Raw genomic sequence first — 57,671 nt, forward strand, 5'->3', positions numbered from 1 at the left:
AAAAAGTTGTTCCCCCTTAGTTCAGTCGGTAGAACGGCGGACTGTTAATCCGTATGTCGCTGGTTCAAGTCCAGCAGGGGGAGCCAGTTTCAAAAAGCCGGCCTTGTGCCGGCTTTTTTGTATCTAATCTTCTCTTGTCCCGTTATTGCCTTGTGGCCAGTCTTGTTATTGCTGCGCGCTTGAATCATGATAGTAATCAAGTATGTAGCATCAGCTACTGGTTCCGTTTAACAAGGATGCCAATCATGCGGGGAACCCCTTCCTTTACTACTGCCCTGCTGTCTGTCGCTGTGGTGTTAATCCTGCTGAGCTTCATATTGCCATGGCAATGGGCCCACTGGTCTCTGGCTCAGCAATTGCCCTATCCCTGGCTGATGATAGCAGTGCCGTTCGCTTTGCTCAGTTTGTTGTCTTGTGGCTGGCTGTATATTCGCTACCGCCGGCAACAACACGCATTTCAGCAACATGTGCAGTCATTGCTGCATGCTCCTGAAGAGATCATGCCTGATAGTACTGAGCTGCTGGCTCAGGATGTGCTGGCGCTTTTTCAGCGACTGCAGGCGCAACAGACAGAGCTTCAGCAAAAACTGGAAGAAGCCAGACTGCAGAGCCAGCGCGACAGCCTGACCACCCTGGGAAATCGCTTTGCGTTCCGACACCAGCTAAGTGAGCTGCTGGCCAGTGATAACCGTCTGGCGACGACAACATTAATGCTGATCCGTGCCAGCGCACTTCAGGATATCAACAGCCGTCATGGCTTTCAGGCCGGTGATCAATACCTGCAGGATATCTCCCGGCTGATCCGTAAAGTCATTCAGTCGCGCATGGGTGCGCAGGCTTATCGTATCAGTGGCAGTGATATCGCTGTGCTTGTTCCCGGACAGTGTGAGCCCCTGGCCCATACCATGGGCAATGAGTTACGCCAGGAGCTGTTCCACTATCAGGATGTACATGAGCTGGACTGTGTCGCTTATATTGGCTTTACTCAGCTGTTGCCGGGTCAGTCCCCGGAAAGCATTCTCATTCGTGCCGACTCCGCGCTGGCGCAGGCGCAAAGCGGTGAACCCAATAGCTGGCGTATGGTGCTGAAAAACAGTGACGACGAAGACATGGGTGAAAGTCAGTGGCGACAGCGTCTGCAGAGCATGCTGGATAACGATCGCATTCTGCTGGTGGTACAGCCGGCCAGACTGTTGAAACCGGCGCTGCCTGGTTATAACGAAATTTTTACTCACTTTCCAAATGAAAGTGGTGGTGTCTATCCGGCTTCTACCGTCTTTGCCATGTTACAGCGACTGGGCATGTCCATGCTGTTTGAACAAAAAATCATTGAGATGATTCTGGATCAGGTAGCAAAATGCGATCTTTCCGGACAACGCTGGGCCATTAATCTGACACCCGCAAGCCTGCAACAGGGTGCTTTTATCATCTGGCTGGAACGAGTATTGATGCGTCATCAGCACATCACCGCCAACCTGGTTTTTGAGCTGGATGAACATGTACTGGAACATCAGTTGGGCAATGGCAAGCGGCTGCTTGAAATGATCCGTCGCAGTGGGGCCCGCTCGGCCATCAGCCGTTTCGGTCATGGCTATGGCTCTTTCCGGCTGTTAAAAGACATTAAGCCTGACTATGTCAAACTGGATCCGGAGCTGGTACGTCAGCTGAAAGATGACAATGCCAACCAGCAATTCGTGCGAATGATCATCGATCTGGCTCAGCGACTGGGCTGCCATGTGGTGGCAGAAGGGGTAGAAACCGAAGAGCAGAAGCAGATCCTGGAAACCATGTATGTAGACGGAGTTCAGGGCTACCTGGTAAGCAAGCCCCTGCCCCTTGCAGAGTTTAAAGGTCTGGTGTCTTCAGTTTAAGCAGGTAATTAATCAGCTCACCCAAATGACGGTAGCGGGTGAGCTCTTCTGCACTGTAGCGAGTAGACATGGTAGACGGATTATTGCGATGTTTCAGGTAGCGCATTATCTGCAGGCGGTTAAAACCACCTACTTTATATACCAACTGTAACAACTCCTGTACCTGTTCACTATCAAGTCCGCTCAGGGTGCCATAACCCTGCTCCAGCGGCGTATGAACTGTCACCTCCACTTCCTTCAGCTGGCCCTGCTCCTGCAGATAGTCCAGCCATTGCTCCACATCCATGGGCTTGGCACCGGAAAGCAGCTCAAAGTGCCCGCGCCCGCTACGGCAATCGGACAGCAGCATCACGGCCAGCGCGTCATTATCGGCGCTGAATGTCACCTCACCCTGTTCGCTCCAGTCCAACGCCTGTATACGAATATGGGCTTGATGACCCTCGCCGTCCCTGACCTTAAAATTAAACACGCCGTCTCCGCCGGTTGCCTTAAAACATCAATCTTGGCGTAATAGCCTGTGTGAGTCAAAGCCGGACTTCACAGCCCGCCGCCATGGGTGTAAGGTTCGCCGCTCAGACTTGTTTTTATGTTGTAGCAGGAGTTGTCATGATGCCCAATAAGGAAGTTACCTACACTATCTCCGAGCTGGCTGACGAGTTTGATATCACCCCCCGTACTCTTCGTCATTATGAAGAACTGGGCCTGATTATGCCCAAGCGCAAAGGTAATACCCGCATATACAGTCATAAGGATCGTATTCGTCTCACTCTGACTCTGCGCGGCCGGCGTTTGGGCTTCAGTCTGGCGGAAATGGGTGAGTTGTTTGAACTCTATGATGCCGAGCACAGTACCCGGCCCCAGCTGCATTCCATGGTGGCCATGATCGCAGAAAAACGCATTATGCTGCAGCAACAGCAGGACGATATTGAAAAGGTGCTGGCCGAGCTCGACGCCGCCGATATCAAGGCCAAGGAAGCGCTGGAGAAAATGAAACACCACTAACTAAAAGACAGCTGTAAGCTGTAAGCCATCAGTGGTGTGGTTTGAAGGTACTGAGCCGTATTTGCAGGTAAAACTTCGCACGTGCAGGCAACGCAGAATAACTTACCGCTGACAGCTTATGGCTTACAGCTCAAAAGCGCCCCGCTTTTGCAGGGCGCTTTGATTAGTGGCTGATACTGTCGAGCTTGTCGAAATAGTCCGGGAAGGTCTTGGAGGTACAGCCCGGGTCAAGAATGATCACCGGCGTGTCACTCAGCGCCACCAGCGAGAAACACATGGCAATGCGGTGATCGTTATAAGTGGCAATCTCCGCTGCCTGCAGCTGAGCAGCCGGATTGACCACCAGGTAATCTTCACCTTCTTCCACCTCTACCCCCAGCTTTTTCAGCTCGGTGGCCATGGCATACAGCCTATCGGTTTCCTTGACCCGCCAGTTGTAAATATTACGAATACGGGTGGTCCCTTCGGCAAACAGCGCGGCGGTGGCAATGGTCATGGCCGCATCGGGAATATGGTTCATGTCCATGTCTACCGCCTGCAGCGCACCGGCATGCTCAGCCTCGATAAAGTCATCACCCCAGGTGATTTTCGCGCCCATGGCTTCCAGTACATCGGCAAAGCGAATATCACCCTGAATGCTGTCGCGGCCGATACCGGTTACCCGCACTTTGCCCTTGATGGCACCGGCGGCCAGGAAGTAAGACGCAGAAGACGCATCCCCTTCCACCAGAAAGTCACCCGGCGACACATAGGTCTGGTTACCGGTGATGTAAAAGGTCTGGTAGTTATCGTGCTCTATCACCACCCCGAATTGTTTCATGATGTGAAGGGTAATATCGATATAGGGCTTGGAAACCAGCTCACCTTTAATATGAATGCGGGTATCACCGGAGGCCATGGGAGCCGCCATTAAGAAGGCAGTCAGAAACTGGCTGGAGACGGAGCCGTCAATGTGCACATCCCCCCCCCACAGGCCCTTGCCGTTAATGAATACCGGCGGATAACCATCGGTTTTGAGGTAGCTGATATCAGCACCGGCTTCCCGCAATGCATCCACCAGATGACCAATGGGACGCTCCCACATGCGCGGCTCCCCGGTGAGGGTAAATTCACCTGAACCAAGGCACAAGGCGGCACAGAGTGGTCGCATGGCGGTGCCAGCATTGCCCAGAAACAGCGACAAGGGCTCATTGGCACTGAAGGCCCGGCCCAGACCGTGTACCACACATTCGGTCTTGTCGTCCGACAGCTCATACTGCACACCCAGTTGTTTAAGGGCATCCAGCATATGACGAATGTCGTCACTGTCGAGGAGGTTGGTCAGGCGGGTAGTACCTTGCGCCAGCGCGGCCAGCAACAGGGCCCGGTTGGATACCGACTTGGAGCCGGGCAGGTTAACCGTGCCCTCCACCCGGGCAATGGGGAATAATTTAAGGCGTTCCATAATCTTCCTGAAGATGGGATAAAACATTAGAGGCTGTCCTGACGTTATCAGGACAGCGTCATCAGGGCAAGCAGCGTGCCTGTCAGCCCAGTACCTTGCTGAGCGCTGCTATACAGCGCCGGTTTTCGGCTTCAAGACCAATGCTGATACGCAGACAGGTGGGCAAGCCGTAGCCGGCAATGGGCCGCACTATCACGCCTTCCCGCAGCAGGGCTTCATACACGGGGCCGGCATTGCGTTCCAGATCCAGGGTAATAAAGTTGCCTTTTGAGGGAATATACTTAAGACCACGTTCGTTAAAGAAAGCTTCATACATGGCCATGCCCTGATTATTAAGAGCAACTGCTTCGGCCAGATAAGCCTCATCAGCCAGGGCTGCTTCCGCCGCCGCCAGCGCCAGACTGTTGCAGTTAAAGGGCTCACGCACCCGGTTCAGTACCGACACCAGCTCGGGATGACACACCATGTAACCGACCCGCAGCCCCGCCAGACCATAGGCCTTGGAGAAGGTACGGGACACAATCAGGTTCGGATATGCACTCAGCCAGTCAATGGACGGCAGCCGCTCTTCCTCGGCCACATATTCGGTATAGGCCTCATCCAGTACCACCAGTACCGTTTCCGGCACGCGGTCCATAAAGGCTTTCACCTCATCCTTGGAAAGAAAGGTGCCTGTGGGGTTGTTGGGATTGGTGATGCACACCAGCCGGGTAGCGGGAGTGATCGCCGCCGCCATGGCGTCGAGATCATGACCGCAGTTTACTGCCGGCACTTCCACTGCCCTGGCACCGTGAGCCTGAGTGGCCATGGCATACACAATAAAGGTGTACTGGGAATAAATCACTTCCTGCTCTCGCCCCACAAAGGTGTGGAACAGCAGATCAATCAGCTCGTTGGAGCCGTTGCCCAAAATAAGTTGATCGGTGTTTACCTTCAGCTTGTGGGCCAGCGCCGTTTTCAGGGCAAAGCCGTTGGCATCGGGGTAACGGGCCAGCTCCGGCAGCGCTTTCTGAATGGCAGCAATGGCCTTGGAGCCCGGACCCAGCGGGTTTTCGTTCGAGGCCAGCTTGACGCTATGACTGATGCCAAGCTCCCGCTCCAGCTCTTCTACCGGCTTGCCCGGCTGATAAGGATGCAGACCCGGCACCCCCGGGTTGGCCAGGGCCAGAAAATCAATACTCACGTTGGCTCCTTGTATGTGCTCTGATGACCTGTTTCTTGGTCAGAATGTTTTGCCGCTTGCTGAACCGTGCACTTCCGTCGGACAAAGCGCACTGCTTCTCCGGCACGCCGTGAATACCTCCCTGTAGGCTCCACTGCGCCATCCATGGCGCAGAGGGCGCGGCGAAGCAGACACCCTTTGCCCTCCTGGGTTCAGCACGGTGTTGTCTGCCGACTTTAAACAGCCAGCACCGAAGCTTAACGAAGCAGCAGTGGGGATTGCCGGAGCCGACCATAAAATGCCATGGATGGCATTTTCGAGCGCCCCATGGAGGGGCTTGAAGCGTGTCGGCGGAGCGCAACCGCGCTGCTGCTTCGCATTACGAGTTCACAGCAATTCGTGACTTAAAGACAGCTTAAGACTTAACGCTTATTTCGCGTGCCGCTTGGCGAAGTCGTCCATAAAGTCGACCAGCGCCTGTACGCCCTCAATGGGCATGGCGTTGTATACGCTGGCACGCATGCCGCCCACAATGCGGTGACCCTTGAGCGCCAGCAGGCCGGCTTCCTTTGATTCCTTTAGGAAGGCCTCGTTCAGTGACTCATCCTTCAGCTGGAACGGAATGTTCATCCAGGAACGGGCACTGGGGTGAACCCGGTTCTCATAAAAGTCGCTGGCATCCACATAGCCGTACAGCAGTTCGGCCTTGGCCTGATTCTGCTTGCCAATGGCTTCCACACCACCTTTTTCCTTCAGCCACTGGAATACCAGACCAGCCAGGTACCAGGCATAGGTAGGCGGCGTGTTGAGCATGGAGTCGGCCTTGGCCATGGCGGCGTAGTCCATAATGGCCGGCACATTCGGGCATGCCTGGCTGAGCAAGTCATCACGTACAATCACCACCGCCAGGCCGGACGGGCCTATGTTCTTCTGAGCGCCGGCATAGATGATGCCGAACTTGCTCACGTCCACCGGACGGGAAAGAATGGTGGACGACATGTCCGCTACCAGGGGCACGTCACCGGTGTCGGGAATAAAGTCATACTCTATGCCTTCCACGGTTTCGTTCGGGCAGTAGTGCACATAGGCAGCGGTGGGATCCAGATCCCAGCTTTTGGCCAGTTTGCGCGGGCCTTCACCGGCATCAAAGCCGTCCAGCACCCGTACGGTTCCCACTTTTTCCGCCTCGGCCACTGCCGAGCGGGACCACTGACCGGTCACGATATAGTCGGCTTTGGCGTTTTTGCCCATCAGGTTCAGCGCTACAGCGGCAAACTGGCCGCGACCACCGCCCTGCAGAAACAGTACCTTGTAATTGTCGGGGATGCGCATCAGCTCACGCAGATCCCGTTCGGCCTGCTCCGCTACTGCGATATAGTCGGCACCCCGGTGGCTTAGCTCCATCACCGACACACCCAGGCCGTTAAAGTCGCGAAACTCGGCCTGTGCCTTTTGCATCACCTCAACCGGCAGCATGGCCGGACCTGCGCTGAAGTTGTAAACCATCTTTCCCATTTTCCCTGAATTAACCTGCTAATGTTGAGCGTCTGAATCTTGACGCCTATTCGTTTTACACGCCACCACAGCGCCAAGTCAAAACCAAATATGACTCTGCGCACAAAAAAGAGGCCCGCAGGCCTCATTCTGATTACTCTTCACTGGCCGGCTCAGCATCACTGGCGTCACCGGATTCCTGACCTTCTTCCCCTTCTATGGGCTCGTCGTCTTCCGGCTCTTCAATGCGCTGCAGACCTACTACCTGCTCGTCTTCTCCGGTACGGATCAAACGCACGCCGGCGGTGTTACGTCCTACCAGGCTGACTTCCGACACCCGGGTGCGCACCAGAATGCCACCATTGGTGATCAGCATAATTTCATTACTGTCATCCACCTGAATGGCCCCCACCACGGCACCGTTGCGGTCGCTCACCTTGATGGACACCACACCCAGTGTAGCCCGGCTCTTGGTCGGATATTCCTCAAGGGAAGTGCGCTTGCCGTAGCCGTTGGCGGTGGCGGTCAGAATGGCACCCTCGCCGCGGGGCACTATCAGTGATACCACACTGTCCTGCTCGCCCAGACGAATACCGCGCACCCCGGTGGCGGTGCGGCCCATGGAGCGCACCTGATCTTCATGGAAGCGCACCACCTTGCCCGCATCAGAGAACAACATGATTTCGTTGTCACCATCGGTAATGTCCACGCCAATCAGCTCGTCCCCTTCGGTCAGATTGATGGCGCGAATGCCCGAGGCCAGCGGCCGGCTGAAGGCAGTCAGCTCGGTTTTCTTCACAGTGCCGTGGCGGGTGGCAAAGAATACCGCCTTGTCATCGGCATATTCCTTCACCGGCAAAATGGCGGTAATACGCTCATGCTCACCCAGCGGCAGCAGATTGACGATGGGCCGTCCGCGGGCGGTGCGGCTGGCTTCCGGCAGCTGATAGACCTTGAGCCAGTACACCTTGCCAGCAGTAGAGAAGCACAGAATGGTGTCGTGGGTGTTGGCCACCAGCAGCCGCTCGACGAAGTCTTCTTCCTTCATGCGGGTGGCCGACTTGCCACGGCCACCGCGACGCTGGGCCTCGTAGTCGGTCAGCGGCTGATACTTGACGTAGCCCTGATGCGACAGGGTCACCACCACATCTTCCTGGGTGATCAGGTCTTCCAGGTTGATCTCGGCGCTGGAAGTGGTGATCTCGGTGCGGCGCTGATCGCCAAACTGCTCCTTGATCGCTTCCAGCTCTTCGCGGATCACTTCCATCAGGCGGGACGGGCTGTTCAGAATGTGCAGCAGCTCGGCAATCTGCTCCAGCAGCGCCTGGTATTCTTCCAGGATCTTCTCATGCTCAAGACCGGTCAGACGGTGCAGACGCAGCTCCAGAATGGCCTGAGCCTGCTGCTCGGTCAGGTAGTACTGGCCATCGCGAATACCGAATTCCGGCTCCAGCCATTCAGGGCGGGCGGCGTCGTCACCGGCACGTTCCAGCATGCTGGCCACATTGCCCAGCTCCCAGCCCTGAGCCAGCAGACCGGCTTTGGCTTCCGCCGGAGTCGGTGAGCGACGGATCAGCTCAATCACAGGATCAATATTGGCCAGCGCAATGGCCAGACCTTCCAGGATATGGGCCCGGTCCCGCGCCTTGCGCAATTCAAACACGGTGCGGCGGGTAACCACTTCGCGCCGGTGCTGAATAAAGCATTCCAGCATGTCTTTCAGATTGAAGGTGCGCGGCTGGTTGTTGTCCAGCGCCACCATGTTGATGCCGAACACAGTCTGCATCTGGGTCTGGGCATACAGGTTGTTGAGGATCACCTCGCCCACTTCGCCCCGGCGTACTTCAATTACAATACGCATGCCGTCTTTATCGGACTCATCACGCAGGGCGGAGATGCCCTCAATGCGCTTTTCCTTGACCAGCTCGGCGATTTTTTCAATCAGGCGCGCCTTGTTTACCTGGTAAGGCAGCTCGGAGACGATAATGGTCTCACGATTAGTTTTTTCGTCTACTTCTATATCAGCCAGGGCGCGCACGTAGATCTTGCCACGGCCGGTGCGGTAGGCATCGAGAATGCCCGATTTGCCGTTAATGATGCCGCCGGTAGGAAAGTCCGGACCGGGGATCAGCTCAATCAGCTGATCAATGCTGATGTGCTCATCGTCAATCAGTGCCAGGCAGCCATCCACCACTTCATTGAGGTTATGGGGCGGAATATTGGTGGCCATGCCCACAGCAATACCGGAAGAGCCGTTCACCAGCAGGTTAGGCACCTTGGTGGGCATCACCGCCGGAATCATTTCGGTGCCGTCGTAGTTGGCTACCCAGTCAACGGTCTCTTTATCGAGATCCGCCAGCAGCTCATGAGCAATTTTATCCATGCGAACTTCGGTATAACGCATGGCGGCAGCAGAGTCGCCGTCTACCGAGCCGAAGTTACCCTGGCCGTCGACCAGGGTATAACGCATGGAAAAATCCTGAGCCATGCGCACTATGGTGTCATAAACCGCGCTGTCGCCGTGGGGGTGATATTTACCTATTACGTCACCCACTACACGGGCCGACTTTTTATAAGGTTTGTTCCAGTCGTTGCCGAGCTCGTTCATAGCGAACAGCACGCGGCGATGCACCGGCTTCAGGCCGTCTCTAACATCAGGAAGCGCACGCCCCACGATCACGCTCATGGCGTAATCGAGGTAGGAGCGTTTCAGCTCTTCCTCAATGTTGATCGGCATGATTTCTCGGGCCAAATCGGTCATAGCAAGCCTTGTCCCCAGGTTATTGATTATATGGCTTTAAAAAGCGTGCCATTCTAGCACAGTTCCGGCACGACGGGAGCACGTCATCGTGACGCCGGCTTTTTCACGGCTGGCGGCTGCCCGCTGCTTGGTTATAATGGCGGCCTTAATACCTTCGGCATGTAAGGCAGCTAGCTTATGAATGTAGATCAACAGGAAATCGAAAAATTTGAGGCCATGGCGTCCCGCTGGTGGGATCTGGACGGCGACTTCAAGCCCCTGCATCAAATCAATCCCCTGCGCCTGGGCTGGATTGCCGACAAGGCAGATGGCCTGTTTGGCAAACAGGTGATCGACATTGGCTGTGGTGGCGGCATTCTCAGCGAGAGCATGGCGCAGGAAGGGGCCGAAGTGACCGGTGTTGATATGGGGCAGGAGCCGCTGGCGGTGGCCCGGCTGCACGCGCTGGAAAGCGGCGTCAGCGTTAACTATCGCCAGGCCACCGCCGAGCAGATGGCGGGCGAGCAACCCGGCCAGTTTGATGTGGTTACCTGTATGGAAATGCTGGAACACGTGCCCGAACCCGCTTCAGTGGTGGCCGCCTGCGCGCAACTGGCCAAACCCGGTGCCAACCTGGTGTTTTCCACCATCAACCGCAACCCCAAGGCCTGGCTGCTGATGATAGCGGCGGCAGAAAACCTGTTCAAAATGGTACCCAAGGGCACCCATGATCACCGCAAGTTTATTCGCCCCGCCGAGCTGTGCCGCTTTATTGAGGCCGCCGGCCTGGTAGTCAAGGACATTCAGGGGGTGGTGTACCGGCCGCTGCAGGGCGATTTCAAACTCAGCCCCGACGCCGGCGTAAACTATATGGTTCACGCCATCAAACCGGTGTAACGAGACGCTGCCGCTCTCAATGCCTTGCTTTTTGTTCCGTCACATCGGGCGCTGTCAGGCATTGACTCCTGAGTTAAAATCGGCCTTCGTAGCCTGCTGCTGAAAGATCCTGCGGATCCCAACACGGGCTGTTTTTGCAAGCCAAATATTTAAAAAAAGTTTTTTTGCAGGCCATAAAAAGACCACTGTTTTGCTAACGCCAGAATGCCAACGGCACAGAAGTTAGTGAACACACACATAAGACTTGTGCCCACAGATTATCCACAAGGCAGTGGTCTTTTTCATGGGTTGAGAATACCGCCTCAACCCACTATATTGTGCCCATTCCAACGACGACAACTATATGTTGTGTTTTTCTGGTCAGGTAACCACACTATATAGTGTGGCCTGCCGGCACGAAAAATTGCGCCACAACATCACCGGGAGAAGGTTCACCTTATGAACAAACATTTGCTGGTTACCAAACGCGACGGCAACAAGGAGCCTATTGATCTGGACAAGATCCATAGAGTGATCACCTGGGCTGCCGAAGGCCTCGATAATGTTTCTGTTTCTCAGGTGGAGCTGCGCTCTCATATTCAGTTTTACGATGGTATTCGCACCGAAGACATTCATGAAACCATCATCAAAGCGGCAGCCGATCTGATCTCCGAGCAGACTCCCGATTACCAGTATCTGGCGGCCCGCCTGGCCATGTTCCATCTGCGCAAGAAGGCTTATGGCCGTTTTGAGCCGCCCCACTTTTACGATCATGTGGTGCGCCTGACCGAAATGGGAAAATACGACCAGCATATTCTGGCAGACTACAGCCGGGCCGAGCTGGAAACCCTGAACGATCGCCTGCATCACGATCGGGACATGAACTTCTCCTATGCCGCCATCAAGCAGCTGGAAGGCAAATACCTGGTACAGAACCGGGTAACCGGCGATATCTATGAAAGCCCCCAGTTCCTGTACATGCTGGTGGCCGCCTGCCTGTTCTCCAAATACCCGAAAGAGACCCGGCTGGACTATGTGACCCGCTTCTATGATGCCGTGTCCACCTTCAAGATTTCTCTGCCCACGCCCATTATGTCCGGGGTGCGCACCCCTACCCGCCAGTTCAGCTCCTGCGTGCTGATCGAGTGCGGTGACAGCCTCGACTCCATCAACGCCACCTCTGGTGCCATAGTGCGTTATGTGTCCCAGCGTGCCGGCATCGGCATCAACGCCGGTCGTATTCGCGCCCTGGGCAGCCCCATTCGTGGTGGTGAGGCTTTTCATACCGGCTGCATTCCCTTCTACAAGCACTTTCAGACTGCGGTTAAATGCTGCTCTCAGGGCGGTGTGCGCGGTGGTGCCGCGACTTTGTTCTACCCCATGTGGCACCTGGAAGTGGAATCGCTGCTGGTACTGAAAAACAACCGCGGCGTGGAAGAAAACCGCGTACGGCACATGGACTATGGCGTGCAGATTAACCGCCTGATGTATCAGCGCCTGATCAAGGGCGGTGATATCACCCTGTTCAGCCCGTCCGACGTGCCCGGCCTGTATGATGCCTTCTTTGAAGATCAGGCAAAATTTGAACAGCTCTATGTTAAATATGAAGCCGATGACAGCATTCGCAAACGTACCGTCAAGGCCATTGAGCTGTTTTCGCTGATGATGCAGGAGCGTGCCGGCACCGGTCGTATCTACATACAAAACGTGGATCACTGTAATACCCACAGCCCGTTCGATCCTGCCGTGGCACCGGTACGTCAGAGCAACCTGTGTCTGGAAATTGCGCTGCCCACCAAGCCGCTCACCGACATCAACGACGAAGAGGGTGAAATTGCCCTCTGTACCCTGTCAGCCTTTAACCTGGGTGCCATCGACAAGCTGGACGATCTGGAAGGCCTGGCCGATCTGGCCGTGCGTGCCCTTGACGCCCTGCTCGATTATCAGGACTACCCTCTGCTGGCAGCACAGAAAGGCTCCATGAACCGCCGTACTCTGGGCATTGGCGTGATCAACTATGCCTATTACCTGGCAAAAAACGGCGTAAAATACTCAGACGGCAGTGCCATCGGCCTGACTCACAAAACCTTTGAAGCCATTCAGTACTATCTGCTGAAAGCGTCGGTACAGCTGGCCAAAGAGTTCGGCCCCTGCCCGGCCTTTAATGAAACCACCTATGCTCAGGGCATTTTACCCATCGATACCTATAAGAAGGATCTCGATGTCATCTGCCAGGAGCCGCTGCATCTGGACTGGGAGGCGCTGCGGGAAGAGATCAAAACCACAGGCCTGCGCAACAGTACCCTGACCGCCCTGATGCCGTCCGAGACCTCCAGCCAGATCTCCAATGCCACCAACGGCATAGAGCCGCCCCGTGGTCTGGTGTCGGTCAAGGCGTCCAAAGACGGTATTCTCAAGCAGGTGGTGCCGGAATATGAGCGCCTCAAGGGTCAGTATGAGCTGCTGTGGCAGATGCCCGCCAACGACGGCTACCTGCAACTGGTGGGCGTGATGCAAAAGTTTGTGGATCAGGCCATTTCTGCCAATACCAACTATGATCCGTCGCGCTTTGAGGGCGGCCGTGTGCCCATGAAGCAACTGCTTAAAGATCTGCTCACGGCTTATAAATTTGGCCTCAAGACCCTGTATTACCATAACACCCGTGATGGTGCCGCTGACGCCCAGAACGATATGCAGGAAGATGATTGTGCCGGTGGTGCCTGCAAGATTTAAGGCGTCATCACTGTCAACTTATCAAGGCGGGAATCATTCCCGCCTCTTGTGCGCAGCCTGTGCGCCTTGGATTGCGGAACGAGAAAAATGTCTTACACCACTTTCAGTCAAATTCAGAATGATCATATGAAAGAGCCCATGTTCTTCGGTAACCCGGTGAACGTGGCCCGTTATGATCAACAAAAATATGAAATTTTTGAAAAGCTGATCGAAAAACAGCTGTCTTTTTTCTGGCGTCCGGAAGAAGTGGATGTATCTCAGGACAGAATCGACTACCAGGCACTGCCGGATCATGAGAAACATATTTTTATCAGCAACCTGAAATATCAGACGCTGCTTGACTCCATTCAGGGCCGCAGCCCTAACGTGGCCATGTTGCCACTGGTATCTATTCCTGAGCTTGAGACCTGGATTGAAACCTGGGCTTTTTCCGAAACCATTCACTCCCGCTCTTACACCCATATTATTCGTAATATCGTTAACGATCCGGCCAAGGTGTTTGATGATATCGTTGCCAACGAACACATTCAAAAACGTGCCAAAGATATTGCCCGCTATTACGACGAGCTGATTGAGTACACCAACTTTTACCATCTTTATGGTGAAGGCGAGCACGAGATTAAAGGCCAGAAAGTACAGGTTAACTTGTATGAGCTGAAGAAAAAGCTCTATCTGTGTCTGATGTGCGTCAATGCCCTGGAAGCCATTCGCTTTTACGTCAGCTTTGCCTGCTCGTTTGCCTTTGCCGAGCGTGAGCTGATGGAAGGCAACGCCAAAATCATCAAGCTGATTGCACGGGACGAAGCGCTGCACCTGACCGGCACTCAGCATATGCTCAATATTCTGCGCAGCGGCGATGACGATCCTGACATGGCGCAGGTAGCCAAAGACTGCGAGCAGGAGTGTTTTGATCTGTTCAAGGCTGCCGCCATTCAGGAAAAGGAATGGGCCGCTTATTTGTTTAAAGATGGCTCCATGATAGGCCTGAACAAAGACATTCTGTGCCAGTATGTGGAATACATCACCAACCTGCGCATGCAGGCGGTAGGACTGGAGCCGGCCTTTGAGGGTGCCAAGCAAAACCCTATTCCCTGGATTAATGCCTGGTTGTCGTCTGATAACGTACAGGTGGCTCCTCAGGAGGTAGAAGTCAGCTCCTATCTGGTGGGTCAGATTGACTCACACGTCAGCCATGACGATCTGGGTGATTTTGAGCTGTGAGCAAGGTACACACTCAAGACATCTGTTTTGAACTGCAAGCAGGGGAAACCCTGCTTGACGGCCTTGAGCGCACCGGTCACGCCATTGAATATCAGTGTCGGGGTGGTTATTGCGGCTCCTGCCGTACTTCTCTGATCACAGGCCGGGTGCGCTATCAGCAAACACCGCTGGCTTTTGTGGCCAGTGGTGAAATACTGCCCTGCTGCTGCCGGCCTGAAGGCGAAATTCAGCTGGATGTTGCCTTGGCCTGTGTTAAAAAACAGGCCTGACTCAGTTCTGCTGCGAACGCTCTTGCGGCGCAAATGGATGCCAGCTTAACCGGCCGTTTTGTTCAAAGGACTTTTCCCGTTCACACACAAACCAGTGCCCGCCCATTTCAATCACAGCGCCCTTTGAATAGCGCTTGTCTTCAAAATAACACACCGGCTCGGTGCCCGTGGCCAGATTCAGCTCCACCGGTACGCTGGTGGTTGAAATAGTATTGGCCAGCGCCATTACCGGCAGCAGCGCACTCAGTATCATCCATTTCATGATGTTTTCCCCGTTACTGTATCACGGCTTTTATTCTAACATTGCTTTCCGGGCCAACGCTTGCTTTTCCGGTTTGCCTTGGCTAGGGTACTGAATATTATATTTTTTCACTTTGGGTTGGTTTGTTTTGTTGGTACTGCCGGTGGCAGCTGATAAAGGAGACATTGCCTTGAAGTAATTTTTTCGCCGTGACCATGTTGTAACTCTCGTCATCACGACATGTTTGCGCCGGCAAAAGGGAAAACGGCGCCTTTTTGCAGGCGGGAATTAACGGAGCCAAATCATGAGCAAGGAAAAAGTAAAAAAGAAGGCCCAGAAAACCCTGAAAGAGAAACGTCAGGAAAAACGCGATAAGCGCAATAACGCAGAATAATATCAGTAAAGGGCACTTACAGTGCCCTTTTTACCTTTCAGTCAAAATACCACTCCCAACGCAGCGTCTTGATCAGCCCTTGCTGCCATTCCACGGTCACTGTCTCGGTTGTTTCCACTGAACCATATTGCCAGCGCCGGTGATCACGACTGGCCGGCTTGCCTAAATGCTGTGTCATGCCGTGACCATCGGAGCCGGGCTGCAAAAATTCAGGTAACGCGGGATGCGGTTTGCTTACCAGCAAATAAATGGGCATGCCATCAGGACGCGACGCTTTACTGGATAAATAAACCTGAGCTTCAAGCCCCGGGCAAGACACTGTTTCAATCTCGTCAATCAGTCCGGGAACATGCGGATTTTCCAGCTGCCGGTAAGTCAATACCGGCTGTGCACAGGGTAAGCTGAGCACTCTGCCGGCCACCTCATCCAACCGGCTTAACGCGCGCTCCTGAGAGCTGGCGCAACCGGTCAGCAACAGTACAAAAACTGTGCCGCAGCAGAATGCATGCATAAGTCTGTCTCCTCGAAAATAAAGGGGCTGATCTGAATATAAATGTCTTTTTAGCGGTCTGTGTGGCCATTATAGAAAGAGGGTGCATCCATGAGTAATGATAAAGGGCATAAAGTGCCCGGACACCGCCTGGCCCGAATCGGCCACCTGGCATCTCTGGCAACCCGGGTAGCCGGTGGCATGTTGGGTGAAGGGGCGAGGCAATGGTCCCGGGGTCAGCGCCCCAGTGCCCGGGATCTGCTGCTTACGCCGGCCAATGCCCGCCGGGTAGGTGATCAGCTGGCCCGGCTGAGGGGAGCTGCCATGAAAGTGGGACAGCTGCTGTCGATGGATGCCGGCGATCTGCTGCCACCGGAGCTGGCCGATATTCTGGCCCGGCTGCGGGCTGAGGGCACTCCCATGCCTGCATCACAGCTGGCACAGGTACTTAAGCATGAGCTGGGAGAGGACTGGCAACGCCATTTCAGTCACTTTGAATTTCGCCCCATGGCTGCTGCATCCATTGGTCAGGTGCATCAGGCCTGGGCTGATGACGGCGAACATCTGGCGGTAAAAATTCAGTATCCGGGCATTGCCGGCAGCATTGACAGTGATGTGAGTAATGTCGCAACCTTGCTGCGCATCAGTGGTCTGGTGCCCGAGGGAGTAAATTATCAGCAACTGCTTGATGAAGCCAGACAACAGCTGCATGCTGAAGCCGACTATGTTCTTGAAGCTCGTCAGCTTGAGCGCTTTAATCTGCTGCTGGCGGGTGATGAACGTTTCATTCTGCCCAGGGCTCGTACTGATATCAGCACAGAGCGGCTGCTGGCCATGAGCTTTGTGGATGGTAAACCTGTTGAGTCTCTCGGGAATGAACCGTTAGAAAGACGCAATCATATTATGGCACTGCTGTTTGAGTTGCTGTTTCGCGAATTATTTGAATTTAACCTGGTGCAAACCGATCCCAACTTTGCCAATTTTCAATATCAGGATGAACGCCTGGTACTGTTCGATTTCGGTGCAACCCGTGAATATGCCCCGTCATTTGGTGACGGCTACCGCCGTCTGTTCTGTGCTGCCCTTGACCATAATGAGCAGGCCATGACAGCCGCGCTTACCGATATCGGTTTTTTCAGTCAGCAGATTATTCCCGAACAGAAACAGGCGATCATTCACATGGTGCAGCTGGCCTGCGAACCCTTGCAGCAGAACGCGCCTTTTGATTTTGGCAACAGCACCCTGGCCCAGCAACTGCGTGATGCAGGCACAGCCATCAGCATGCAGCAAAACTACTGGCACAGCCCCCCTGCCGATGCATTGTTCTTGCATCGCAAGATTGGCGGCCTCTATTTACTGGCGGCCAGACTGGGAGCCAAAGTGAATGTAAGGCAACAATTACAATCCTGGCTATAAATGCATAACAAGATAATTGCCAAGTACTATATCCACAGATAGAGTGAGAAATTAAATGCTTTACCTGGTCTGAACATAAGTGACGGATATCTCGCCAAACCCAGTACTGATAGAAAGGCTGATGCATACCGGCCTGCTTACCTGCAGCCCGGACACTCCCCTGCGTGAGGCAGCAGAGCGAATGGCATCCCGTCGCTGCAGCTCCATTCTGGTACTGGAGCACAATGTTGCCGTGGGCATCTGGACCGAACGGGACAGCCTCAAGCTGGATTTAAGCACCTCTGCCAGTCTGGATGTGCCCATTCGCAAAGTCATGAGTCAGCCAGTGCGCAGCCTGCCCCAGACCACGCCGGTAAAAGAAGTTGAGCAGTGGTTCAGAAATCATCAGTGCCGGCACTTATTAATTACCGACGACAGTGGCCTGCCGGCCGGCATGGTGTCACAAACCGATATTGCCCTGAAACAGGGTCTTGAGCCTTATCTTGGTTTACGCCGGGTAAACGATGCCATGAATACCACCCCGCTGGTATTGCCGGGCATCATGTCTTTGGCAGCTGCTGCCGGTGAGTTACTCAGACACCAGCAGGACGCCGCCGTCATCACCTGCTCGGCGGTGCAACTGGGTATTATTACCGAGCGTGATATGGTGAGGGTCATTGCTCGCCATGCCGGTAATACACCGGTGGGAGAACTGGCCAGTAAACCGCTGTTTTCTGTTGCTCCGGGTGATACGCTGCTGCACGCACGGGACCTGATGATAGATAATCAGGTACGGCATCTGGCAGTACTGGAAAACAATAAAGTAGTGGGACTGCTGGGTTTTCGGGAAATCATAAATGGGGTTGAATACCGCTACCTCAAAGAAATGCAGCAATTGTTGCAGGAGCGGGATCAGGCGCTTAATACCTCGCGGCTGAATTTGCAGCTGGCGGAGCGAGTGATAGAAGCGTCGCTGGAGAGCATAGTGATTACCGACGCTGAAAACCGCATCGTGTTTGTCAACCCCTCCTTTACTCACACCACTGGCTACAGCGCCGAAGAAGTAATAGGCCGTACCCCGGCCATGCTGTCTTCCGGCCGGCACGATGCTGCTTTTTATCGTGACATGTGGAAAACCATTAATGAGCGCGGGTACTGGCGCGGTGAAATCTGGAACCGGCGCAAGAGCGGCCAGCTCTATCTTGAGCTGCTGACCATTACCGCCATTCACGATGATGACGGTCATACCACACATTTTGCCGCCCTGTTTACCGATATTACTCATATCAGGGAAAACGAAGACAAGATCCGGCGTCTGGCCTATTACGATCCGCTTACTGGTCTGCCCAACCGGCGTTTGCTGGAAGACAGGCTGGAGCTGGCTATTCGCCATGCAAACCGTAACAAGCAGCACCTGGCGCTTATCTTTCTTGATCTTGATCACTTCAAGCAGGTTAACGATACATTGGGCCATGCTGCCGGTGACGAGCTGCTGCTCGATGTTTCCCGGCGCATTCGCATCCGCCTGCGGGAAGACGATACTCTGGCGCGGCTGGGCGGGGACGAATTCATTGTGCTGCTGCCCGAGCTGAATGAGCCGGAAGAAGCCAGCCGTGTCGCTCAGCGCCTGATCGATACCATTGCCGAGCCTTTCAAAATAGGCCCCCATGAATTTCGTATCGGCTGTAGTCTGGGAGTCAGCCTGTATCCTGATGACGCCGGCTCTGCCGAGCAGCTGTTACATCAGGCCGATGCGGCTATGTATCAGGCCAAACAGGAAGGCCGTAACGATTATCGTCTGTTCAGTAAACATATGAATCACCAGCAGCACAAGCTGCTGGCCATGGAAACGGCACTGCGCTACGCCGTGGAAACCGGCGAAGGCTTGAGTGTGCATTATCAGCCACAGGTGCGCCGTGACGATCGCAGTCTGGCCGGAGCCGAGGCACTGGCCCGCTGGCATCATCCCGAATTTGGTCCGGTTTCTCCGGCAGAATTTGTTCCTCTGGCAGAGCGTGCCGGCCTGATGGTACCACTTGGCATGACGCTGCTGAACAATGTTGCCAGCCAGCAACGACGCTGGCTGGATCAAGGATTAATACCGGTGCCGGTATCGGTCAACCTGTCGGCACAGCAGTTCTGGCAGCATAACCTGCTGGTGCAGTTCCGGCTGCTGCTGGCGGAGCACCGGCTGCCGGCCGGGCTTATTGGCATAGAGCTGACCGAAAGCGTGCTGCTCGACAAGCAGCAACAGGCCATTCCTCTGCTTTATGGCCTGCGCGAGCTGGGATTCAGCATGGCCATCGACGACTTTGGCACCGGCTACTCCTCATTAAGTTATTTACAGGATCTGCCTGTGGATACGTTAAAAATTGATCGCAGCTTTATTCAGCGCCAGGAATCCCGCAGCAGTAATGCCATTCTGGCAGCGGTTACGGGCCTTGCCCGGGAGCTGGACTATAAAGTGGTGGCGGAAGGGGTGGAAACTGAAGCACAGATGAAGGCACTGACGCGTTACCCCGTGGATTTAATTCAAGGATATCTCACCGGCCGGCCCGTGACTGCTGATGAGTTTGCCGAGCGCTGGCTCAGCAAACAAACCTGCCGGAACTGAGATGATGGTTACAGGGCAACAGCACGGCCAATAAATTGAACCGGCCCAGTAGGCAGCCCCGTGGGCGAGCCACCCGGCTGCTCAAGGGTCAACTCAAACAACTGATTCGGTGCCAGCGGCGGCAGCTCATCCAGTGTGGTGTGCAGCGGCTGCCCCGGCTCTACCAGCCCCAGAGATACCGGTGCCGGCCAGTCTGCTCCCTTGGTCCAGAATTGCAGCACCCTGTTTGCCGGTATGCTGGTGACTGCCAGCGGAAGCAGCTGAACCTCCCGCCTGTTGCTGGCACGCACCAGCCAGCCCGGTGTCTGCTGCTCGGGGGCAATCAGTACCACCACGTAAGCCGGCTGTGGCGCAGGCTGAAACAGTAACAGCACCGCCACCAAAGCACAGGCCGCCATACTCACGCCCTGCCAGAGCAATATGTGCTGCCACCAGCGACGCTTTGGTACAGCCGGGCGTAATGATTCCAGCATATCAATACTGCGCCTGATCCTGGGCCAGAGCAGAGATGAGGGAGCCACCGGCTCAGCAAGTGCTGCCAGGGGATGCAGCCGCTCTTCCCATTGCGCCACCACATGCTGCAGGCGTTCATCCGTCTGCAGCCGCTGCTCCAGTTGCTGCCGCTCTTCTGCAGACAAGGTGCCCAGCACATACTCACCGGCCAGGGCATACATTGCAGCATCATGCTGCTCCTGGTTACTCATGACATACACTCTCTGAGGGTTGCCAGACTACGCCGAATCCAGGCTTTAATCGTTCCCAGCGGCGTATTTAAACGGGCAGCAATCTCGTGATGCGTGCAGCCATCCATATAAGCGTGAAGTATGCAGCTGCGTCGTTCTGGTTCAAGCATTGCAAGGCAGCGTTCAATACCGGCGCTGTGTTCTTCCCAGCTCACTCCGTCCTTGCGTTGCTGCCAGTGTTCAAAGGATCGGCTGGCATCCATCTGCTGACTTTGCTCCGTATCCATATTCAGCTCCCGGCTCCGGTTGCGTACCGTATTCAGGGCAAGGTGGCGAGCCACACTGTATATCCAGCCCCGGGCAGAGCCCCGCATAGGATCAAAAGAACCGGCACGCAGCCAGATATTGAGCAGCGCATCGTGAACGATATCCTCTGCCAGGGCCCGATCACGCACAATGCGCAGGACCACCCCAAGCAACTGCGCACTTTCCGCTTCATACAGCTGGTGCAAGGCATTGCGCTCACCACGGGCACACGCCGCCAGCAACCGCTGATAATCCACATCTGCTATCAATGTGCTCATACAAAACACCGCCCGGAGTCGTCAAATGGAACTTTTCCGTTCCAAGCATAGACCATGACTCCCGAGCGGCTCTGAAAATTTGTTTCTTGAGGCTTAATGATGTGCCGAGCTTCAGCCTGCTTTCCAGAACAGATAATCCGCCTGATACTGCACTACCTGACGATCACCCTGGTTACCTTCGCTGCAGTCCATCGCCGGGGCCACTCCGCCCTGAGTATTAAGCCGCTGAATATAAGTGACACCTGTCATGGCTCCCTCCCCGTCAGCAGGATTTGCCTGAACCAGCTGAAGAGGAATATTACCATCACCACCGGGTGCCACAGCGAGCTGCTTGCCGGTGACGCTGGAGCCGTCGGCAGACTGCCAGGTAGCCGGAGGACCGAAATAGCGGCCTATCTCATTCCCCGCACTGTCCTTCAGCATGGCATCCGGGCCCATAAACACCCAGGCTGGTTTTCCCGTGTCTGCAGCCTTGCATTCATAGGTAATTTCACCAATACCAAGCGTTTCCATTACCAACTGATTGCCTGCAGGTACCTGTACGCTTTCCGGCACCACAGCCTGAGCGGCAGGGATCAGTAACAAGGCCGAAGTCAGCACCAGGGTCATTTTTCCGTTAATATTTTGCATCTCATCTCTCCCGACAGAATAACAATGATATGTGGCATCACGGCCACATAATGAATACCCACCGGAACCTCATTTGGATGCACCTAAGCAAAAAAATATTTTGTACTAGCGCTGCAGGCTTTCAAGCAGGCCGCTGCGCCGCTCAACACGGCGGGCAATAGCCTGTTCAAATACGTTCCGGCCCGGCTCCAGTAAGGTAAAATGCTGGCTGGCCCGGGTAATGCCGGTATAAAGCAGCTCCTTGGTCAGCACCGGATTCAGCGCCTCGGGCAGGATCAGCGCCGTATGTTCAAACTCCGAGCCCTGAGACTTGTGCACTGTCATGGCAAACACGGTTTCCACCTCGCTCAGCCGGCTTGGCAGCACAAAACGCAGCTCGTTACTGCCGTCGTTGCGGGCAAACGCTACTCTGAGCACGGCGCGACCGTCTTGTTCCGGCAGCCGCAGAGCAATGCCGATGTCGCCGTTCATCAGCCCCAGGCTGTAATCATTGCGGGTCACCAGCACGGGCCGGCCTTCATACCAGCCTTCAGCAGCGCTGAGCAGACCGCGCCGGTGCAACAGACCGGCAATGCGCAGGTTCAGCCCTTCCACCCCCCAGGGGCCGCGGCGCACCGCACACAAAAGGCGAAAACGATCAAAGGCCGTCAGCACACTGTCGGCCCAGTCATGCCAGGCGTTATCATCAAAGGCGGTATTCACAGCCGGGCGGGTGTTGTTCAATACTTCCAGATAATGGCCGTAGCCCAGCGCCTTACCTCTGCCACCATAAAGCAAACGGTTCAGGCTGCTGTCCTGCTCGCCCTTTATGCGTACCGAGGCAATATCGTCATACTGGCCCAGCAAGGCCCGGGCCAGCGTCGCCTGCTGGCTGTTTACTGCCTCCGCCAGCCGGCCAATGCCGGAGCCACCGGCAAAGCGGCGGGAATAGCGCAACATCAGCACCCGCTGAGCCAGCGCGTGGCGCTCTGAATCTCCGGCCAGCAGTGACGGATGAGCCACCTGTTCACCACTGACCGCTTCCAGCCAGGCTTTGCGCTCCGGAGTATAGAGTCCCTGCTCGGCCTGACTGCACAAGTCTCCCAACAGCGCTCCCGCTTCCACTGAAGCCAGCTGATCCTTGTCTCCCAGTAACAACAGACGGGCATGCGCCGGCAGGGCCATCAGCAGGCTGTGCATCATTTCCAGGTCAATCATGGACGCCTCATCCACCACCAGCACATCCAGCGGCAGCGGATTCCCTCCATGATGACGAAAATGCCGGCTGCCAGGCACACTGCCCAGCAGGCGATGCAGGGTGCTCACTTCCGTGGGAATATGAGCGCGTACCGTTTCATTCACCGGCAGCCTGACTACCTGATTACCAATAGACTCGGTCAGCCGGGCCGCCGCCTTGCCGGTGGGTGCCGCCAGTCTGATGCGCAACGGCTGGCTGGCGGTGCCCTGCAACAACGCCAGCAGCCGCACCACAGTGGTGGTTTTGCCGGTACCGGGGCCGCCGGTGATCAGGGTAAAACCACTGCTGGCGGCCAGGGCACAGGCCAGCTTCTGCCAGTCGGTCTGGCGCTCGCCATTAATTCTGAGCGGCTCGGGAAACAGCCGCTCAAGCCAGACGGGCAGATCATCGGGCACGTCCCTGTCATCTCGAATACGGGCCGCCAGCGCTTCAGCAACTCCCTGCTCATAACTCCAGTAGCGGCGCAGATAAAGCCGTTCACCACTGAGCACCAGCGGTCGCTCCGCTTCTCCCTTGGCCGCTATCAGCGGACTTTGTGCCAGCGCCTGCTGCCAGTCACTCAGGGTCAGTCCGGCCAGCCACAAAGACGGCAGCCAGGCATCCGCCAGGCCTTCTTCTCCTTCCGGTGGCAACGACAGGGCAAAGTCTGGCTCGGCCAAGGTGGCCGCCAGGTCCAGACACACATGGCCATGACCAAGCTGGTGGCTGGCCAGTGCCGCCGCCAGCAGGACACGCGGATCTGCGCCTGGCACCTGCTCAGCCAGAAAGCCCGCCAGGGCGCTGTCCAGGGCTCTGAGCCAGCCAAGTTCCACCCATTGCTGCAGCAGGGACTGCAGCTCCTGTATTGACGTTTTGGTGGTGATCATGACCCGCTCTCCTCGTTCTGCTCGCCGTAAAATAGCTGGTTTAAGGTTTCAATCAGCACCTTGGGTGGGCGCTCGAACCAGCCGGCACCGGGGCTGCGCACAAAGGCATACAGGGCTCCCCCCATGTGGGTGTCATAGTCATAATCAGGCAAACGCAGCAGCAGCTGGCGGTGCAGCGCCAGCACATAAAGCACCGCCTGCAGATCGTAACGGTGGCGAATCACCTGGTTTTCCATGGCCGCCCGTGTGTAATCACCGTCGTCGGATCCCAGCCAGTTCGACTTGTAATCCACCACGTAATAACGCCCCTCATGCTCAAACACCAGATCGATAAAGCCCTTGAGCATGCCGTTCAGCCGGCCGGGGGCCAGCTCGGGCCGCTCCCGCTCAGGCAGAACATGCTGACGTATCAGGCCGTCAAGGGCCGGAATGTGCACATGGCTCACTTCCAGCCAGAATTCCAGCTCAGGCTGACACTGCTCCAGTTGCTGCAGCGCCGGCCCGCCGGCAAACAGGGGCGTGCTCATCAGCCCCAGCAGCCAGTCGGTGAGTGGTGTGGTCCATTCAGTCATGCCTCTCAGCTGACAGCGCCGCGCCAGCTGGGTGGCCAACTCCTCGGGCCGGGCCGCCAGTCCCTCATTCAGCGCCAGCTCCAGCAAACCGTGTAAAAAGGTGCCCGCCGCCGGTCCGCGAGGAAAGCGGTGCAGCCCGGGCGTTTCACCGGGGCGCAGCGGCACAAAGGGGCGTTCGGTGTCGTCATCACCGCTTTTTTCTGCTTCGGGCCGCTCCGGTGAGGCATCGTCAAAACGCCGGCCGGCATCGTTACGACTTAATAAAGCGCTGTAGGAGGCTATCCACCAGTGCTCCGCTGCCGGCCGTCCTGGCTCGGCCCATACCGGCTCAGCCACATCGTCATCACAAGCCTGCAAGAGCGTCTTATTGGCCTCGGGAGCGGCGCACAGGGCGGTATCGGCGCTTTCCAGCGGCTGCAGCCACTGGCTCAAGTTACCCGCAAGTGTGGCACCGCCGCCCAGCAGCCGGCCAATGGCCGAGTCATGCAGGCGCGAGTGTTTGCTGTTGCCCACACCAATATCGGCCAGCCCCAGCCAGCAGGCGTGGCGGGCCCGGGTGAGCGCCACATAGAGCAGGCGCAGATCTTCTCCCAGCCGCTCCCGCTCGGCCCGGGCCTTTTGCTCATCGGTGGGGCTAAGCACCAGCCGCTTGCGGCCGTTTTCATGCAGCTGCACCGCGCTGCCTCTGGCCCCGCTTTCACGAAAACTGCAGATAAAGGGCAGAAATACCAGCGGATATTCCAGTCCCTTGGACTTGTGAATGGTCACCACCCGCACCAGGGCGGCATCGCTTTCCAGCCGCAGCACCTGCTCATCGGCGGCTTCCCGCTCACCGTTAATGCACTCGGCCAGATGGCGGATCAGCGCCTGCTCGCCATCCAGGGTGGCGGCGGCCTGCTGCATCAGCTCCGCCAGATGCAACAGATTGGTCAGCCGGCGCTCTCCTTCCGTGTCCTGCAGCAGCCGGGCCGGCAGCTCAAAGTCGTGCAGCAGCCGGTGCACCATGGGCAGCACGCCCTGGCGCTGCCACAGCCGGCGATAATCCCGAAACTGCATGACCCTGGCTTCCCAGTGGCGCTCGTCCTGATTCAGCCGCTCCAGCTCCGCCAGACTCAGCCCCAGGCTGGCGGTGGCCAGCGCGGCTCTGAGTTTGCCGTCCTGCTCCGGCGCGGCGCAGGCCTGCAGCCAGTGCAGCACATCACCGGCCTCGGGGCTGGCAAACACCGAATCCTTGTCGGACAGATACACACTGCGCACGCCCCGCTCCGCCAGTGCCCGGCGAATGGCCTGAGCTTCACGAAAGCTGCGCACCAGCACGGCCATGTCGCTGGGTCTGACCGGCGTAAAACCGTCTTCGCCGGCAAAACCGGCCCGGCCTTCACCGCCCAGATTCAGCAAGTGCGTCATATGGCTGGCACAGCGGGCCGCCATGTCATTCACATAGGCACCGCCGGAAAAGGGCTTGTCGTCCTCGTTATCGAGCTGCCACAACACCAGCGCCGGCCAGGGATTATCATCACACTGCCACTGCTCACTGCGGCCTCTGGCCTTGACCGGCATAAAAGGCAGCGGATTCTGACCGTTCTCACGAAACAGAAACGCCCCCTGCTCATGGGCTTCGGCTCGCTCGAACAAGCGGTTCACCGCCGACACCATGGTGCGGGAGGAGCGAAAGTTGGTGTCCAGGGTATAGTGCCGGTCTTTGGTGGCTGCACGGGCGTCCAGATAGGTATAAATATCCGCCCCACGAAAGGCATAAATAGCCTGTTTGGGATCGCCAATCATAAAGAGGCCGCTGTCGGCATCGTTATCGGCCACACGGTAAATGGTGTTGAAAATACGATATTGCAGGGGGTCTGTGTCCTGAAATTCGTCGATCAGTGCCACCGGAAACTGCCGCCTAATCACCTCGGCCAGTCGCGGGCCGTTTTCGCCGGCAAGCGCATCATCCAGCCGGGTGAGCATGTCATCAAAGCCCATTTCCGCCCGCCGGCGTTTTTCCAGCTCAAAGCGCGCCCGCACATGCCCGGCGGCATGGCGCAGCGGGGCTTCCAAAGGCGCGGCCAGCGCCGTCAGCTCGGCGGGCAAAGTTTCCATGGCGGCAAAAGCCGGGTGCTCGGGCGCGGCGGCCGTGTCTTTCCAGGCTTCGGTAATGCCGCTCTGGCTCAGGCGATAAAACGCCGCCTCCGTTAACGGCAGCACCAGCTCGTCGCTGCTCAGCCAGTCCCGAATAACACTTAGCCAGCCGTCGGTACGTTTGGCCTGCAGCCACTTGCCCTGCACCTGCTTGGCGGCAATGGCGGTTTGCAGCAGCTGCTCTATCTCGTTCACCCACACTTGCCAGGGCGCTTTTATCGCTCTGAGCCTGGCCTCACGCTCATTCAGCCGGGTGGTGAGCAGCTCTCCCAGCTCGCCTGGCACCTGCTCCGGCTCGGCTAACAGCGGGCGTACCTTATGCAGCAGGGTATCAGGGGTTTGCCAGTGGGCTATCACCCAGTCCAGTGCCGCACCGCTCAGGTCATAACAGTGTTGTCGCCAGTAATCCCGCACCACTCCGGCCAGCAGCTCGCTGTGATCGGTCTGCAGGGTCTGGGTAAAAAGGCTGCCGCTGTCAAAGGCATGCTCACGCAGCATGCGCTGACACCAGCCATGAATGGTGGACACCGCCGCCTCGTCCATCCACTGGGCGGCAATGTCCAGACGGTGAGCGCAGCCCGGCCACTGCCCGGGAGCAAAGTCGTCTCTCAGTGTGCGCAGCAGATCGTCGCCATCGGTTTCCTTGCGAAAGACCGCTGCCGCTTCCACCAGCCGGCTGCGAATGCGATCGCGCAGCTCCTGAGTGGCAGCCTCGGTAAAGGTGACCACCAGAATTTCCGGCGGCAGCAGCTCCCGTTTAAACCCCTGCTCACCGCCATGGCCCAGCACCAGCCGCAGATAAAGAGCCGAAATGGTAAAGGTTTTTCCGGTGCCGGCACTGGCTTCAATCAGCCGGCTGCCGTGCAGGGGAAACGTCAGCGCCAGCGGACGCGATGCATTCATGATGAAGTCTCCTGTGGCTGAGGGCCATATTCCAGCAGCGGCCGGTACAGCTGCTCGCTGATGCGGATAAAACGGCCATCGGCCTGCAGAGCGTCAAAGTCGGGAAACTGGCGCGCCAGAACAACTCTCTCGGCCCGCTCGCCGGCATAATGAAAATCGTCGCCGTTATAGGTTTTGCTGGCAGCCAGCTCCGCTTTGGCGGGGTCTTTTTGCTCAAGGGCACTCATGGCGGTTTTCAATGCCACCGGCAGCGGGGCCGTCATGCCCGCCTGCAGGGCGTCAAGCCACTGCTGCACCAGGGTGAGTGCCGTGCTCTGTGGCAGTGGCGGTGCCTGCAGGGTGACGTCTTCACCCACCAGATACAGACTCAGTTCAATGCCGCTGGCACAGGCCACTGTCTGGGCCACAAAGGCGTGCAACAGCCGGTGCCAGCGCACACTTTTACCGCTTTTCAGATCGCCCGGCTGCAGTTCAATCAGCACCAGTTGTTCACCTTGCCGGCGCAAGCCCCCCAGCCAGCCTTCCAGCTGCAGCGCGCCATGGCTGACCGACAGCGGCAACGGGGATTCCAGCAAGTCAGGCCAGGCATGACAAAGGGCCTGGTAGCGGCTTAGTTGATCCGGCAATGTTTCCAGCATCTCGGCCCGCAGCCGCTCACCAAAACCCGCCAGCGGCAAACGCCCCTGCCCCTGCAGCCGGCGGGCGGCGGTATTCAGGGCGTCATTCACTTCATCGGCCACGGCGGCGGCGTTCAGCAACTCCCGTTTGATCATGTAGCGCTCCAGGCCGTCGAGACCGAAGGGCTCTTCGTCCTGACGGGCGGCGGCGTCCTGCTCCAGTATCACCTTGAGCCGGCGGGCAAAAAAAGTGGCCACGGGCTGGCGCAAAAATTGCTGCAGCTGCTCCAGCGTGACCGGGCCATCGGGTTGCCATATTGGCAAGGCACTTTCAATGCCAGCCGCTGCAGGCTGTGCCACCCACTCACGGGCATAGCTTTGCAGGTCACTGCCCTGGGTAAAATAGCGCCGGCTGAAGGGCTGCAGCGGATGCTCGGTGGTCATGGCATCCAGCAGGGTGCCGCCGTTTTCCAGCTGCCAGCCACTCAGGTGATCCCGCAGCTGCCCCACCAGCACAGACGGCGGCCGCTCGGTATTGTCGCGGATACTGCGTCCTACCCAGCTGATATAAAGACCGTCCCGGGCCGACAACAGGGCTTCCAGCATCAGGTAGCGATCGTCTTCCCGGCGGGAACGGTCCCCGGGCCGGTAGTCTTGCCCCATTAAATCAAAGTCGAGCGGGGTCACGCTACGCGGGTAGTCGCCGTCATTCATGCCCAGCAGACACACCCGTTTAAAGGGAATGGCGCGCATGGGCATCAGGGTACAGAAGTTAACGGCACCGGCCAGAAAACGCTGGCTGAGCCGGCCCTGATCCACGGCTCCCAGCCAGGCTTCCCGTACCACGGTCAATGGCAGCGGCTCGGTCAGATCAACCCCGGAGCACAGCTCGTGCCAGTGCTCCAGCGCCTCGGTCAGGCCGGCCAGCAGGCTCTGCTCCCGCTCGTTTTCCGGCTCAAAAAATTGTGCCAGCAGGCCATGCAGCACCACCGCCCAGTCGTCAGCAGCCATGGCATCACTCAGGTTATGATGCAGGTGGTCAATGGCATTCAGCAAGTTGGCCAGAGGCCCTATTATGGCCGCATCCAGGCCGCCGATTTCATCATAGGGCTCTATGCCGGCCCAGGCATCCCCGGCACCCACCGCATAACCCAGCAACATACGCCGCAGGCCAAAGCGCCAGGTGTTCTGCTCCAGACCATCGGGCAGCCCCAGTCCGGCCCGGCGCTGAGCATCCAGGCCCCAGCGCACACCGGCACCTTCAATCCAGCGGCGCAACACCGGCAGGTCGGCATCGGCAATGCCAAAACGCCGGCGCAGGGCCGCCACCTCCAGCAGATCGAGTACTTCACTTACCGGCAGCCGGCTTTCCGGCAGGCGCAGCAAATGCTCCAGGGCAATCAGCAGCGGCTCACAGCCCCGGCTGCCCTGATCCGCCAGGGTAAAGGGAATAAAGCGATCATCGTCGCGCTCATACTGGCCAAACACCGCCTGAATATGAGGGGCATACACATTAATGTCAGGCACCATCACAATAATGTCTCGCGGGCGCAAGGCCTTGTCCTGCGAGAAACGGGCCAGCAGTTGATCGTGCAGAATTTCCACTTCCCGCTGGGGGCTGTGGCCGATATGAAACTCGATACTGAGCTGTTCTTGCGTCAGCGGCGACCAGTATTCACGGCTTTCTGCCGGCGGGCGCAAATTAAGAATGTCGTCCTGCAGCTGGCCCAGCAGGTGACTGGTATCGCCGTTATCAAACAAATCAATACGGCTGCCAATGGCATTAAAACGGGCACGGTAGCTGTCGGGATCATCCAGGCTGTCGAGCAGGTTGATATAGTCCCGCCCCTGCTTGCCCCAGGCCGCCAGCAGCGGGTGCGCATGCTGATGCAGCTCGGTGTCGTTCAGCCCCGGCGACTGGCCGGCCTTGCGGGCATGGCGGCGGTACTGGTGCCGCAGCAAGTCCTGATCCGGCACTATGTCGCCCCAGTGATGCTGGCAGGGGTTGTGTACGCACAGCAATACCTGAGTAAAGCGGGCCATGGCCGCCAGCGCTTCCAGGGTTTGTGCCGGCAATGAGGAAATGCCAAATACCACCACCCGGCGCGGCAAACCGGCAGGCCTTTGTTCGCAGCGGCGCAGCTGCGCCACAAAGCGCGGGTGCACCCCGGCCCGGCTGCCCGCCAGCTCCTGCTCGCCCACATCGGCAAGCAGGGCCCGCCACAGCGCCGGCTGCCAGCGCACGGCGTCGTCCAGCGGCTGCTCGCCCCGGCGGCCGTGGATCATGATGTCCCGGCCCTCAGCCCAGGCCGCCAGCCAGTCGGCTCTGTAAACCTGATACTGATCAAACAAGTCCGCCAGCCGCTCCGCCAGCTGATAGCGCTTGCGGCCGTCACCGTCGTCATGCAAAAAACGTTCAAGGGGTGCAAACACAGCCTCGCTGCACAGCCCGGGCAAGAGCCGCATCAGCCGCCAGGTGAGCGGGGCTTTGTCCAGCGGCGACAAGCGCGGAATGGTGTCGCTACCCAGCACAGCGCGATAGCTCTGCCACAGAAAACGAGCCGGCAGGTCAACCTGCACCGCAGCGGCAATGCCGCCACTGTCGCGGGCGGCCAGGGCCAGCTTAAGCCACTGAGCGATACCATTGCTCTGCACCAGTACCACTTCGTTTTCCAGCGGGGCCAGGGGGTAGCGCCGCATCCAGGTGACGGCCAGCGCTCTCAGCTCCTCCAGATGGTTACCATGCACCACCATCAATCCCGGGCTGAGGCCGTTTTCATTTTGCATTGCGAGTCCTTTTTTCCCGTGCGTGACGCCTATCATAGTGCCGAATGGGCGCGACATTAAGTGTCGCCCGCTCCCATGGTCAAAAAGCTGCCTGGTGACCAGAAATTGCCAATGGCCGGCAAATGGTTACAATCCTAATCTTTTGCGCTCGCGAAAAAGCCGGCCTGACGTTTTTTCAGGCCCATGGAATAACAATAACAAGGAGTCATTTATGACGGTAAAACAGCAGCAAAGCGTGCATTTTGGCGATGTTGATCGACGTTTGCCTCAACATTCACTGCAGCCAAATAAGGTGCCGGACACCCGCATCGACCGCTTCACTTTCTTTTCGGTTCTGTTCATTCTCGCTGCGGTTACCCTGCCTCTGGTGCTGTTTCCGGAGCAAGGTGCCAGCTGGGTGGCACAGGCCAAAACCTGGATCACAGACACTTTTGGCGTCTTTTATCTGGCACTGGGACTGACCGCCGTGCTGTTTGTGATTTACATTTCGTTTTCGGATATTGGCAGTATCAAGCTGGGCAAGCCCGAAGACGAAATGGAATTCAAAAACAGCTCCTGGGCAGCCATGATGTTTTGCGGCGGCATTGGTGCCAGCATTCTGTACTGGGGCATTATTGAATGGGCCTATTATTATCAGGGACCGCCTTTTGGTTTGCAGCCGGGCACACCCGACGCCATTCGCTGGGCGGCCACCTACGGAATTTTTCACTGGGGGCCGGTGGCCTGGTCCATTTATCTGATCCCGGCCATTCCCATTGCTTATTTTGCCCATGTGCGCAACTCGCCCCGCCTGAAGGTCAGCCAGAGTCTGGCCCCCCTGTTTGGTGAAAGCTTTGCCTGCAGCAACTGGGGCAAGCTGGTGGATGTGTTTTTTGTCTTTGGCATGATTGGCGGTGGTGCCACCACCCTGGGGCTGGCCTCACCCATGGTCACCGAAGGCCTGCATGAGCTGTTTGGCCTGCCGGTAAATAACTGGAGCCGGGTCATGGTGCTGCTGGGCACCACGGCACTCTTTGCCTGGAGTGCATGGCGCGGCCTGAAAAGCGGTATTCAGCTCTTTTCCAACATCAACTTTTATCTGGCGCTGGCATTTTTGGTGGTAGTACTGTTTGCCGGCCCCACTGGTTTTATTCTGAATACCGGACTGGAAAGCATTGGTCGTTCACTGACTCAGATGATCACCATGATGACCTGGACCGAGTCGTTTGGTCCCTTTGCTGATCATGGCTTTAACGAAACCCGCTTTGCCAAGGACTGGACCATTTTTTACTGGGCCTGGTGGCTGGTATTTGCCCCTACTGTGGGGCTGTTTATTGCCAAGATATCCAGAGGCCGTACCATTCGCCAGATGGTGGTGGGCTCCATTTTCTTCGGGTCTTTGGGCTGTGCTGTTTTTTTTATGATCCTGGGCAACTATGGCCTGTATATGCAGCTGTCCGGTGAACTGGATATTGTCGCCATTCTGAATCAGCAAAGCCCGACCGCGGCCATTTTTGCAGTACTGAACACCCTGCCGATGAGCTGGCTGATGGTGGCCGTGTTTACCCTGCTGGCCATTATTTTTACCGCCACTACCTTTGATTCCATTTCCTTTATTCTGGCCTCTGTGGTGCAGCGGGAAGTGGACGGCGAGCCGCACCGCTGGAACCGGCTGTTCTGGGCCTTTACCCTGTGCTTTATGCCAGCGGTATTAATGTTCCTGGGTGGTTTGTCGACCCTGCAGACCGCGTCCATTTTTGCCGGCGCACCGCTTATCGTCATCATGGCCATGATGATGATCTCCATTATCAAGGCGGCCAAATACGATCTGCACTATCAGCCGGATTATTCCCTGAAGACCATTCACATTGAGGAGCTGCCCGAAACTGCCCCCTGGGAGCAGGGTGAAACCTCGGAAGCACCGGAAGGCTCTGTGCTGGCCCAGCAGGCAGAATATGATGAAATGCGTCAGCAGCAGGAAGAAGATGCTGAAAAGATCACACCGCTGAAAACCTGATTAATCAGCCGGCGTTGCTGTCGCTGGTCTGGGCCATGGCTTCCACCCGGGCAAATTCCACGCCCATGGTTTGCAGCTGCGCCTTGCCTCTGGCGGTGAGATCCGAGATAAACAAAAACTGCTGGCGGGGATCCATGGGGTAGGCCTTGATGCGATAACGGCTGCCCCAGGGATGATCTTCCATCACCACCACAACGGGCCGGCTCAGCTTGAGATAAGGGCTGGACAGCGCCACCTCATGCAATATCCGGCGCACCTGGTAAGCATCGTGCGCCGGGGCCAGATAAAAGCTGGCCACGCACATCAGGCTGGCACCGCCGTTATTGGCATTGCGGATCAGTCCGTTCCACAGTTTTAAATGGGGCACCACCACGACGGTGTCGTCGGGAGTCACCATTTCTACTGCCCGCAGGCCAATATGGCGCACCTCGCCATAACAGCCATCCACTTCAATCCAGTCACCGGGCCGGTAAGGCCGTTCATAGGCAGCCACCACACCGGCAAACAGACTGCTGACATAATCCTTGAGGGCAAAACCCAGCGCCAGCCCCACGGCCCCGAGAATAGCCACCATATTACGCAAAGAAGGCTCAATCAGCAGGCTGACTATCCAGCCAATGGCCGCCACCACCACCAGAATACGCAACGTGGGGATCAGCGCCAGCACCCAATGCCGCCGCCGGCCGTGCAAACGGGCTGCCAGCATGGGCAACAGGCGTTGAATAAGCCAGGCCAGCAGCAGCGCCACTGCCACCACCAGAGCCAGCTCAATCAGCAGTCCGGGGGTTATACTGCGAAACAAATTACGGACTTTTTCCGCATCCAAAACGCGCTCCTTGCTAAAATTCGTCGAGACAATGATCCCGGCCGGCCAGAAACTCCCGCACTTCACCATACGCCACCGGACTGATCTGCCAGCGGGTTTGCTCTCTCGCTACCAGCCCGGCCGCCAGCATTCTGAGCAAACTGGCGGCCAGCTGCTCCGGTGCCAGCATGGGCAGCACCTGTTGCAATGCCGCCTCATTCAGCCCGCCATGCAACAGCAGAGCATAGAGCACAAAACCTTCGTTATCGTGCATGCTGGCCGGAATATGAGGCAGCGGCTGCTGTTCAAGCTCGGCTTTCCACAGCGCCAGCGCCACACCGGCGTTGCCCCGGGCGCGGGCGGCCAGCCGGGTGAGCTGACGCTCAGCGCCTTTGATGCCAAGCTCACGCAACAGACCGGGCGTCGCCGGAGCAAAGCAATAAACGGCGCTCAGGCCCGGATCAAAACCCTGGGTGATAAAACGGTAAGTCCAGCTGTTACACACCACCAGGCCGGTACCAAAGGCTCCCTGTACCAGCTGCATCAACAGGCAGCGTAAAAACCTCATGCCAGTGGCGGTACGCAGAAAGTAGAGGCTGATCTCATCAATCAGCCAGGGACCGCGTACCTGCTGGCTTTGCCACCAGGCTTCCACATCGGCGCTGACCAGCTGAGTGATAGTAGGCGGCTGCAGACAAGGCCATTGTCGCCATTCTGCCCAGTCCCGGGCAATGTCGGCGGTGGCACTGAAAGGAGGATCCAGTAAAAAACGCACTTCCCGGGTTTGGCCCGGCCAGCCTTTAAGACCATGATCCAGCGCTTTTACTGCGGGCGTGCGGTTAAAACCGGCATAGTCTGGCAGCGTGCTGCCATTGTTGGTATCGGGCTCGTCGGTTATGCCAAACACCCGCTGCAACTTGTGCCAGCCGCGCTGCAGCCGGGTGCTGGCCGGCGGCTCCGGACACTGAAAGTCACTCAGTAATATTAATCGCCAGTGGCCATTGGCAGCCATAATTCAGTCTCCTTACCAGCGTGATCATCTGCCTTGAATATGGGCTGACCGCTTTTAGTATAAGAGCGATACTCAGGCCGCCACGGAATAATATTTCATCCAGCCCAGCAACAGACCTGCAGCACCCAGGCCCCAGACCAGCGTTGCGCCTGCCAGCGTAGTAAATAAACTAAAACGATAGCTGAACCAGTATACCGCCAGCAAATAAGCGGCATAAGGCAGCAAGGAATACAGACCAAACAGCGCCGTTACCCTTAAATCCGCCATGGTTCGTTCTGTGCCCACCAGATAATGAGCAATCAGTGCAAAGGTGGGAAACAAAGGCACCAGCCCGGCAATAAAAAAGCTTTTGGACCGGGACAGCAGCGCAATCAGCAGTACCGCCAGCGCCCCCAGTAACGATTTCAAAAACAGTGATAACACTCTCTTCCTCCGGTCAGCCGTGCCTGGGCTGCTGCATTAAAACTGTTTCAGCATGCTTTCATCATACTGTTCGGCATTCAGGGTCACCCCATGCTGTTCAGCCAGCGTGTTCAGCTCAGCCTGCTTGTCTGCCAGCTCATCCATGACAATGGTATTGTCATCCAGCTGCCACAGCTGGCGCGAGCCGGCATAACAAAACTGCAGTATCTGCATGGCGGTTTCATTGCCTTCGCGGGCAGCCGCTTCCACCTGCCGCCGTTTGCGGGCAATCTTGTTCAGCCGCTGTTTCAGATCCCACACATACACAACCTCGGTCATAAAAGGGTGCTGACGAAACCGGCTGAGCCCGGCCCCCACCAGCAGCGCTGCAAACACCACTCCCAGCAGGTTCCAGTGAAAGTGACTGCCATCGGCATCGGGGAAAAACGCTATCAGCAGCTGAGAAATAGCCAGACTGAGCACGGCCAGTACCAGTGCAGACCCGATAAACACTTTATTAAGATGCCCTCGGTAGCGCTTTTTATCTATCTGTTTAAGTTTCATAACCACCTGAAAAATTAATTAAAACCGGCTGCATTATAAGCGCGCCCGGCCCTTCTTGCTAATGCGCCGGGCCTTGCTCCAGCACGGCAATAGCAGTAACATTCGCGCCTTTTTGCAAAGGGGCTGCCATGATCGGATTTGACTACGGTACATCAAACTGCGCTGTTGGTGTCATGGACGGCAATCGCCCAATGATATTGCCGCTGGGTAAACACGGCCGCTATATCGCCTCCAGTTTGTATGCCCCCAGCCGTGAGGTGATCGTCAACTGGCTGCATCGTCAGCTGCCAGCAGCCGAACAACATCACTTCGCCCAACAGCGCCGGCTGCAGCTGCAAAAAGGTCAGACCGAGCTGAACGAGCTGGCGCTGGACGGTATTTCCGGTGAACTGTTCTTTGGCCGCGATGCCCTGAACAGCTATCTGCAGGAGCCCGATGAAGGCTACTACATCAAATCACCCAAGTCGTTTCTGGGGGCCAGTGGCCTGCTGCCGGCGCAGATTGAGCTGTTTGAAGACATAGTCGCAGCCATGATGAGCAATGTGAAAACCCTGACCGAGGCCAGCCTGGGCAGAGCCGTGACGCAAACCGTCATTGGCCGGCCGGTTAACTTTCAGGGCCTGCGCGGCGAAGAAAGCAACGATCAGGCATTGGCCATATTGACCCGGGCCGCCAAACGGGTGGGCTTTAAGGAGGTGGAATTTCAGTTTGAACCGGTGGCGGCAGGATTTGAATATGAAGCCAGCCTGAACAAGGAAACCCGGGTTCTGGTGGTGGACATTGGCGGCGGCACCACCGACTGCTCCATGATACTGATGGGGCCACAGCAGGCACAGCGTGAAGATCGCAGCCGGGATCTGCTCAGCCACAGTGGTGAACGGGTGGGCGGCAATGACTTTGATATTGCCTTTGCCCTCAAGGGAATCATGCCGGCCTTTGGCCTGAACAGCCTGCTTGCCAGCGGAAAAACCATGCCCGCCAACAGCTACTGGCAGGCGGTGGCCATTAACGATATTCATCAGCAAACCGGGTTTTACAGCGCCGCCAACGGCCGTTTTTTGCAGCAACTGGTGCGGGATGCGGCAGAGCCCGCGCTGGTAAGCCGCCTGCTCAGGGTGCAAAAACACAAGCTCAGTTACCGGGTGGTCAACGCCGCCGAGCAGAGCAAAATTGCCTTTACCGAGCAGACCCGCCAACGGATTGAACTGTGCGATATCGATAATAATTTAAGCCTTGAACTAAGCCGTGATGACTTTGCCCAGGCCTGCCAGCGCGAGCTTGGCCGTATTACCAGCCTGATGCAAAGTGCCATTACAGAGGCAGGCACTCAGCCTGAAGTGGTGTTTGTTACCGGCGGCACGGCCAAATCGCCGGTGCTGAAGCGGTTTTTACAGCGGGCGTTTCCCCACACTCCCATTGTGGTTGGCGATCATTTTGGCAGTGTTACCGCAGGGTTAACCCGCTGGGCCAGGCGAATTTATTGCTGACAGAGTATAAAAGTTACAAATTTAGCCGGAACTGCCCTACCGCATCCACTATCTGCCGGGCACCCTGCTGTATATCTCGCATGACATTACCCGAGTCACTGGACAGGGTGAGAGCCTGCTGTGCCCGGCTCATGCTTTCTTCTATCAGAATAACCGCCTGCTCGGTCAGCTTGCGGTTCTCCGAGACCATGGTAATGATTTCTTCGGTGACCGAACTGGTGCGGGCCGCCAGATTGCGTACTTCGTCAGCCACCACGGCAAACCCTCTGCCCTGCTCGCCGGCACGAGCCGCTTCTATGGCGGCATTCAGTGCCAGCAGGTTAGTCTGATCGGCAATACCGCGAATACTGCTGACCAGCTCGGCCACACGCTGCGACTGGCTGTCCAGCTCTGAAATACCGGCACTGGCGCTGCTCATCTGGCTTGAGAGCTCATTCATGGTACTGATGGTGGCATCGATCACCTGCATGCCCTTGCGCGTATTTTCATCGGTGGCTTTGGAAATATCATATGCGATATCAGATGTTTCGGCGGTAGCCAGCTCCCGGTTCACCTGTTCGGTTATCACAGTGGCAAACTTTACTACCTTATAAAGCTCACCGGCTTCGTCGTGAATGGGGTTATAAGAGGCTTCCAGCCAGACCACATTGCCCCGGCTGTCAAGACGGCGAAACCGATCCGATACGTATTCGCCCGAACGCAGCTGCTGCCAGAATTGGCGGTAAGCATCACTGTGCACCTCCTGCTCGTCACAGAACAGCTGATGATGTTTGCCGATGATCTGACTCCGGGTGTAACCCATGGCATTGAGAAAGTTGGCATTGGCATTCAGAATAATGCCATCCAGACTGAATTCAATCACCGCCGAAGAGCGATCCAGCGCAGACAGCATGTCTTCTTTTTCCCGAGAGCGGGAAATGGTGCGGGTCACTTCAGCAGAATAAGCCGCCAGCACAGGCTCGCCCGCGCCACAAACGGCAACAGGCTGAATAATGGTACGATACCAGACTTCATCACCGTTTTGATTGAGCATCTGCATTGCTCCGTGCCAATGTTTGCCCGACTCAATGGCACTCAGCATTTTTTGGCAATGCTCTTTTTCAAGCGCAGCGGGCACCAGAAAACGGGTTAACGGCTGTTGTAACAAGTCATTGGCTTGATATCCCAGTGACTGGTGCAGATTCTGATTACTGTAGGTGATCATCCCTTTGCAGTTCAGGGTGAAGTAAATCATTTGAGCACCCAGATCTCGCCGCATGTTATGAAAAATATTCAGCTCTGCCTCAAGCTCACTGATGCGTTTTTGCAACCTTTTACTGTTAAACATGCTTTGCCGCCATGATAACCCTCTCATTGTAAGCCGCTATTATATTTGAACAGAAAGTCAAAGATCTTTGTTTCTGGATCAAAAGCGTATAAAAAAGGGACAAAAAAACCGCCCGAAGGCGGTTCTTTTGTGAACAATGTGTATCGCTTAGGCGCGAACAAAGTCCAGGTGAGCCAGCTTGGGCTTGAAGGGATGACGCTGAACGTCCTGAACCTTCACTTTTACTTCCTGACCGTCGATAACCAGGGTCAGCACTTCGTTGTAGAAGGCGTCTTCGGCTTGAGCGATGATGGCCTTTTTGTGGTCCAGAGCAACCGCTACCGGCTCCTGGTTGCCGCCATAGATGATGGCAGGCACTTTGTCAGCGTGACGCAGGCGGCGGCTCGCACCTTTCCCCAGGTCAGTACGCACTTCGGCTTCAAATACAAATGACATAATCTTCTCTCTTTGAGGTTAATGACAAAGGCTGCGACCGGCCTTTGCCTTGATAAAAGCGCGCGGATGGTAACACGCAGCCCCTGTCGGGGCAAGCCGGAAGCCGGAAGCCGGAAGCCGGAAGCCGGAAGCCGGAAGCCAAAAGCGTCACTCCGGCACAGGCCAGAGTCCAGAGTCCAGAGTCCAGAGTCCAGAGTCCAGAGTCCAGAGTCCAGAGTCCAGAGTCCAGAGTCCAGAACATATTGCATATCAGCCAACGGACAGCACAAGCGTCCCTAACGAGAGCAGGACTTCCAGCTTCTAGCTTCGAGCTTAAGAAAGCTTTAAAGCGTTTCTATCTGCTGCAATATGCGTTTGTCCGAGACCGGATAGGCGGTGCCCAGGGTCTGGGCAAAGTACGACACCCGCAGCTCTTCTATCATCCAGCGTACTTCCTTCACCTCAGGGGCCAGGGGTTTTCCTTTGGGCTGCTTTTTCAGCAGGGCCTGATAGGCAGACTGCACATTCTGAATTTTCAGCAGGTGGGCGCGGTCCCGGTGCGGATCAATGCCCAGCTTGTCGAGCCGGCGGCTTAAAGCCTCAAGGTAGCGGCAGACGTATTTCAGCCGTCCGGCACCGGTATCAGTCACAAAGCCGCGATAAATCAGGCCGTCGAGCTGGGCCTGAATGTCCGACATGGCCATGGCCATGGACAAGTCAATCTTGCTCTTGAGTCGTTTTTTAATACCTTGCGCCCGGCTCAGCACCTCTTCCACCTGCAGGGCAATGGCCGCTACCGTCGGGTTGAGCTCGCCGGCGACCTTGTCTTTTAACGACTCAAAGTCTTGCGGAGTCCAGGCCGGCGCACCGTGCTCACGCATCAGCACATGAATGCCGGCGCGAATGCAGTCGTCCACCAGATCCAGCACCTTGCCGTAAGGGTTGAAATACAGCCCCAGCTTGGCCTTGTTGGGCAGTTTGTCCTGCAGATATTTGATGGGCGACGGCAGTTGCAGCAGCAGCAGCTTGCACTGGCCGTCCCACATGGTCTGGGCCTGGCTGGTTTCATCTTCGCACAATTGCAGCGCCACGCTGTCGCCCTGATCGGCCAGTGCCGGATAAGCTTTTACCTCAAACCCGGCCCGTTTGGCGGCAAAGGTATGCGGAATGGCGTTGGCGGGAAATTCCCGCAGCCCTTCCTGCTCAAAGCGATCGTCGTCCACCGCCTGGGTCAGCGCTGTCTGCACCTGGCCCTGCAAACTGAGCTTGATGCTTTCCAGATCCCGGCCGGTGGCCAGCTCCTTACCATCGGCGTCCATTACCGCAAAGCGCATGATGAGATGCGCCGGCAATGCGCTCCAGTCCCAGTCTTCGTGAGGCACGGTCACGCCGGTCATGCGCCGCAGGTGTTTTTCCATCTGATCCAGCAGCGGGCCCTCAAAGGGGGTCATGGCCGCCAGCAGCGCCTCGGCAAAGTTGGGTGCCGGCACAAAGTGCTTGCGCATGGGCTTGGGCAAGGATTTGATCAGCCCAACCAACAGCTCCCGGCGCAGCCCCGGCACCTGCCACACAAAGGGCTCGGGCGCCACCTGATTCAGCAGCGGCAGCGGAATGCGCACGGTCACGCCGTCTTCTTCCCGGCCCGGCTCAAACTGATAGTCCAGGGGCAGATTCAGGCCGTCATGCTGCCAGGCATCCGGGTAGTCCCGCGTGGTCACGGCCCCGGCGCGCTCGTTCAGCAGCATCTCTTCTGTAAAGTGCAGCAGCTCGGGCTCAGCCTTGCGTGCCCCTTTCCACCACTTGTCGAAATGACGAATGGAGACGATGTCGGCGGGCAGGCGCTCGTCGTAAAAGCGAAACAGGGTGTCGTCGTCAATCACCAGATCCCGGCGGCGGGACTTGTGCTCCAGCGCTTCGGCCTGATCCAGCAGCGCTCTGTTATGATGAAAAAACTCGTGGCGAGTGTGCAGCTCCCCTTCCACCAGCGCCTGGCGAATAAACAGCTCCCGGCACAGTTTGGGATCCACGGCCGAATAGTTCACCCGACGGCGCACCACCACCGGCAGACCAAACAGGCTCTTGCTCACATAGCCCATCACAGCGCCCTGCTTTTTCGACCAGTGCGGCTCGCTATAGCTGGATTTCAGCAAATGAGCCCCTGCCTCTTCCAGCCATTGTTGATCTATGCGGGCAGCGATTCGGCCATATAAACGATGGGTTTCGGTGAGTTCGGCCACCATCAGCCAGCGGGGCGGCTTTTTGGCCAATGATGAACCCGGCACCAGCACAAAGCGGGCGTTGCGTGCGCCCAAAATGTCTTTTTTGTCACCATCGCGCAGTCCCACCTGGCTGAGCATGCCGGTCAGCAGGGCCCGGTGCAGGCTGTCAAAGCTGGCGGGCGTGCTGTTCAGGGCAAAGCCCAGCTCCCGCACCACCAGCCGCAGCTGGCTGTAAATGTCCTGCCATTCCCGCACCCGCAGGTAGTTGAGAAATTCACTCATGCACTGCTTGCGGAACTGGTTGCCGCTCAGCAATTTTTGCTGCTCTTTCAGGTAGTGCCACAGATTGATATAAGCCACAAAGTCCGAGTCTTTGTCGGCAAAGCGACGGTGCATTTCGGCAGCGGCCTGCTGTTTCTCCAGTGGTCGTTCACGGGGATCCTGAATGCTCAGCGCCGCAGTGATCACCATCACCTCGGTCACACAGCCGTGCTCACGCGCTGCCAGCACCATGCGGCCCAGGCGCGGGTCTACCGGCAGCCGGGACAGGTCCCGACCCAGCGGGGTAAGCATGAGCTGATTTTTCTCGTTTTGTACCGCCCCCAGCTCTTCCAGCAAGCGTATGCCGTCGGAGATATTTTTGTTTTCCGGCGCTTCTACAAAGGGAAAGGCGGAAATGTCGCCCAGCCCCAGGGAGAGCATCTGCAAAATGACCGAGGCCAGGTTGGTACGCAGAATCTCGGGGTCGGTAAATTCCGGCCGGTTTAAAAAGTCTTCTTCGCTGTACAGGCGAATACAAATGCCTGCCTCGACCCGGCCACAGCGGCCCATGCGCTGGTTGGCGCTGGCCTGGGACACCGGCTCAATGGGCAGGCGCTGCACCTTGGTGCGGTAGGAGTAACGGCTGATGCGCGCCGTGCCGGGATCGATCACGTAGCGAATGCCGGGCACGGTGAGCGAGGTTTCCGCCACGTTGGTGGCCAGCACAATGCGCCGGCCGGAATGGGATTCAAAAATGCGGTTCTGCTCGGCGTTCGACAGCCTTGAGAACAGCGGCACTATCTCGGTATGGCGCAGCTCCAGCTTGCGCAGGGCGTCGGCGGTGTCGCGAATTTCCCGTTCACCGTTCATAAAGATCAGAATGTCGCCGGGGCCTTCATTGCTGAGCTCGGTGACCGCATCAAAGATGCCCTGCAGCTGATCCCGCTCCCGGCTGTCGTCCACCAGCGGCCGGTAGCGCAGTTCCACCGGATAGGTGCGGCCCGACACCGAGATAATGGGGGCATCGTTAAAGTGCCTGGAGAAACGCTCGGGATCGATGGTGGCAGAAGTAATGATAATTTTGAGATCGGGCCGTTTGGGCAGCAACTGGCGCAGGTAGCCGAGAATAAAGTCGATGTTGAGGCTGCGCTCGTGGGCTTCATCAATGATGATGGTGTCGTACTGGCGCAAAAACCGGTCCTGCTGGATCTCCGCCAGCAGAATGCCGTCTGTCATCAGCTTGACCTGCGTTTCCTGGCTTGCCTGATCACTGAAGCGCACCTTGAAACCGACACGCTCCCCCAGCTCACAGCCCAGCTCCTGGGCCAGGCGGGTGGCCACGCTGCGGGCCGCCAGCCGACGGGGCTGAGTGTGGCCAATGGTGCCGTCGATGCCAAGGCCCAGCTCCAGACACATTTTGGGGATCTGGGTGGTTTTGCCCGAGCCGGTTTCACCGGCAATGATCACCACCTGATGGTCCTGAATGGCTTGTTTGATGGTATCGCGCTTGTCGCTGACCGGCAGCTGGGGCGGATAGGCAATCGGGCTTTGCAGCAATGCCTGCCGCCGGCTGCGCTCGGCCATGGAAGTGGCCATCTCCAGCGCTATTTTTTCCAGTACCTTTTGCTGCCGGGACTCAGCCAGCCTTGCCACCCCCTGTAACCGGCGGCGAAACCGTCCGCGCTCAGCGCCTCTGCACTCTTTCAGCCTTGCCTGCAACTGTTCAACCGACTGTGCCAAACCAAAACCCCTGTTTGTTTATAAACACATTTAGTGCCAAAAAATCTGGCGCGCAGTTTAGCAGAAACCAGCGTTTGAATGCAGGTGCCGCAGCCGGCCCGCAGCCACCATTCCAATGCTGAATTTACGGAGTTACTGCCTGTATTTTGAACCACCCTTATAGGCGGAAGCATTTTTTCCTTAAAAAAGCACATAAACGGACAGTGTTTTTTCCGTCACACCGGGAATAACGAGATACTCACCCCCATCATGACCACCACCAAGAAAAACACCTAAGACATTGAAATTAAAAACAAAAATGTAAAGAAATATAAAGCAGACATTAAAAAATCTGATTGTTACGTCAGATTTGACTCATCATTACTGTCAAAAACAGACGTTACTCGTAATTTACTACCCCAACAGCAAATAAAACACACTTTAACGGTTGAAAAGCAAACATCATGCCAGTATAGTGTGTTCACAGCCCACTGTTGAGGAAGGTAAACAATGAAAGAGTTAGTTATAACCGTCATTTTTACAGTCTGTGCAACCATGCTTGCCATTTCTGCACCTTCCTTGGCACAATTCTAACGAGCCCGGGAAGACAGGACTGTACTGCACGAAGAAATAACACTATTTCCTGTAAAACAAAAAAGGCACCTTTCGGTGCCTTTTTTGTTTGTTTATCAATAACCTGAGCTAGTAAGGAGCCACACTCATATTACTGCCGGAGCCAATCATGCGAACTCGCTGGCCCGGTTGCCAGCTTCTGTCCGCTTTTTGTACCACCACCAGACTTTCACCGCTGTCGGTGCGAATTTCAAGCTCCACGGCATTCACCTGATTGATTTTTTCTTCCGCCTTTGAGCCCACCATGGCACCGGCAATGGCACCGGCTGCGGTGGCCAGTGAGCGGCCCGTACCACCGCCAATGGCACTACCGGCAATACCACCCAGTACACCACCGCCCACTGTGCCCACCACATTGGGGTTTTGATCACCGGCCTGAATTTTTACCGGTCGCACCGATACCAAAGTACCATAGGTCACGCTCTGGGCCCGGCCGGCCGTGCTGCTGCCATACACATCACCGGAATAAACATCACTATTGGCACAACCACCCAACCCCAGTGCAGCCAGAATAACAACTGCTGATAAATGCTTGATTTTCATAACGTGCTCCTGTTGTAAAAAGCCGAAATATCCACCAAACAATATACCCTAAGCATTCGCACGTCACCCCAAACTAGACTGCATCGCCCACGGGTTTACTGAATAACAGGCGTGCCAGCAGCAGCCAGAGCCCCCAGCCCGATACCAGCAATACCAAAAACAGGAATAACCCCGCCTGAAACTTCTCCAGCATAAAGCCGGCAATCACGGGGCCGGTCAGGGAGCCGATGCTGTAAGCAAACATCAGTTTTTGGGTCATGCGCACCAAAGCGCGGCCATTCATGTTGCCGCAGGCATAAGACATGGTGGTGGGATAAAGGGTAAAGGCTCCCGCCCCAATCAGCACAAAAGCCGGGATCAACATATGAGTACCGTCAAATTCCCACAGCAGCAAACAACCACTGCCCACCATCAGGGTCTGCACTCCCATCATGGTTTTTTTACCCACTTTGTCTGCCAGACTGCCGTTGGGCAACTGAAACGCCATGCCACATAAAATCAGCCAGGCCATATACAGGCCAACCTCGTCGCCCAGCGCCAGCTGCTCCAGCTGAATGGGCATGAGTGCCGACAGCGCGCCCAGCAGCATGCCTGCCACCAGACAACCGGCCAGCCCCTGGGCTCTGTCCAGCCGGGGCGGCTTGCTGGGGGCGATGCCATCTGCTGTTATCTCGTCTTCCAGATTGGGTGAGCGGGCAAAACGCAGCGGCACCAGTGCCAGCGCACACAGGCCGGCCGCCAGCCAGAAGGCCGACGGGCTGTAAACCGTAAAGCCATCAATAAACAGCTGGCTGATGCCATAACTGAAGTAATACACCAGCATATAACGCGCCATGGCACTGGAACGACGGTTCAGCGGTGCCACCCCCAGCACCCAGCTTTCTACCGCCACAAAACTGATGGCGGCCGCCATGCCCGCCAGCATCCGCAGCACCAGCCATACCGGTAACAAACTGGTCCAGGTCAGCGCCACTGCTGCCAGTGCCAGGGTGGCACAGCACATCACCAGCGCACGCACATGCCCCAGCCGCTGTATGAATTTATCAGCAAAAAAACTGGCCCCCAGCATGCCCAGATAAAAAGCAGCACCTACCAGACCAATTTGTGCCGCCGGCGCACCCTGGCCATTCAGATAAACCGCCACCAGGGTCACCAGAAAGGCATTACCCAGTGTCAGCAGGATCAGATGTGTATAAAGTGGAACAAGGTGCATGAACGCCTCCGGATTTCGAGGCGCGCATTCTAGAAAGGGCCAAATCACAAGTACAACGAGAAAAATTTGTGATTTGGCGAGAAAATTTGATGTTTAACTAATGTTACCGGCCATATGCCAGATCATGCCCTGCCCGAGGGTGAGCGCACCCAATATTAACAGAGCGGCAACGGCAATCACCGGTGGCTTGGTTTGCTCTTTGCGCAACAGCGGCAAAAACCAGACCAGGGCTCCCGCCAGCACGGCACCACTTAGCTGTACAAAAGGCAGGGTCATGGCTGCCAGTGCCGGCTCACTGAGACCGGCCGCACGAATGGCCAGCGCCAGCAACCAGATCACCCCAAAGGCAGTGCCGGCCAGGGGCAACAGCACATTAAAGGCCTGCAGACGGTGTTTGGCGCGCACCATAATCAGATGAGCAAACACACAACCGCCGGCACCCGCGGTCAGCAAGGCCCAGCCTGCGCCCATGCGCCACCCCACCAGAGCGCCATAGATCAGTGCCAGCACCAGCGCCGGATAATGCCAGCTGACATCCAGGCTGCGTTTGCCCTGCATACGCGCCTGATACAGCACAGTACCAAGCCCCGCTACCAGCGTCGCGCCACCCAGCCAGAGCATAACCGGCGGTACACCGGCTTCCACCCCCAGCATCAGCGCCAGCCCAAACACCGCCCATACCGACATGGCTCCGTCACTGATACGACGCCGCTGCCCCGGGCAGAGATCGCCGTTTTTAAGTACCCATACCAAGAGGCCGAGAGCGGCCACTGCCGTGAGTGCCAGAGGCGCAAACAAGCGCGCCGGCAGTAATTCTGTCATTACTTTTCTCCGTTAATGCGTTGTGCCTATTTTAGCGTTGCCGGCGGGCCAGTACGACCATACGGGCAAACATACGGCGCAATTCAATGGGCACCCGCTCCGGGCCATGAGGCTCAATGGCCTCTACCAGCGCCAGTGCCATGCCCGGCTTGCTGCGCCGGCTCAGCGCTCGCTCAATAATACGTGAGGGAGGCGTATGTTTGTCGTGAATATTGGCTTCCTGACGAAACACCTGCTCAAGACCGTTAAAATACATATAGTGTTCAATATCGTTACGAGGCAATACAGTAAGGTGGTCGGTTTCCCGCTCACCCCGCAGCATGCCGCGCACCCCCTGTGCATATTTCTGACCGGCTTCATCGCCATCGGTCAGCAAGTGCCAGCCAATGCCGAAATCCCGGGCTACCTTGATCAGCGGACTGTGCCCACACTGGGCAAACTCGATGATACGAATGCCCTCGGCAGGCAGCACATACCCACAAATTCGCGCCAGCTCCGACAGCAGCCAGATTTCTGTTTCCCCTTCCACCAGCAGCCAGTAGCGGGCAAATAACGACATGGGTCTGTTAATACGCACATGAAAGGCAATGCGGCGCATGTCTTCCGCACTGTAGCGTTCGTTGCCGATGGACATACAGCGGGTCTCGCCGTTCATGCGCACCAGACGGCGCAGATGATTAAGCGGAAAGGCCGACAACAAATCACCCGAGTTGGTGGTGACCAGCTTCTGGCCGGGAAAGCGCTCCAGAATACCCCAGGTGGCTGCCAGCATGGTGGGGTGCAGCCGGCTTTCGGGATCTTCAATCAGCAGCAAAGGCCGGGCTCCGGTTTCAATGGGACGGCCGCCCCGGGCCTGCAAAATAGTGCGGGCTACCGCCGCCAGTGCCAACGACAGGCCGCTGTCTTCTCCTAAAGGCTGCCAGTCGTTGAATTTACCAAGCTGGGTAAGCGTCACCGGGTGAATGGCAATGTCTTTTGCCCGCCGCGGTGCCCGGCTGGTGGCCCCCTGAGGCGTAAAATAATGCTCGAACAGCTGGCGCACCGCATCCAGACCGGCTTCAATTTCCTTGCGGCTAAGCTCGTCTTCTTCAGCCAGCTGGTCACTGAGCCGGCTCAGCAGCTGCTGATAATCGCCATTAAGATTCACAATGGGCAGATCCTGCGGCGCGCCCCGCGAGTCCCGCAGCCGGAATACCGGATTCATTTCTATCAGCCGGCATACCAGCGCCGACGCATGACCAAGCTCAATCACGGTGCCGGCACTGTTCAGAAACTCATGACGGCAGTGTATACCCTGCTTATCACGCCAGGCCCGGGCGCGATAATAGATGCGGTGAAAGCTGTCTTTGTGAGGCACCCATACCTGCTCAAGCCGGGCCAGCCGGTTGGAATGCTGGCTGACCCCGGGTCTGTGCTCACGATAGGTCAGGGTAATGGAAAGCTCCTGAGCCGGGTCACCGGCCTCGGTGCGGTAGAAATCTTCTTCGGCAAACTCATAGCAGCAGGCACCCCGGCCCATCAGCCGCCACAGGGCACGAAACAGACTGGTTTTACCCCAGGCATTTTCTCCCATCAGCACTGTGCTTTGATCCAGCGGCAACGACAGCTGATTAATACCGAGAAAATTGCGGATGTGAACGTGCTCAAGATACATGGACGCTATCCGGGTTGGTGAGTGACATCAGCTGCGATAAAGCACCTTGATCAGATGATAGCCAAAGCGGGTTTTAACCGGCCCCTGCACCTTAAGTTCGGGTCCGGTAAACACCGCTTTGTCAAAAGGACCGGCCATATCACCTTTTTTAAACTCGCCCAGATCACCGCCTTTTTTACCGGACGGACAAATGGAATGTTTTTTGGCCAGCTGATGAAAGTCGGCCCCTTTATCAAGCCGGGCTTTGAGCTGGTTACACTCGGCTTCGGTTTTCACCAGAATATGAAGGGCACAGGCACGTTTTGCCATCAAAGGTTCTCATTGAAATAAAGCAATAACGTCAGTGTGCCAAAATGCGGGGGCGGACGGAAGCAGATAGAGCTCCCTCCCCTTTCAAAGGGGAGGGCTGAGGTGGGATTAGGCTACCGCTAGGGCGACGGTATCGGCGTGGGTCTGTACCAGTTCATCGTGCAGGGCCACCACGGCCTGCTCATAATACTCGTCATCCACAATAAACTGCATTTCCACCGCCCGCAGCGACTGATGCACGGCACGCACCGGCACATCGGCCTTGTTGAGCGCGCCCACAGAGCGGGCCAGCAAACCGGGAATGCTCATATCACTGCCCACGGCCGACACCAGCGAGACTTTATGGGTGGTCACATCGGCGTTTTCAAACCGGCGCTGCAGCGACTCTACCAGGCGACGCACCTGCTTGCGGTTGCCCGCCACATAATAAGTGAGGGTGTTGGCATTCATGTCTTTTGCCACCAGGTTCAGGTGCATCTTGTCCAGCTCGTCGGTAAAGCCCTCAGCGTAGTGAGACACCCGGCCCACCATGTCCTGATCAAACAGCTCAACCGCAAACAGGTTGCGCCGGCCCGCCACCATTTCCACACAGGGTGCCGGACTGCGGTAGTCGGTGGTGATCAGGGTCCCTTCGTGATCCGGTTCAAAGGTGTTACGCACTCTGAGCGGAATACCCTGCTGGCGCAGCCCCTTGGCTGCCTGAGGGTGAATGGCTTCCATGCCGAGATTAGACAGCTGATCGGTCACATCATAATTGGTGCGGCCAATGGGGATTACCTCGTCTTCGCCGGCCAGACGAGGATCGGCACTGCTCAGGTGGTATTCCTTGTGAATAATGGCTTCACGGGCTCCGCTGAGTACCGCCAGCCGGCTGAAGGTCATTTCACTGTAGCCACGATCAAAGCTGCTCATCAGGCCTTCTTTACAATGAGCGTAACCGGTGACCACCGGCAGCTGAGCAGACAGGTCTACCCGGGCCAGCGCCTGATTCAGCACTTCATCCAGCGGCAACGCCTCGTCGGTGCGCCAGCCGGTCAGGTCCATCAGAATGGCGTTAACGCCGCTCTGGCGCAGGTACAGCACCATGTTATGAGCACTGTGGGCTTCGCCCATGGCTGCCAGCAGCTCCCGAATGGTCTGCAACTGCTCGGCCAGCTGAAACTGACCAAAGGCGCACACTTTGCGTAAATGGTTCAGGCAGTCGCGAATGCCGGCCATGCGCTCACGGAGAAAGGCATCGGCCAGCGCCCGCTCGGGGGTGGCACCAAACATTTGTTCGTTAATTTGCGCCATGCGCACACTGACATTGTCCAGCGCCTGCTCCCAGGCCTGATCGTCTTCGGCATCGGCAAAGCTGGCATACACACCGGGGGCACCGGTGCGTTTACATTCCAGCAGGCCGTCGGTAATGCCGCCAAAGGCCGATACCACCAGCATGCGCTGGTAATAGCTGTGCTCATCTCGGTTATGCAGCACTATATTGTCGCGGACCGCCTGATATTGGCTCATGGAGGTACCGCCGATTTTTTCTACTGTATGTGACACTCTGTAATTCTCCCGTTCCCTGATATTGAACATTCTGTTCTTGAGCGCACATTTTCAGTGGGCCTGGATTTGACCAACCCTGCCCAGTGAAAAGGTGCGAAATACAGCGCATTTACAAAGCACCGCCGGGGTTGCGCTCCGCCGACACGCTTCGGTCAATGGCATTCAGCATTAAAGCCCGCTGCGAACATACTTAATGTTCGGTCGAGCTTCACTGCTTCATCACGGCGAGTAAGCTCGCCCCATGGACGCTCGGCAAATGCATCTGACCGCCATGGATGGCGGGAATGCCGAAAATGCAGGAGCAACTTTTCGGCCCTGACATTTGACGGTCGGCTACGGCAATCCCCGCCGTTGCTTTATGCAGCTAATTTAACTCAGCCTTCCGCTTCTTCCGTTTCCAGCGGATACACGCCGTCGGCGTCGTGCACTTCCTTGCCGGTGAGCGGCGGGTTGAACACGCAGGCCAGCTTCATGTCTTCACTGCCGCCGCGCAGCAGGTGCTCGTCGTGCTGATCAAGAATGTACAGGGTGCCCGGCTCGATGTTGTAGATGTTACCGGTGGCCAGGTCTTCAATTTCGCCGTTACCGCTCATGCAATACACAGACTCCAGGTGGTTCTGGTAGTGAATGTGGGTTTCGGTGTTGGCAAAGATGGTGGTGATATGAAATGAGAAACCCATTTTGTCGTCTTTGAGCAGCATGCGGGTGCTTTCCCAAGTGCCGGTCTCGGACTGCACACGGCGTTCGGAATTCTCACAGTCGGCAAGGGTACGTACTATCATGGTATTTCCTTTGGTTGTTCGGTATTGGACGCCACGGCCTCAGCCATGGCGTTGATTGCAGGTGTACTCCCGCAGCTTAAGAGGCCTTTTTCAGGCGCTTGGCAGCTACGTCCACAATGGCCTGCTCCAGCCAGTCCAGCCCCTGGGTCAGCTCTTCTTCGGTGATGATCAGCGGGCACAGGCATTTGACCACTTCATCATCGGGGCCGGCGGTTTCAATCACCAGGCCCAGCTCAAAGGCGCGGCTGGTGATTTCATCGGCAATATCACCGTTCACACAGGCAATGCCCTGCATCAGACCACGGCCCTTCACCTTGTCGAACAGCTCAGGATATTTATCGGCCAGTTTCTGCAGACGAGCGGTAACCAGCTCACCCTTGGCACGCACACCGGCGGCAAATTCATCGTCCTGCCAGAAGGTTTCCAGCGCTTTGCGGGCAGTAATAAAGGCATGATTGTTACCCCGGAAGGTGCCGTTATGCTCACCTGGCTCCCACTGATCCAGCTCGGGACGCAGCAGCACCAGTGCAAAGGGCAGGCCCATGCCGCTCAGCGATTTGGACAGAGTAATAATGTCGGGCTTGATGCCGGCTGGCTCAAAGCTGAAGAAGGTACCGGTACGGCCGCAGCCGGCCTGAATATCATCGGCAATCATCAGAATGTCGTGGGCTCGGCAGATTTTCTCCAGACGCTGCAGCCATTCAACGGAGGCTGCGTTCAGGCCCCCCTCGCCCTGTACCACTTCAAACAGCACGGCGGCAGGCTTGTCCAGGCCACTGGAGTTATCGTTCAGCATGGTTTCAAACAGCACCAGGCTGTCTTCACCAGTGCCGGCATAACCGTCGTAGGGCAAACGAGTCACGTTGGCCAGCACGGTACCGGCACCACCGCGATGATGCTGGTTGCCGGTGGCGGCCAGCGCACCCAGGCTCACACCGTGAAAACCATTGGTAAAGGCCACGATGTTTTCCCGGCTGGTCACCTTGCGGGCCAGCTTCATGGCCGCTTCCACGGCGTTGGTGCCGGTGGGGCCGGTGAACTGGGCCACATGATCAAGGTCACGGGGCTTGAGAATTATGTTCTGCAGGGCGCTCAGGAATTTGGCCTTGGCATCGGTATGCATATCCAGACCATGGGCAATGCCGTCATGCTGAATGTACTCGATCAGCGCCTCTTTCAGGGCCGGGTGGTTATGGCCATAGTTGAGGGTGCCGGCACCAGCCAGAAAGTCCAGATAACGCTTGCCGCTGCGATCGTGCAGCCAGACGCCTTTGGCCTGGTCAAACACCACCGGAAACGAACGGGCATAGGTTTGTACACTGGATTCCATTACATCAAAAATACTCATCACAACTCCTTAAAGTGCGATTTAAATCATTAAAAGCGAAAAATTCGAAGAAAAGTCAGGCTCAGGCCAGGGGAATGCGATAAAGGATCTCGCTCTTGCTCTCACCGCCAAAGTGGCGTTCCTGATCAAACAGCACATGGCGCACACCCTGATTGGCACCGCGTTCGCGGGCCACGCTCTCGAACAAGCCCCAGGAAGCGGCATTGTCGGGCGTAATGGTGGTTTCAATGCGGCGTACCCCCTTGCAGGCGTCGGCGTCGAGCAGATTTTCAAGCAGGCGACGGGCCAGGCCCTCTCCGCGGGCGCGTTTATCTATGGCTACCTGCCAGACGAACAGGGTGTCCGGTTCAGAAGGCTTGCGGTAGCCAGAGATAAACCCCAGCAGGGTGCCGTCATCCTCGTCTTCTGCCAGCATGCAGGTGTCGGCAAAATGCGAACACTGCAGCAGGTTGCAGTAAGTCGAGTTGGTATCCAGGGGCTTGCATCGGTCAATCAGGCGATTGACTTCACGACCGTCCGTGGCATTGGGGTGTCGCAGCACAAGTTGTAAGTCAACGGTTGTATCCATAATGATTGGCTTCAATCCCTTTTGGTTAGTGGGCTAATCAAAAAATTCCTTATTAACCTAACAAACCATCAAGCAATTGCAAGGCGAACTGTATGAATTTAATTTGAATCGCATACATTTTTAGCGGCAACAACAGTCCATGAAACAAACCTTTGCCAACCGGTAAAAACGGCCTTATCCCCCGCCCTTAAAGGCCTGAACGGCACTTATTAAAACCATGAAACAAGTCCCTTTACGGACTTTACAAAAAAGTATAGAAATCACCAAAACACCGGCATGAGCGCCTATCATGAGGAACTTGCCACACTAAAAATTCATCTTCGCCCTCTAAAACAGACACGATTTCCCTGATCACCTTCCCATAAGATGCACCGATCACCAACCCAGCCCCATCAACGCCCGAAGCGCCACTTTTACTCACAGGTCAAATTAAACAGCAGCTAAATTAGCCAAGCAGAAAACTCATTAGATCCCTAAGTGATACTCGCCAGGTGCTGTCAGACCGATAATTTGAAAGCAAACCTTCATAACGTTAATCTTTAGCCTTGCTTCACATGCCATTCACACCGCCGGAATCATGAGTTACCCATGCTGAGATCATTGCTTGCCTTGCTGTTCGTCTGTTTCTCCTTGTCATCCTTTGCCGCCGACACGCCTGCGGAGGGTGAGGCCACCGAAGAAGTGCGTACCCGGCTTACCCCTTTTATGGAGCGCTATATGCTGGATGAGCTGAAAGCACTGCGTACCGAAATGGCCCAGTTCAAGGTCAACGTCAAAGAAGAAGTGGTACAAAAGGAGCTGAGCGTGGCAGATAAAGCCATGAGCTACGCCAACATCACAGTGACCTATTTCTTTTACCTGCTGGCAGGTGCCGCCTCTGTGCTGGCCATTGTCGGCTGGCAGTCTTTGCGTGAACTGAAAAAATCAGCCCGGGATTATGTAGAAACCCAGATGAAACAGATCACTGACACGTATGAACGCAAACTTCGGCAGATTGAACGCGAACTGCAGCGAAAAACCAAAGTTATTGCAGAGAATTATCGGGAAATTGAACGCTTCCAGGAGGTGCACGGTCTCTGGTTGCGGGCCAGCCAGGAGCAAAGCCCCCAGGCCAAGATGGACATTTACGATCAGATACTGCACATCAAGCCCGGAGATCTCGACGCTCTCACCCATAAGGCTGATGCCGCACTGATGATGGACGAACGTCAGTGGGCACTGAGTCTGTGTAACCGTGTGATGCAGGTGGATCCGCAAAATGCTCATGCTCTCTATCAGCGTGCCTGTGCCCATGCCGGCATGGGGCATGAAGAGCAAGCCCTCAGCGATCTTGAACTGGCTGTGGAAAACAATCTGCACCTGCGTCATGTGGCAGCGGAAGACGAAGAATTTGAGCCACTGCGACAGCATCCGCGCTTTATCGAACTGACCAGCGACGCGACCGAAAACACATAAAACAAAATTGCACGAAACGTGAAAAAAATTGATTTTGCGTACTGGGCCTGAGTGCCATACTTTCCGCGATCATCAATGCCACGTTAGAGTGAGAGTGACCATGAGCTTTGAGTCAGCCAAGCCTTTTCAGGACTTTACCCACTTCCCCCGGGGGCTTCGCCGCTGCGGTGAATTTACCGTGACTGAAGCCCAGCTGCTGGAACAATGCGGCCATGCCATGCTGAGCCTTTATACCGGCCAGCGTGCGCCCATGACCGACGATGAGCAGCGCTTTGTAGAGCAGGTGCAGCAACAGGCAACCCCCGAGCTGCGCCACGCCAGAGTATGGATGAAATACCTTAAGGTGATCGGTCCGCGCCGGGTGCACCGCCTGTGCTCGCCCATGAGCACCGGCAACGACGATGACTATGAGCCGGCAGAAGACAGCGCCGACTGATGCTCTTCCCTCCCCTTGCCAAGGGGAGGCGTAACCCCTTGGGTTCCTGCTCAGAGTCACGCATAATGGCAGCAAATACAGCTACGTGCATATCACCATGAGCGAGCAGGTAAAGCCCACTTTCTACTTTTACGACTTTGAGACCGCCGGCATCAGCCCGGCCAAAGACAGACCGGTGCAGTTTGCCGGCATTCGTACCGATGCCGACTTTAACGAAATTGGTGAGCCGCAAATGTTTTATTGCCGGCTGCCTGCCGACTATCTGCCCTCACCCGAAGCCACCCTGATCACCGGTATTACACCGCAAAAAGCCCAGCAGGACGGTCTGTGTGAGGCCGACTTTATTGCCCGCATTCATGAGCAGTTCAGCCAGCCGCAGACCTGCGTACTGGGTTACAACAATATTCGCTTTGACGACGAAGTAACCCGTTACACTCTGTATCGCAACTTTTATGATCCCTACGCCTGGAGCTGGCAGCAGGGTAACTCCCGCTGGGATCTGCTGGATGTGGTACGCGCCTTTTATGCTCTGCGCCCCGATGGTATTCACTGGCCGGAAGACCAGGACGGCAAACCCAGCTTTAAACTGGAGCGCCTGACACAGGCCAACGGCATAGAGCATGGTCAGGCCCACGATGCGCTGGCAGACGTGCGTGCCACCATAGCGCTGGCCAGATTACTTAAACGAGCCCAGCCAAGGCTGTTCGATTACCTGTATGAGCTGCGCAACAAGCACAAGGTCAAGGCGCTGATTGACATTATCAGCAGCAAGCCGCTGGTGCATGTGTCGGGTATGTTTTCTGCCTGGCAGGGCTGTGCTACCTGGATTGCGCCACTGGCCTGGCATGCCAATAATGCCAATGCGGTCATTTGTGTGGATCTGGCCAGGGATCTGTCGCCGCTGGTTGACCTGAGCCCTGATGAATTGCGCCAGCGTCTGTATACACCCAACAGCGAGCTGGGTGAGCTGCCACCGGTGCCGCTCAAGCTGGTGCATATCAACAAGTGTCCGGTGCTGGCCAAAGCGGCAGCACTGACCGAGCAACGCGCCGATGAGCTGGGCATAGACAGAACCCAGTGCCGAAAAAGCCTGGATTTACTACGACAGCACCCGGAAATAAGGGAAAAAGCCGAAGCCGTGTTTGCTGAAGGCAAGGAGTTTGAGCCGACGGACGACGTTGACACAGCCCTGTATCAGGGCTTTTTCAGTGATGCCGACAAGGCCGCCATGGCCATGGTGCGCAACGCCGCCCCTGACATGCTGAGCGAACTGCCGCTGTCGTTCAGTGACGAGCGTTTGCCCGAGCTGCTGTTTCGTTACCGGGCGCGCAACTATCCTCACACCCTGAACGAGCAGGAATGGCAGCGCTGGCGGCTGCACTGTCAGGACAAACTTTCGGCCCATGCCGAGGCCTATATGCACCGTCTGGAGCAGCTGGTGCTGGAGCATCAGGAAGATGAACACCAACTGGGTCTGCTGCAGGCAGTGGCCCGCTATGTGCAATCCCTTTAAGATTTTACCATGACGCTTATTCGTGACTTTGCAGTCATCTTTGTTTGCCTGTTGATGGGCAAAGCCATTGCAACCGTGCTGCCGTTTGCCTTTCCGGCCAGCATTATTGGCCTGCTGCTGCTGTTTGCGTTACTCAGCAGCAACCTGGTGCGCCTTGAATGGGTGCAGGCTGGCGGCCAGCTTATTTTGCGGCATATGGCGCTGTTGTTTATTCCGGTGGCAGCGGGTCTGCTCAGCTACGCCGATGTATTAAGCAAAGGCCTTGGCTTTATTCTGCTGGCAGCAGTGACCGGCCTGGTGATTATTCTGCTGGCGGTGGGCTGGCTCTATCAGAGGCTGGCATCATGATGTTCTGGCTGGCCATTCCCGTTACCGTGCTGTGTTATCTGCTCACCCGCAAGCTGGCACGTCGTTTTAATAACCTGCTGATCAACCCCATCATGATACCGGCGCTGTTGATTATTGCGCTGCTGCTGGCCACCGACACCAGTCCGGCTGAATATGACGCCGGCACCAGACCGCTGGCGCTCTTGCTGGAGCTGGCAGTGGTGGCGTTTGCTCTGCCCTTATATCAGCAGGCAGCCAAAATTCGTAGCCGGCTGATGCCGATTTTGCTGTGCTGCAGCCTGTCGGTAGTGATTTCTGTGGGCACCACCTTACTGATTGGCGGTATTATTCATCAAAGTCCTGAACTGCTGGCCTCGGTACTTACCAAGTCCATAACCACGCCCCTGGCCATGAGCGTGAGTGAGTCCATGGGTGGCATTCCGGCCATTGCGGCAGGACTGGTAATTATTGTGGGCATGATGGGGGCCATTATCGGCTTTCCGCTGCTGCGGCTGGCAGGCGTTAACCATCCGGAAGCACAGGGGCTGGCCATGGGGGCCAGTGCTCATGCCATAGGCACCGGTGCCGCCGCCGAAGTGGGCAATACTCAAGGGGCTTTTGCGTCCCTCGCCATGGTAGTGTGCGGTATTGTCACCGCCTTGCTGGCCCCGCCGCTGTTTCATCTCTACCTTTGGTTCACAGGCTGACACCAGGAGGCGCAAATGGTACAGACCGCATTGCAGCAAATGAGCATTGCTCAGCCCCGGCTGACGCCGGAGCAAGTAAAAGCCCTTGAGCATGCCACCGGCCTTGCAGGCGCAAGACTTGCACTGGCACTGCTGCCACAGGCTCAGCAACTGAGCCTGGCACCAGTATCGAATTTTGCGGTGGGTGCGATCGCCATGGCGGATTCGGGATACTGGTATTTGGGTGCCAATCTGGAGTTTGCCGGTCTTGCACTGCATTATTCCGTGCATGCGGAGCAGTCGGCCATTGGTCATGCGGCGCTGCATAATGAACAACACATTCAGGCTGTAGTGGTCAGCGCCAGCCCCTGCGGCCATTGCCGGCAGTTTATGCAGGAGCTGAATCAGCCAGTCACCATTACTCTGCCCGAGGCCGAACACGCATTAAGCGAGCTTCTGCCTTATGCCTTTGGCCCGGCTGATCTGGGTATTGACGGCGGCATGCTCAGCCCAGAGCCGGGCACGCTGCACCACGCCAGTGACGACACACTCTTAAAGGCTGCCCTGCAGCAGGCCAACCTGAGCTATGCCCCCTATAGCCACAACCGTGCCGGCGTAGCCCTGCAACTGGCGGACGGACGCATTATCACCGGTCGCTATCTGGAAA

At 56.6% G+C, this 57,671-nt stretch carries 45 protein-coding genes, 1 tRNA gene and 1 pseudogene (1 of these 47 running past the window's edge); 17 read left to right on the forward strand and 30 right to left on the reverse strand.

What is annotated here, in order from left to right:
- The first annotated feature begins 10 nt into the window (after positions 1-10).
- Together G364_RS0104270 and G364_RS0104275 are read left to right on the forward strand one after the other, a co-directional pair.
- A tRNA-Asn gene (locus G364_RS0104270) sits at positions 11-86 on the forward strand.
- Between the two features lie 159 nt (positions 87-245).
- Positions 246-1,871 (forward strand): EAL domain-containing protein, encoded by a 1,626-nt coding sequence (locus tag G364_RS0104275; RefSeq protein WP_019933918.1) that lies wholly within the window; start codon positions 246-248, stop codon positions 1,869-1,871.
- Here G364_RS0104275 and G364_RS0104280 read toward each other — a convergent pair.
- On the reverse strand, positions 1,846-2,340 hold the full coding sequence (locus tag G364_RS0104280) for a hypothetical protein (protein ID WP_019933919.1): 495 nt from the start codon (positions 2,338-2,340) through the stop codon (positions 1,846-1,848). The two genes, G364_RS0104275 and G364_RS0104280, sit on opposite strands and share 26 nt — an antisense overlap.
- Positions 2,341-2,477: 137 nt before the next feature.
- On the opposite strand from G364_RS0104280, the gene G364_RS0104285 reads away from it, so the two are divergent.
- A complete protein-coding gene (locus tag G364_RS0104285; RefSeq protein ID WP_019933920.1) occupies positions 2,478-2,873 on the forward strand; it encodes a MerR family transcriptional regulator in 396 nt (131 codons plus the stop codon).
- Between the two features lie 163 nt (positions 2,874-3,036).
- Here the strand turns inward: G364_RS0104285 and aroA are convergent, their stop codons facing one another.
- From aroA to gyrA, 4 genes are all read right to left on the reverse strand, one after another.
- Complete coding sequence (aroA, locus tag G364_RS0104290) at positions 3,037-4,317, reverse strand: 3-phosphoshikimate 1-carboxyvinyltransferase (RefSeq protein WP_026344681.1); 1,281 nt, start codon at positions 4,315-4,317, stop codon at positions 3,037-3,039.
- 82 nt (positions 4,318-4,399) lie between these two features.
- The gene (gene hisC / locus G364_RS0104295) at positions 4,400-5,500 is read right to left on the reverse strand and encodes a histidinol-phosphate transaminase (RefSeq protein WP_019933922.1); all 1,101 of its coding nucleotides are present in this window, start codon (positions 5,498-5,500) and stop codon (positions 4,400-4,402) included.
- A gap of 408 nt (positions 5,501-5,908) precedes the next feature.
- On the reverse strand, positions 5,909-6,994 hold the full coding sequence (gene serC / locus G364_RS0104300; protein ID WP_026344682.1) for a 3-phosphoserine/phosphohydroxythreonine transaminase: 1,086 nt from the start codon (positions 6,992-6,994) through the stop codon (positions 5,909-5,911).
- A 133-nt stretch (positions 6,995-7,127) separates the two neighbouring features.
- Positions 7,128-9,734: a DNA topoisomerase (ATP-hydrolyzing) subunit A gene (gyrA, locus tag G364_RS0104305; protein WP_019933924.1), complete on the reverse strand. Its 2,607-nt coding sequence runs from the start codon at positions 9,732-9,734 to the stop codon at positions 7,128-7,130.
- 177 nt (positions 9,735-9,911) lie between these two features.
- Here gyrA and ubiG point away from each other — a divergent pair, with 177 nt between their 5' ends.
- The 4 genes from ubiG to yfaE all read left to right on the forward strand — a co-directional run bounded on the left by ubiG (position 9,912) and on the right by yfaE (position 14,812).
- Positions 9,912-10,610 carry a bifunctional 2-polyprenyl-6-hydroxyphenol methylase/3-demethylubiquinol 3-O-methyltransferase UbiG gene (ubiG, locus tag G364_RS0104310; protein WP_019933925.1) on the forward strand — a complete coding sequence of 233 codons (699 nt, stop codon included), beginning with the start codon at positions 9,912-9,914 and terminating at the stop codon, positions 10,608-10,610.
- Between the two features lie 438 nt (positions 10,611-11,048).
- Entirely contained in the window at positions 11,049-13,322 is a 2,274-nt protein-coding gene (nrdA, locus tag G364_RS0104315; RefSeq protein WP_019933926.1) for a class 1a ribonucleoside-diphosphate reductase subunit alpha, read from the forward strand.
- A gap of 87 nt (positions 13,323-13,409) precedes the next feature.
- Positions 13,410-14,543, forward strand: a complete 1,134-nt coding sequence (gene nrdB, locus G364_RS0104320) for a class Ia ribonucleoside-diphosphate reductase subunit beta (RefSeq protein ID WP_019933927.1) — start codon at positions 13,410-13,412, stop codon at positions 14,541-14,543.
- Positions 14,540-14,812 carry a class I ribonucleotide reductase maintenance protein YfaE gene (gene yfaE, locus G364_RS0104325; protein ID WP_019933928.1) on the forward strand — a complete coding sequence of 91 codons (273 nt, stop codon included), beginning with the start codon at positions 14,540-14,542 and terminating at the stop codon, positions 14,810-14,812. Before nrdB ends, yfaE begins: the two co-directional genes overlap by 4 nt.
- 1 nt (position 14,813) lies before the next feature.
- On the opposite strand, the gene G364_RS0104330 is transcribed toward yfaE, so the two are convergent.
- Positions 14,814-15,074: a DUF1496 domain-containing protein gene (locus G364_RS0104330; protein WP_245541378.1), complete on the reverse strand. Its 261-nt coding sequence runs from the start codon at positions 15,072-15,074 to the stop codon at positions 14,814-14,816.
- 410 nt (positions 15,075-15,484) lie between these two features.
- The gene (locus G364_RS0104340) at positions 15,485-15,958 is read right to left on the reverse strand and encodes a hypothetical protein (protein WP_019933931.1); all 474 of its coding nucleotides are present in this window, start codon (positions 15,956-15,958) and stop codon (positions 15,485-15,487) included.
- Between the two features lie 90 nt (positions 15,959-16,048).
- Between G364_RS0104340 and G364_RS0104345 the strand changes: the two genes are divergently transcribed.
- The gene (locus G364_RS0104345; protein WP_019933932.1) at positions 16,049-17,353 is read left to right on the forward strand and encodes an ABC1 kinase family protein; all 1,305 of its coding nucleotides are present in this window, start codon (positions 16,049-16,051) and stop codon (positions 17,351-17,353) included.
- Positions 17,354-17,474: 121 nt separating this feature from the next.
- Entirely contained in the window at positions 17,475-19,946 is a 2,472-nt protein-coding gene (locus G364_RS0104350) for an EAL domain-containing protein (protein ID WP_019933933.1), read from the forward strand.
- An 8-nt stretch (positions 19,947-19,954) separates the two neighbouring features.
- Here the strand turns inward: G364_RS0104350 and G364_RS0104355 are convergent, their stop codons facing one another.
- The 6 genes from G364_RS0104355 to recC all read right to left on the reverse strand — a co-directional run bounded on the left by G364_RS0104355 (position 19,955) and on the right by recC (position 30,961).
- On the reverse strand, positions 19,955-20,650 hold the full coding sequence (locus G364_RS0104355) for an anti-sigma factor (protein ID WP_019933934.1): 696 nt from the start codon (positions 20,648-20,650) through the stop codon (positions 19,955-19,957).
- Positions 20,647-21,213 carry a sigma-70 family RNA polymerase sigma factor gene (locus tag G364_RS0104360; protein ID WP_019933935.1) on the reverse strand — a complete coding sequence of 189 codons (567 nt, stop codon included), beginning with the start codon at positions 21,211-21,213 and terminating at the stop codon, positions 20,647-20,649. The genes G364_RS0104355 and G364_RS0104360 overlap by 4 nt, the downstream gene beginning before the upstream one ends.
- 111 nt (positions 21,214-21,324) lie before the next feature.
- Positions 21,325-21,843, reverse strand: coding sequence for a DUF3455 domain-containing protein (locus tag G364_RS0104365; protein WP_019933936.1), 519 nt, complete (start codon positions 21,841-21,843; stop codon positions 21,325-21,327).
- A 105-nt stretch (positions 21,844-21,948) separates the two neighbouring features.
- The gene (gene recD, locus G364_RS0104370) at positions 21,949-23,946 is read right to left on the reverse strand and encodes an exodeoxyribonuclease V subunit alpha (protein ID WP_019933937.1); all 1,998 of its coding nucleotides are present in this window, start codon (positions 23,944-23,946) and stop codon (positions 21,949-21,951) included.
- On the reverse strand, positions 23,943-27,557 hold the full coding sequence (recB, locus tag G364_RS0104375; RefSeq protein WP_019933938.1) for an exodeoxyribonuclease V subunit beta: 3,615 nt from the start codon (positions 27,555-27,557) through the stop codon (positions 23,943-23,945). The genes recD and recB overlap by 4 nt, the downstream gene beginning before the upstream one ends.
- Positions 27,554-30,961 (reverse strand): exodeoxyribonuclease V subunit gamma, encoded by a 3,408-nt coding sequence (gene recC, locus G364_RS0104380; RefSeq protein WP_019933939.1) that lies wholly within the window; start codon positions 30,959-30,961, stop codon positions 27,554-27,556. The genes recB and recC overlap by 4 nt, the downstream gene beginning before the upstream one ends.
- Positions 30,962-31,172: 211 nt before the next feature.
- On the opposite strand from recC, the gene G364_RS16350 reads away from it, so the two are divergent.
- Positions 31,173-32,957: a BCCT family transporter gene (locus tag G364_RS16350; RefSeq protein ID WP_019933940.1), complete on the forward strand. Its 1,785-nt coding sequence runs from the start codon at positions 31,173-31,175 to the stop codon at positions 32,955-32,957.
- 4 nt (positions 32,958-32,961) lie between these two features.
- Here the strand turns inward: G364_RS16350 and G364_RS0104390 are convergent, their stop codons facing one another.
- The 4 genes from G364_RS0104390 to G364_RS0104405 form a co-directional block, all read right to left on the reverse strand.
- Complete coding sequence (locus tag G364_RS0104390) at positions 32,962-33,783, reverse strand: mechanosensitive ion channel family protein (protein WP_019933941.1); 822 nt, start codon at positions 33,781-33,783, stop codon at positions 32,962-32,964.
- Positions 33,784-33,796: 13 nt separating this feature from the next.
- The gene (locus G364_RS0104395) at positions 33,797-34,774 is read right to left on the reverse strand and encodes a hypothetical protein (protein WP_019933942.1); all 978 of its coding nucleotides are present in this window, start codon (positions 34,772-34,774) and stop codon (positions 33,797-33,799) included.
- Positions 34,775-34,846: 72 nt separating this feature from the next.
- On the reverse strand, positions 34,847-35,197 hold the full coding sequence (locus tag G364_RS0104400) for a GlpM family protein (protein ID WP_019933943.1): 351 nt from the start codon (positions 35,195-35,197) through the stop codon (positions 34,847-34,849).
- 36 nt (positions 35,198-35,233) lie between these two features.
- Positions 35,234-35,740 (reverse strand): DUF3087 domain-containing protein, encoded by a 507-nt coding sequence (locus G364_RS0104405; protein WP_019933944.1) that lies wholly within the window; start codon positions 35,738-35,740, stop codon positions 35,234-35,236.
- Between the two features lie 128 nt (positions 35,741-35,868).
- Here G364_RS0104405 and yegD point away from each other — a divergent pair, with 128 nt between their 5' ends.
- A complete protein-coding gene (gene yegD / locus G364_RS0104410; RefSeq protein WP_026344687.1) occupies positions 35,869-37,227 on the forward strand; it encodes a molecular chaperone in 1,359 nt (452 codons plus the stop codon).
- 13 nt (positions 37,228-37,240) lie between these two features.
- On the opposite strand, the gene G364_RS17535 is transcribed toward yegD, so the two are convergent.
- The 13 genes and pseudogenes from G364_RS17535 to ectA form a co-directional block, all read right to left on the reverse strand.
- A complete protein-coding gene (locus tag G364_RS17535; protein ID WP_418135461.1) occupies positions 37,241-37,696 on the reverse strand; it encodes a methyl-accepting chemotaxis protein in 456 nt (151 codons plus the stop codon).
- An 84-nt stretch (positions 37,697-37,780) separates the two neighbouring features.
- Positions 37,781-38,581, reverse strand: a pseudogene (locus G364_RS17540) (PAS domain S-box protein); the annotation flags it as partial.
- 120 nt (positions 38,582-38,701) lie between these two features.
- Positions 38,702-38,989 carry a 50S ribosomal protein L25 gene (rplY, locus tag G364_RS0104420; RefSeq protein WP_019933947.1) on the reverse strand — a complete coding sequence of 96 codons (288 nt, stop codon included), beginning with the start codon at positions 38,987-38,989 and terminating at the stop codon, positions 38,702-38,704.
- A 323-nt stretch (positions 38,990-39,312) separates the two neighbouring features.
- A complete protein-coding gene (gene hrpA / locus G364_RS0104425; RefSeq protein WP_019933948.1) occupies positions 39,313-43,188 on the reverse strand; it encodes an ATP-dependent RNA helicase HrpA in 3,876 nt (1,291 codons plus the stop codon).
- Positions 43,189-43,869: 681 nt separating this feature from the next.
- Positions 43,870-44,343, reverse strand: a complete 474-nt coding sequence (locus tag G364_RS0104430; RefSeq protein WP_019933949.1) for an outer membrane lipoprotein — start codon at positions 44,341-44,343, stop codon at positions 43,870-43,872.
- A gap of 73 nt (positions 44,344-44,416) precedes the next feature.
- On the reverse strand, positions 44,417-45,556 hold the full coding sequence (locus G364_RS0104435) for an MFS transporter (RefSeq protein ID WP_019933950.1): 1,140 nt from the start codon (positions 45,554-45,556) through the stop codon (positions 44,417-44,419).
- Positions 45,557-45,649: 93 nt separating this feature from the next.
- Positions 45,650-46,378, reverse strand: coding sequence for a hypothetical protein (locus tag G364_RS0104440; protein ID WP_019933951.1), 729 nt, complete (start codon positions 46,376-46,378; stop codon positions 45,650-45,652).
- Between the two features lie 31 nt (positions 46,379-46,409).
- Positions 46,410-48,032 (reverse strand): DUF2813 domain-containing protein, encoded by a 1,623-nt coding sequence (locus G364_RS0104445; protein WP_019933952.1) that lies wholly within the window; start codon positions 48,030-48,032, stop codon positions 46,410-46,412.
- Between the two features lie 27 nt (positions 48,033-48,059).
- The gene (gene ppiC, locus G364_RS0104450; protein WP_019933953.1) at positions 48,060-48,341 is read right to left on the reverse strand and encodes a peptidylprolyl isomerase PpiC; all 282 of its coding nucleotides are present in this window, start codon (positions 48,339-48,341) and stop codon (positions 48,060-48,062) included.
- Between the two features lie 108 nt (positions 48,342-48,449).
- Complete coding sequence (locus G364_RS0104455) at positions 48,450-49,886, reverse strand: aspartate kinase (protein ID WP_245541379.1); 1,437 nt, start codon at positions 49,884-49,886, stop codon at positions 48,450-48,452.
- Between the two features lie 377 nt (positions 49,887-50,263).
- Positions 50,264-50,671 carry an ectoine synthase gene (locus G364_RS0104460; protein WP_019933955.1) on the reverse strand — a complete coding sequence of 136 codons (408 nt, stop codon included), beginning with the start codon at positions 50,669-50,671 and terminating at the stop codon, positions 50,264-50,266.
- 76 nt (positions 50,672-50,747) lie between these two features.
- The gene (gene ectB / locus G364_RS0104465) at positions 50,748-52,019 is read right to left on the reverse strand and encodes a diaminobutyrate--2-oxoglutarate transaminase (RefSeq protein WP_019933956.1); all 1,272 of its coding nucleotides are present in this window, start codon (positions 52,017-52,019) and stop codon (positions 50,748-50,750) included.
- 61 nt (positions 52,020-52,080) lie between these two features.
- Positions 52,081-52,587, reverse strand: a complete 507-nt coding sequence (gene ectA, locus G364_RS0104470; RefSeq protein WP_019933957.1) for a diaminobutyrate acetyltransferase — start codon at positions 52,585-52,587, stop codon at positions 52,081-52,083.
- Between the two features lie 588 nt (positions 52,588-53,175).
- On the opposite strand from ectA, the gene G364_RS0104475 reads away from it, so the two are divergent.
- The 6 genes from G364_RS0104475 to cdd all read left to right on the forward strand — a co-directional run.
- The gene (locus G364_RS0104475; protein WP_019933958.1) at positions 53,176-54,042 is read left to right on the forward strand and encodes a tetratricopeptide repeat protein; all 867 of its coding nucleotides are present in this window, start codon (positions 53,176-53,178) and stop codon (positions 54,040-54,042) included.
- A 100-nt stretch (positions 54,043-54,142) separates the two neighbouring features.
- Positions 54,143-54,478: a MaoP family protein gene (locus G364_RS0104480; protein WP_019933959.1), complete on the forward strand. Its 336-nt coding sequence runs from the start codon at positions 54,143-54,145 to the stop codon at positions 54,476-54,478.
- Positions 54,479-54,575: 97 nt separating this feature from the next.
- Positions 54,576-55,991 carry an exodeoxyribonuclease I gene (sbcB, locus tag G364_RS0104485; RefSeq protein ID WP_026344690.1) on the forward strand — a complete coding sequence of 472 codons (1,416 nt, stop codon included), beginning with the start codon at positions 54,576-54,578 and terminating at the stop codon, positions 55,989-55,991.
- A gap of 9 nt (positions 55,992-56,000) precedes the next feature.
- The gene (locus G364_RS0104490) at positions 56,001-56,339 is read left to right on the forward strand and encodes a CidA/LrgA family protein (protein WP_019933961.1); all 339 of its coding nucleotides are present in this window, start codon (positions 56,001-56,003) and stop codon (positions 56,337-56,339) included.
- Positions 56,336-57,025, forward strand: a complete 690-nt coding sequence (locus tag G364_RS0104495; protein WP_019933962.1) for an LrgB family protein — start codon at positions 56,336-56,338, stop codon at positions 57,023-57,025. Before G364_RS0104490 ends, G364_RS0104495 begins: the two co-directional genes overlap by 4 nt.
- A 15-nt stretch (positions 57,026-57,040) precedes the next feature.
- A protein-coding gene (cdd, locus tag G364_RS16355) for a cytidine deaminase (RefSeq protein ID WP_019933963.1) crosses the window boundary here: on the forward strand, positions 57,041-57,671 show its 5' portion. 188 nt of this gene lie beyond the right edge of the window; 631 of the gene's 819 nt are visible here — the first part of the coding sequence; its start codon is at positions 57,041-57,043; its stop codon lies beyond the right edge, outside the window.

Origin of the sequence: Oceanimonas smirnovii ATCC BAA-899 (assembly GCF_000381965.1) — a bacterium.
Lineage (GTDB): Bacteria > Pseudomonadota > Gammaproteobacteria > Enterobacterales > Aeromonadaceae > Oceanimonas > Oceanimonas smirnovii.

Excerpts from the sequence above, each read along its gene's own strand:
- G364_RS0104275 (WP_019933918.1), top strand. The coding sequence starts at position 246 with ATGCGGGGAACCCCTTCCTTTACTACTGCCCTGCTGTCTGTCGCTGTG.
- G364_RS0104460 (WP_019933955.1), bottom strand. The coding sequence starts at position 50,671 with ATGATAGTACGTACCCTTGCCGACTGTGAGAATTCCGAACGCCGTGTG.
- G364_RS0104350 (WP_019933933.1), top strand. The coding sequence starts at position 17,475 with ATGCATACCGGCCTGCTTACCTGCAGCCCGGACACTCCCCTGCGTGAG.
- sbcB (WP_026344690.1), top strand. The coding sequence starts at position 54,576 with ATGAGCGAGCAGGTAAAGCCCACTTTCTACTTTTACGACTTTGAGACC.
- serC (WP_026344682.1), bottom strand. The coding sequence starts at position 6,994 with ATGGGAAAGATGGTTTACAACTTCAGCGCAGGTCCGGCCATGCTGCCG.
- G364_RS0104445 (WP_019933952.1), bottom strand. The coding sequence starts at position 48,032 with ATGTATCTTGAGCACGTTCACATCCGCAATTTTCTCGGTATTAATCAG.
- yegD (WP_026344687.1), top strand. The coding sequence starts at position 35,869 with ATGATCGGATTTGACTACGGTACATCAAACTGCGCTGTTGGTGTCATG.
- ectB (WP_019933956.1), bottom strand. The coding sequence starts at position 52,019 with ATGAGTATTTTTGATGTAATGGAATCCAGTGTACAAACCTATGCCCGT.
- ubiG (WP_019933925.1), top strand. The coding sequence starts at position 9,912 with ATGAATGTAGATCAACAGGAAATCGAAAAATTTGAGGCCATGGCGTCC.
- ppiC (WP_019933953.1), bottom strand. The coding sequence starts at position 48,341 with ATGGCAAAACGTGCCTGTGCCCTTCATATTCTGGTGAAAACCGAAGCC.
- G364_RS0104430 (WP_019933949.1), bottom strand. The coding sequence starts at position 44,343 with ATGAAAATCAAGCATTTATCAGCAGTTGTTATTCTGGCTGCACTGGGG.
- G364_RS0104435 (WP_019933950.1), bottom strand. The coding sequence starts at position 45,556 with ATGCACCTTGTTCCACTTTATACACATCTGATCCTGCTGACACTGGGT.
- G364_RS17535 (WP_418135461.1), bottom strand. The coding sequence starts at position 37,696 with ATGCAGGTGATCGATGCCACCATCAGTACCATGAATGAGCTCTCAAGC.
- G364_RS0104330 (WP_245541378.1), bottom strand. The coding sequence starts at position 15,074 with ATGAAATGGATGATACTGAGTGCGCTGCTGCCGGTAATGGCGCTGGCC.
- ectA (WP_019933957.1), bottom strand. The coding sequence starts at position 52,587 with ATGGATACAACCGTTGACTTACAACTTGTGCTGCGACACCCCAATGCC.
- gyrA (WP_019933924.1), bottom strand. The coding sequence starts at position 9,734 with ATGACCGATTTGGCCCGAGAAATCATGCCGATCAACATTGAGGAAGAG.
- G364_RS0104395 (WP_019933942.1), bottom strand. The coding sequence starts at position 34,774 with ATGGCTGCCAATGGCCACTGGCGATTAATATTACTGAGTGACTTTCAG.
- G364_RS0104355 (WP_019933934.1), bottom strand. The coding sequence starts at position 20,650 with ATGAGTAACCAGGAGCAGCATGATGCTGCAATGTATGCCCTGGCCGGT.
- G364_RS0104495 (WP_019933962.1), top strand. The coding sequence starts at position 56,336 with ATGATGTTCTGGCTGGCCATTCCCGTTACCGTGCTGTGTTATCTGCTC.
- G364_RS0104360 (WP_019933935.1), bottom strand. The coding sequence starts at position 21,213 with ATGAGCACATTGATAGCAGATGTGGATTATCAGCGGTTGCTGGCGGCG.
- G364_RS16350 (WP_019933940.1), top strand. The coding sequence starts at position 31,173 with ATGACGGTAAAACAGCAGCAAAGCGTGCATTTTGGCGATGTTGATCGA.
- G364_RS0104490 (WP_019933961.1), top strand. The coding sequence starts at position 56,001 with ATGACGCTTATTCGTGACTTTGCAGTCATCTTTGTTTGCCTGTTGATG.
- recC (WP_019933939.1), bottom strand. The coding sequence starts at position 30,961 with ATGCAAAATGAAAACGGCCTCAGCCCGGGATTGATGGTGGTGCATGGT.
- G364_RS0104480 (WP_019933959.1), top strand. The coding sequence starts at position 54,143 with ATGAGCTTTGAGTCAGCCAAGCCTTTTCAGGACTTTACCCACTTCCCC.
- G364_RS0104365 (WP_019933936.1), bottom strand. The coding sequence starts at position 21,843 with ATGCAAAATATTAACGGAAAAATGACCCTGGTGCTGACTTCGGCCTTG.
- G364_RS0104475 (WP_019933958.1), top strand. The coding sequence starts at position 53,176 with ATGCTGAGATCATTGCTTGCCTTGCTGTTCGTCTGTTTCTCCTTGTCA.
- nrdA (WP_019933926.1), top strand. The coding sequence starts at position 11,049 with ATGAACAAACATTTGCTGGTTACCAAACGCGACGGCAACAAGGAGCCT.
- rplY (WP_019933947.1), bottom strand. The coding sequence starts at position 38,989 with ATGTCATTTGTATTTGAAGCCGAAGTGCGTACTGACCTGGGGAAAGGT.
- G364_RS0104405 (WP_019933944.1), bottom strand. The coding sequence starts at position 35,740 with ATGAAACTTAAACAGATAGATAAAAAGCGCTACCGAGGGCATCTTAAT.
- G364_RS0104345 (WP_019933932.1), top strand. The coding sequence starts at position 16,049 with ATGAGTAATGATAAAGGGCATAAAGTGCCCGGACACCGCCTGGCCCGA.
- G364_RS0104340 (WP_019933931.1), bottom strand. The coding sequence starts at position 15,958 with ATGCATGCATTCTGCTGCGGCACAGTTTTTGTACTGTTGCTGACCGGT.
- aroA (WP_026344681.1), bottom strand. The coding sequence starts at position 4,317 with ATGGAACGCCTTAAATTATTCCCCATTGCCCGGGTGGAGGGCACGGTT.
- nrdB (WP_019933927.1), top strand. The coding sequence starts at position 13,410 with ATGTCTTACACCACTTTCAGTCAAATTCAGAATGATCATATGAAAGAG.
- recB (WP_019933938.1), bottom strand. The coding sequence starts at position 27,557 with ATGAATGCATCGCGTCCGCTGGCGCTGACGTTTCCCCTGCACGGCAGC.
- G364_RS0104285 (WP_019933920.1), top strand. The coding sequence starts at position 2,478 with ATGATGCCCAATAAGGAAGTTACCTACACTATCTCCGAGCTGGCTGAC.
- G364_RS0104440 (WP_019933951.1), bottom strand. The coding sequence starts at position 46,378 with ATGACAGAATTACTGCCGGCGCGCTTGTTTGCGCCTCTGGCACTCACG.
- recD (WP_019933937.1), bottom strand. The coding sequence starts at position 23,946 with ATGATCACCACCAAAACGTCAATACAGGAGCTGCAGTCCCTGCTGCAG.